Source organism: Nocardia sp. NPDC003999, assembly GCF_053604885.1.
On the sequence record NZ_JBSGIB010000002.1, the window covers coordinates 742,031 to 799,701 of the forward strand.

50 protein-coding genes, 1 tRNA gene and 1 riboswitch (2 of these 52 running past the window's edge) are annotated in these 57,671 nt (G+C 68.3%); of the genes, 15 read left to right on the plus strand and 36 right to left on the minus strand.

Annotated elements, in window-relative coordinates:
- The 3 genes in view from ACWESM_RS07310 to ACWESM_RS07320 are tightly spaced (each overlapping or abutting the next) and all read left to right on the plus strand, a layout consistent with a single transcriptional unit that may run on beyond the window.
- Positions 1 to 571, plus strand: partial view of a serine/threonine-protein kinase gene (locus tag ACWESM_RS07310; protein WP_397275280.1) — the final stretch only. 1,979 nt of this gene lie to the left of the window's left edge; 571 of the gene's 2,550 nt are visible here — the last part of the coding sequence; its start codon lies beyond the left edge, outside the window; the stop codon is at positions 569 to 571.
- Positions 568 to 3,282, plus strand: a complete 2,715-nt coding sequence (locus ACWESM_RS07315; protein ID WP_397275282.1) for a protein kinase domain-containing protein — start codon at positions 568 to 570, stop codon at positions 3,280 to 3,282. Before ACWESM_RS07310 ends, ACWESM_RS07315 begins: the two co-directional genes overlap by 4 nt.
- The gene (locus tag ACWESM_RS07320; protein WP_355079177.1) at positions 3,279 to 3,995 is read left to right on the plus strand and encodes a cyclase family protein; all 717 of its coding nucleotides are present in this window, start codon (positions 3,279 to 3,281) and stop codon (positions 3,993 to 3,995) included. Before ACWESM_RS07315 ends, ACWESM_RS07320 begins: the two co-directional genes overlap by 4 nt.
- Before the next feature lie 4 nt (positions 3,996 to 3,999).
- On the opposite strand, the gene hpt is transcribed toward ACWESM_RS07320, so the two are convergent.
- The 4 genes from hpt to ACWESM_RS07340 are packed head-to-tail and all read right to left on the minus strand — an operon-like array spanning position 4,000 to position 8,305.
- The gene (gene hpt, locus ACWESM_RS07325; protein WP_039794624.1) at positions 4,000 to 4,554 is read right to left on the minus strand and encodes a hypoxanthine phosphoribosyltransferase; all 555 of its coding nucleotides are present in this window, start codon (positions 4,552 to 4,554) and stop codon (positions 4,000 to 4,002) included.
- A 1-nt stretch (position 4,555) separates the two neighbouring features.
- Positions 4,556 to 5,683, minus strand: coding sequence for a tRNA lysidine(34) synthetase TilS (gene tilS, locus ACWESM_RS07330; protein ID WP_364436008.1), 1,128 nt, complete (start codon positions 5,681 to 5,683; stop codon positions 4,556 to 4,558).
- A 59-nt stretch (positions 5,684 to 5,742) separates the two neighbouring features.
- Entirely contained in the window at positions 5,743 to 6,852 is a 1,110-nt protein-coding gene (locus tag ACWESM_RS07335; RefSeq protein ID WP_356963538.1) for a zinc-dependent metalloprotease, read from the minus strand.
- Positions 6,853 to 6,865: 13 nt separating this feature from the next.
- Positions 6,866 to 8,305, minus strand: a complete 1,440-nt coding sequence (locus ACWESM_RS07340; protein ID WP_452491132.1) for a D-alanyl-D-alanine carboxypeptidase/D-alanyl-D-alanine-endopeptidase — start codon at positions 8,303 to 8,305, stop codon at positions 6,866 to 6,868.
- Positions 8,306 to 8,522: 217 nt separating this feature from the next.
- Between ACWESM_RS07340 and ACWESM_RS07345 the strand changes: the two genes are divergently transcribed.
- On the plus strand, positions 8,523 to 9,014 hold the full coding sequence (locus ACWESM_RS07345; protein ID WP_355079184.1) for an inorganic diphosphatase: 492 nt from the start codon (positions 8,523 to 8,525) through the stop codon (positions 9,012 to 9,014).
- A 125-nt stretch (positions 9,015 to 9,139) separates the two neighbouring features.
- Here the strand turns inward: ACWESM_RS07345 and ACWESM_RS07350 are convergent, their stop codons facing one another.
- Together ACWESM_RS07350 and ACWESM_RS07355 are read right to left on the minus strand one after the other, a co-directional pair.
- Entirely contained in the window at positions 9,140 to 9,382 is a 243-nt protein-coding gene (locus ACWESM_RS07350; RefSeq protein ID WP_067794586.1) for a hypothetical protein, read from the minus strand.
- Between the two features lie 187 nt (positions 9,383 to 9,569).
- Positions 9,570 to 10,391 carry a crotonase/enoyl-CoA hydratase family protein gene (locus ACWESM_RS07355; RefSeq protein ID WP_452491110.1) on the minus strand — a complete coding sequence of 274 codons (822 nt, stop codon included), beginning with the start codon at positions 10,389 to 10,391 and terminating at the stop codon, positions 9,570 to 9,572.
- Positions 10,392 to 10,573: 182 nt separating this feature from the next.
- Here ACWESM_RS07355 and ACWESM_RS07360 point away from each other — a divergent pair, with 182 nt between their 5' ends.
- From ACWESM_RS07360 to ACWESM_RS07370, 3 genes are all read left to right on the plus strand, one after another.
- Positions 10,574 to 10,894 carry a 2-oxo-4-hydroxy-4-carboxy-5-ureidoimidazoline decarboxylase gene (locus tag ACWESM_RS07360; protein ID WP_355079187.1) on the plus strand — a complete coding sequence of 107 codons (321 nt, stop codon included), beginning with the start codon at positions 10,574 to 10,576 and terminating at the stop codon, positions 10,892 to 10,894.
- Positions 10,895 to 10,948: 54 nt separating this feature from the next.
- Positions 10,949 to 11,425, plus strand: coding sequence for a YbaK/EbsC family protein (locus tag ACWESM_RS07365; RefSeq protein ID WP_356963536.1), 477 nt, complete (start codon positions 10,949 to 10,951; stop codon positions 11,423 to 11,425).
- 136 nt (positions 11,426 to 11,561) lie between these two features.
- On the plus strand, positions 11,562 to 12,113 hold the full coding sequence (locus ACWESM_RS07370; protein WP_364438364.1) for a flavin reductase family protein: 552 nt from the start codon (positions 11,562 to 11,564) through the stop codon (positions 12,111 to 12,113).
- 10 nt (positions 12,114 to 12,123) lie between these two features.
- Here ACWESM_RS07370 and ACWESM_RS07375 read toward each other — a convergent pair whose 3' ends face one another.
- From ACWESM_RS07375 to ACWESM_RS07385, 3 genes are all read right to left on the minus strand, one after another.
- Complete coding sequence (locus ACWESM_RS07375; RefSeq protein ID WP_355079193.1) at positions 12,124 to 12,495, minus strand: helix-turn-helix domain-containing protein; 372 nt, start codon at positions 12,493 to 12,495, stop codon at positions 12,124 to 12,126.
- On the minus strand, positions 12,410 to 12,766 hold the full coding sequence (locus ACWESM_RS07380) for a type II toxin-antitoxin system RelE/ParE family toxin (RefSeq protein WP_355079195.1): 357 nt from the start codon (positions 12,764 to 12,766) through the stop codon (positions 12,410 to 12,412). The genes ACWESM_RS07375 and ACWESM_RS07380 overlap by 86 nt, the downstream gene beginning before the upstream one ends.
- A 68-nt stretch (positions 12,767 to 12,834) precedes the next feature.
- On the minus strand, positions 12,835 to 14,154 hold the full coding sequence (locus tag ACWESM_RS07385) for an aminotransferase class V-fold PLP-dependent enzyme (RefSeq protein WP_452491111.1): 1,320 nt from the start codon (positions 14,152 to 14,154) through the stop codon (positions 12,835 to 12,837).
- A 47-nt stretch (positions 14,155 to 14,201) separates the two neighbouring features.
- Positions 14,202 to 14,315: riboswitch (SAM riboswitch) on the minus strand.
- A gap of 534 nt (positions 14,316 to 14,849) precedes the next feature.
- Here ACWESM_RS07385 and ACWESM_RS07390 point away from each other — a divergent pair.
- Entirely contained in the window at positions 14,850 to 18,761 is a 3,912-nt protein-coding gene (locus tag ACWESM_RS07390) for a Pls/PosA family non-ribosomal peptide synthetase (protein ID WP_452491133.1), read from the plus strand.
- Positions 18,761 to 20,104 (plus strand): M1 family metallopeptidase, encoded by a 1,344-nt coding sequence (locus tag ACWESM_RS07395; protein ID WP_397275291.1) that lies wholly within the window; start codon positions 18,761 to 18,763, stop codon positions 20,102 to 20,104. Before ACWESM_RS07390 ends, ACWESM_RS07395 begins: the two co-directional genes overlap by 1 nt.
- Here ACWESM_RS07395 and ACWESM_RS07400 read toward each other — a convergent pair whose 3' ends face one another.
- Together ACWESM_RS07400 and ACWESM_RS07405 are read right to left on the minus strand one after the other, a co-directional pair.
- Positions 20,105 to 20,290: a hypothetical protein gene (locus ACWESM_RS07400; RefSeq protein ID WP_355079203.1), complete on the minus strand. Its 186-nt coding sequence runs from the start codon at positions 20,288 to 20,290 to the stop codon at positions 20,105 to 20,107.
- 28 nt (positions 20,291 to 20,318) lie between these two features.
- Positions 20,319 to 20,777 carry a DUF2752 domain-containing protein gene (locus ACWESM_RS07405; RefSeq protein WP_397275293.1) on the minus strand — a complete coding sequence of 153 codons (459 nt, stop codon included), beginning with the start codon at positions 20,775 to 20,777 and terminating at the stop codon, positions 20,319 to 20,321.
- 235 nt (positions 20,778 to 21,012) lie between these two features.
- Here ACWESM_RS07405 and ACWESM_RS07410 point away from each other — a divergent pair, with 235 nt between their 5' ends.
- A complete protein-coding gene (locus ACWESM_RS07410) occupies positions 21,013 to 22,065 on the plus strand; it encodes an alpha/beta fold hydrolase (RefSeq protein ID WP_355079209.1) in 1,053 nt (350 codons plus the stop codon).
- Positions 22,066 to 22,355: 290 nt separating this feature from the next.
- Positions 22,356 to 22,811: a hypothetical protein gene (locus ACWESM_RS07415; protein WP_364438348.1), complete on the plus strand. Its 456-nt coding sequence runs from the start codon at positions 22,356 to 22,358 to the stop codon at positions 22,809 to 22,811.
- 8 nt (positions 22,812 to 22,819) lie between these two features.
- Here ACWESM_RS07415 and ACWESM_RS07420 read toward each other — a convergent pair whose 3' ends face one another.
- From ACWESM_RS07420 to ACWESM_RS07440, 5 genes are all read right to left on the minus strand, one after another.
- Positions 22,820 to 23,461 carry a hypothetical protein gene (locus ACWESM_RS07420; RefSeq protein WP_355079213.1) on the minus strand — a complete coding sequence of 214 codons (642 nt, stop codon included), beginning with the start codon at positions 23,459 to 23,461 and terminating at the stop codon, positions 22,820 to 22,822.
- 166 nt (positions 23,462 to 23,627) lie between these two features.
- Entirely contained in the window at positions 23,628 to 25,208 is a 1,581-nt protein-coding gene (locus ACWESM_RS07425) for an MFS transporter (protein ID WP_452491112.1), read from the minus strand.
- Positions 25,209 to 25,586: 378 nt separating this feature from the next.
- Positions 25,587 to 26,579 carry a small ribosomal subunit Rsm22 family protein gene (locus ACWESM_RS07430; RefSeq protein ID WP_364438339.1) on the minus strand — a complete coding sequence of 331 codons (993 nt, stop codon included), beginning with the start codon at positions 26,577 to 26,579 and terminating at the stop codon, positions 25,587 to 25,589.
- A gap of 98 nt (positions 26,580 to 26,677) precedes the next feature.
- Positions 26,678 to 27,931: a SpoIIE family protein phosphatase gene (locus ACWESM_RS07435; RefSeq protein WP_452491113.1), complete on the minus strand. Its 1,254-nt coding sequence runs from the start codon at positions 27,929 to 27,931 to the stop codon at positions 26,678 to 26,680.
- Positions 27,928 to 28,737 carry an alpha/beta fold hydrolase gene (locus tag ACWESM_RS07440; protein ID WP_355079221.1) on the minus strand — a complete coding sequence of 270 codons (810 nt, stop codon included), beginning with the start codon at positions 28,735 to 28,737 and terminating at the stop codon, positions 27,928 to 27,930. Before ACWESM_RS07440 ends, ACWESM_RS07435 begins: the two co-directional genes overlap by 4 nt.
- Positions 28,738 to 28,944: 207 nt before the next feature.
- Here ACWESM_RS07440 and ACWESM_RS07445 point away from each other — a divergent pair, with 207 nt between their 5' ends.
- Complete coding sequence (locus ACWESM_RS07445) at positions 28,945 to 29,280, plus strand: DUF4333 domain-containing protein (RefSeq protein ID WP_355079223.1); 336 nt, start codon at positions 28,945 to 28,947, stop codon at positions 29,278 to 29,280.
- Positions 29,281 to 29,315: 35 nt separating this feature from the next.
- Here the strand turns inward: ACWESM_RS07445 and ACWESM_RS07450 are convergent, their stop codons facing one another.
- Together ACWESM_RS07450 and ACWESM_RS07455 are read right to left on the minus strand one after the other, a co-directional pair.
- The gene (locus ACWESM_RS07450; protein ID WP_355079225.1) at positions 29,316 to 30,185 is read right to left on the minus strand and encodes an SDR family NAD(P)-dependent oxidoreductase; all 870 of its coding nucleotides are present in this window, start codon (positions 30,183 to 30,185) and stop codon (positions 29,316 to 29,318) included.
- 85 nt (positions 30,186 to 30,270) lie between these two features.
- Positions 30,271 to 31,905: a GMC oxidoreductase gene (locus ACWESM_RS07455; RefSeq protein ID WP_452491114.1), complete on the minus strand. Its 1,635-nt coding sequence runs from the start codon at positions 31,903 to 31,905 to the stop codon at positions 30,271 to 30,273.
- Between the two features lie 188 nt (positions 31,906 to 32,093).
- On the opposite strand from ACWESM_RS07455, the gene ACWESM_RS07460 reads away from it, so the two are divergent.
- Positions 32,094 to 33,377, plus strand: coding sequence for a cytochrome P450 (locus tag ACWESM_RS07460; protein WP_452491115.1), 1,284 nt, complete (start codon positions 32,094 to 32,096; stop codon positions 33,375 to 33,377).
- Positions 33,378 to 33,481: 104 nt separating this feature from the next.
- Here ACWESM_RS07460 and ACWESM_RS07465 read toward each other — a convergent pair whose 3' ends face one another.
- The 6 genes from ACWESM_RS07465 to ACWESM_RS07490 form a co-directional block, all read right to left on the minus strand.
- A complete protein-coding gene (locus ACWESM_RS07465; RefSeq protein ID WP_452491116.1) occupies positions 33,482 to 35,287 on the minus strand; it encodes a serine/threonine-protein kinase PknD in 1,806 nt (601 codons plus the stop codon).
- Between the two features lie 337 nt (positions 35,288 to 35,624).
- Positions 35,625 to 35,700 (minus strand) — tRNA-Thr (locus ACWESM_RS07470).
- 63 nt (positions 35,701 to 35,763) lie between these two features.
- Positions 35,764 to 36,969, minus strand: coding sequence for a DNA polymerase III subunit delta' (locus tag ACWESM_RS07475; RefSeq protein WP_452491117.1), 1,206 nt, complete (start codon positions 36,967 to 36,969; stop codon positions 35,764 to 35,766).
- A gap of 273 nt (positions 36,970 to 37,242) precedes the next feature.
- Positions 37,243 to 37,749, minus strand: a complete 507-nt coding sequence (locus ACWESM_RS07480; protein WP_355079233.1) for a mycothiol transferase — start codon at positions 37,747 to 37,749, stop codon at positions 37,243 to 37,245.
- Positions 37,750 to 37,786: 37 nt separating this feature from the next.
- Positions 37,787 to 40,687, minus strand: coding sequence for a type I DNA topoisomerase (gene topA, locus ACWESM_RS07485; RefSeq protein ID WP_452491118.1), 2,901 nt, complete (start codon positions 40,685 to 40,687; stop codon positions 37,787 to 37,789).
- A gap of 321 nt (positions 40,688 to 41,008) precedes the next feature.
- On the minus strand, positions 41,009 to 41,215 hold the full coding sequence (locus tag ACWESM_RS07490) for a cold-shock protein (RefSeq protein ID WP_011206895.1): 207 nt from the start codon (positions 41,213 to 41,215) through the stop codon (positions 41,009 to 41,011).
- Between the two features lie 499 nt (positions 41,216 to 41,714).
- Here ACWESM_RS07490 and ACWESM_RS07495 point away from each other — a divergent pair, with 499 nt between their 5' ends.
- Entirely contained in the window at positions 41,715 to 44,036 is a 2,322-nt protein-coding gene (locus tag ACWESM_RS07495) for a DEAD/DEAH box helicase (protein ID WP_452491134.1), read from the plus strand.
- Between the two features lie 291 nt (positions 44,037 to 44,327).
- Here ACWESM_RS07495 and ACWESM_RS07500 read toward each other — a convergent pair whose 3' ends face one another.
- The 7 genes from ACWESM_RS07500 to ssd all read right to left on the minus strand — a co-directional run bounded on the left by ACWESM_RS07500 (position 44,328) and on the right by ssd (position 50,039).
- Entirely contained in the window at positions 44,328 to 44,675 is a 348-nt protein-coding gene (locus ACWESM_RS07500; RefSeq protein ID WP_364438321.1) for an Rv3654c family TadE-like protein, read from the minus strand.
- Positions 44,676 to 44,838: 163 nt separating this feature from the next.
- On the minus strand, positions 44,839 to 45,153 hold the full coding sequence (locus ACWESM_RS07505; protein WP_355079237.1) for a TadE family type IV pilus minor pilin: 315 nt from the start codon (positions 45,151 to 45,153) through the stop codon (positions 44,839 to 44,841).
- A 38-nt stretch (positions 45,154 to 45,191) separates the two neighbouring features.
- The gene (locus ACWESM_RS07510; RefSeq protein ID WP_355079276.1) at positions 45,192 to 45,377 is read right to left on the minus strand and encodes a DUF4244 domain-containing protein; all 186 of its coding nucleotides are present in this window, start codon (positions 45,375 to 45,377) and stop codon (positions 45,192 to 45,194) included.
- A gap of 546 nt (positions 45,378 to 45,923) precedes the next feature.
- Complete coding sequence (locus tag ACWESM_RS07515) at positions 45,924 to 46,547, minus strand: type II secretion system F family protein (RefSeq protein ID WP_355079239.1); 624 nt, start codon at positions 46,545 to 46,547, stop codon at positions 45,924 to 45,926.
- Positions 46,548 to 46,943: 396 nt separating this feature from the next.
- Complete coding sequence (locus ACWESM_RS07520; protein ID WP_397275310.1) at positions 46,944 to 47,738, minus strand: type II secretion system F family protein; 795 nt, start codon at positions 47,736 to 47,738, stop codon at positions 46,944 to 46,946.
- Entirely contained in the window at positions 47,735 to 48,919 is a 1,185-nt protein-coding gene (locus tag ACWESM_RS07525; RefSeq protein WP_452491119.1) for a TadA family conjugal transfer-associated ATPase, read from the minus strand. The genes ACWESM_RS07520 and ACWESM_RS07525 overlap by 4 nt, the downstream gene beginning before the upstream one ends.
- Before the next feature lie 10 nt (positions 48,920 to 48,929).
- Positions 48,930 to 50,039 (minus strand): septum site-determining protein Ssd, encoded by a 1,110-nt coding sequence (gene ssd, locus ACWESM_RS07530; protein WP_355079245.1) that lies wholly within the window; start codon positions 50,037 to 50,039, stop codon positions 48,930 to 48,932.
- Positions 50,040 to 50,582: 543 nt separating this feature from the next.
- On the opposite strand from ssd, the gene ACWESM_RS07535 reads away from it, so the two are divergent.
- Positions 50,583 to 51,392 carry an HAD family hydrolase gene (locus tag ACWESM_RS07535; protein ID WP_379250169.1) on the plus strand — a complete coding sequence of 270 codons (810 nt, stop codon included), beginning with the start codon at positions 50,583 to 50,585 and terminating at the stop codon, positions 51,390 to 51,392.
- Positions 51,393 to 51,881: 489 nt separating this feature from the next.
- Here ACWESM_RS07535 and ACWESM_RS07540 read toward each other — a convergent pair whose 3' ends face one another.
- The 5 genes in view from ACWESM_RS07540 to ACWESM_RS07560 are tightly spaced (at most 54 nt apart) and all read right to left on the minus strand, a layout consistent with a single transcriptional unit that may run on beyond the window.
- The gene (locus tag ACWESM_RS07540) at positions 51,882 to 52,628 is read right to left on the minus strand and encodes a Fic family protein (RefSeq protein WP_364438310.1); all 747 of its coding nucleotides are present in this window, start codon (positions 52,626 to 52,628) and stop codon (positions 51,882 to 51,884) included.
- A gap of 51 nt (positions 52,629 to 52,679) precedes the next feature.
- The gene (locus tag ACWESM_RS07545) at positions 52,680 to 54,356 is read right to left on the minus strand and encodes a dipeptide ABC transporter ATP-binding protein (RefSeq protein ID WP_452491120.1); all 1,677 of its coding nucleotides are present in this window, start codon (positions 54,354 to 54,356) and stop codon (positions 52,680 to 52,682) included.
- Positions 54,353 to 55,309, minus strand: a complete 957-nt coding sequence (locus ACWESM_RS07550) for an ABC transporter permease (RefSeq protein WP_355079251.1) — start codon at positions 55,307 to 55,309, stop codon at positions 54,353 to 54,355. Before ACWESM_RS07550 ends, ACWESM_RS07545 begins: the two co-directional genes overlap by 4 nt.
- Positions 55,302 to 56,228, minus strand: a complete 927-nt coding sequence (locus ACWESM_RS07555) for an ABC transporter permease (protein ID WP_355079253.1) — start codon at positions 56,226 to 56,228, stop codon at positions 55,302 to 55,304. Before ACWESM_RS07555 ends, ACWESM_RS07550 begins: the two co-directional genes overlap by 8 nt.
- Positions 56,229 to 56,282: 54 nt before the next feature.
- Positions 56,283 to 57,671 carry the 3' portion of a peptide ABC transporter substrate-binding protein gene (locus ACWESM_RS07560; RefSeq protein ID WP_364438370.1) on the minus strand. Its footprint extends 201 nt past the window's final position, so 1,389 of the gene's 1,590 nt are visible here — the last part of the coding sequence; its start codon lies off the right edge, out of view; it ends in the stop codon at positions 56,283 to 56,285.

Sequence of the window (57,671 nt, forward strand, 5' to 3'; positions counted from 1 at the left end):
TGCCAGACGCGATGCGTTGCTGATGGGCGATCGGGCCGTGGCCGTGGCCTTCTCGCTGTGGGTGCTGGCCGGACTGATCTTCCCGATCGCGCTACAGGTGTCGACGGGAGATATATCGGCACAGGCCGTGGTGCACTTCTTCTCCTCGTTGGTGGTGTGCGGCGCGATCGCGGTCGCCTATCCCTTCTTCCTGCTGACGTTCTACCTGGTGCGGTGCGTCTATCCCTTGTTCCTCCGGCACGGCGACATCAGCCCCGAGGACGCGGTCTGGCTGCGCGGCCTTGACCGGCGCTGCAACGGCTACCTCGCGGTGGCCGCCTCGGTGCCGCTGCTCGCGGTCACCGGGGTGACCTTCCTGCCCCCGTCCGACATCCCCTCGGTCATCGTCGCGGTTCGGCTGCTGTGTGTGGGCGGCATAATCGCGTTCGTGGGCACCTATCTGCTGTTCCGTGCGCTGGAAGCGGACCTACGGGCGCTGGAGCGGGTGGTCGATCCGGAATCCGCCGAATCGGGGGCCGCCGAGGGCCGACCCGCCCGATCGACCGCGACCGCCGTGGAGACCGACACGTGAGTTTGCCCCGCACCGATGCCGTCGCCCGCTTCTCCGCCGACTGGCAGCGCAGTCTCCATGGTGATCGCTTGCCGCCGCAGATTCGCGACTACGTACCCGACGGCACGCAAGTTCGCCTGGGGGTACTCGTCGATCTGATCCGGGTGGATCTGCGGCGACGCTGGGAGCGCGAAGGGCTCGGCAAACGGATCGCCGACTATCGCGAGGAATTCCCCGATGTGGAGACCAGCTCCGAGTTGGTCGACCTGCTGTGCGAGGAATTTCTGGCGCGTCGCGGACGCGGACCGCTGCCGCTGGAGGACTTCCTCGCCGAATACCCGGACCTCGCCGGCGCGGTCCGCGAGCACCTCGCCGATCTCGCCGCCGACGACGCCCACCCGGACGCCGACTCGAGCGAAGCCCTCGCCGCGCTCGCCGATCTCGCGCCGGGCCTGCGGATCGATGACTTCGACCTGCTCACCGACCTGGGCGCGGGACTGCTCGGCCGGGTCTTCCTGGCCAGGCAGCGTTCCATGCAACGGCTGGTCGCCGTCCGGTTCTCGGCGGGCCGGGCGGGCGCGGCGCACACGATGGCCCAGCTCGACCACGCCCACATCGTGCGGGTCTTCGACCAGCGAGTACTCAGCGCCGACGCCGCACAGGCCCTGACCATCGCGGGTCCTCCCGCGAATGGCCGCCACACCGCGGCGAACGCCGCCATCGCCGCGCCGCGCCTCGACCTCGACGCCGCGGCCGTCCCGTCCAGCCGGACGAGCCGCCCCGGCGACGACGACACCATCGTGGCGCCGACAACCCGAACGACGAGCCACCCCAGCGACGACGAAACGGTCCCCGGCCCGCGCACGCACGGCGCCGAGAGGCGCGCCCCGACCGTCACTGGTGACGCGACAGCCACCGCGCCAGAAGGTATCGATGACGAGACCGTGGTCAGCGCGCCCGATACGACCGCTGCGGTCCGCCCACGCAGTGCTCTGATTCCCGATTCCGGACGATCGGCCGAACCTCGTGACGCCGCCGCGGTTCCGGCTCATCCGGACGCGGTGACCGAGCGATCGAGCGATCCGGACGCGACCATCGCGGTCCCTCCGGACGACATCGCATCCGCGCCCCCGCGACCGCCCCTCGCACCGGAGTCCAGGACGACCGCCCTCCCGCGTCTGGTCTACATGCAATACCTCCCCGGCGGCACGGCGGTCGACCTGCTCGAGCAACGCCGTCGCGGCCCCGTGACCGACGGCGGCGCCCTGCTCCTGCGCGCGGTGGACACCGCCATGGAGGCCAAGGGCGAGATCCGGCCGTCGGATTCGAGCGTGCGCGCCGAGATCGCGCGGCTGAACTGGCCGGAGACCGTGGCGTGGGTGGGCAGGCGGCTGGCCGACGCGCTGGATTACGCCGCACACCATGGCGTGCTGCACCACGACATCAAACCGGCGAACGTGCTGTTCACCGCGGAGGGCATTCCCAAGCTGGCCGATTTCGCCCTCGGTGAGGTACCTGGGCGCACCGCGCCGCACGGTCCCGGCGGGACCGACGCACTGGTCTACCGCTCTCCGGAGCAGCTGAGCCGCTACCTCGACCCCGACGCGCCCGCCCCCGGCGACGCCAGCGACGTCTACTCCCTCGGTGTGCTGCTCTGGGAAATGCTCACGGGCGCAACCCCCTTCGACGATCCGCCACTGGAGCAGAACAGCCCCGGCACCGAGACGTACACGCGGATGCTCGCGGAGCGACGCGGCGGCGTCTCGGCCGCGGCGCTCGCGCGCCTGCCGGAAGACACGCCGGCCACGCTGCGCCGCGTACTGCTGGACTGTCTGCACGAAGACCCGCAGCGGCGCTGGCGCGGCGGCGCCGAACTCGCGGGACAACTCGACCTCTGCCTGGACACCCGCGCGCGCGACCTGGTCGATCCCCCGCCCGGCAGCCTCGCCCACCGCGCCCGCGGGTGGCTGCTTCCGGTCGCGGCGCTGTGCGTCGGCGTGCCGAACGTGCTGGCCAGCTTCTATAACATCCAGCTGAACCAGACCCTGATCATCGACCGGATGTCGACCGCGGACCAGGAGAAGTTCACGGCGGTCGGATTGATCAACAACCTCATCGCGTTCCCGGTCGCCGCGCTGCTGCTGTTGTTCATGACCCGGCGGCCGCTCGCCATCTCCTACCGCCTCGGCCGTGGCGACGGCTACTCCGCGCGCACGCTCGCGAAAGCACGCCGCGACACCTTGCTGATGGGTGACTGGGCGGTGTGGATACCCTTCGGCTTCTGGCTGGTCGCGGGCATCGTCTGGCCGCTCGGGCTGGCCTTCTCCGGAGTCGACCTGCCGCGTGGCACCTTCTTGCACTTCTTCGCCGCGCAGATCGTGTGCGCGGCGATCGCGCTCGCCTATCCGTTCTTTCCGATCATGGTCTACTCGGTGCGCGCGATCTATCCACAGCTGCTGGTGCGCGGCGGTATCGGTCCCGACGACGAACGCCAGCTCCGCGCGCTGGCCAGGCGCGGCAGCTTCTACCTCGGTGTGGCGGCATCGGTTCCGCTGCTCGGCGTGGCGAGCGCGACCTTCGTCGAGGCCGACGACCTGGAGCTGGTGATCGTTCCGGTGCGTGTGCTGAGCGTGGGTGGCATCCTGGCATTCGTGCTGACCTATCGACTGTTCCGGCTCCTGGAAGCGGATCTGCTCGCGCTGGCCAGGGCGATTCCCCAGCGGACGCGATGACCACACCCCGCCCGCTGGGACGGCTGGTGAACCTGTCGCACGTCCACGATCCGGTCACCACACCGCTGTACCCGGAGGATCCGGAATTCCGCACCGACATCGTGGCCACGATCGCGAACGACGGCTACCTCCTGCGCTATATCCAGCAGGGCGAACACACCGGAACCCATTGGGGTGCGCCGATTCATTTCCGTGCGGACGGACTGGCCGCCGACGAACTCGACCTCGACGATCTGCTGCTGCCCGCGGTGAAGATCGATCTCCGGCAGCGCTGCGCGAACGATCGCGACTACGCGATCACGGTCGACGATCTGAAGCGGTGGGAGGCCGAGCACGGCCGGATCCCGGACAGCGCCGCGATCGTCGCCTGGACCGGGTGGGACGCCAAGTGGGGCACGCCGGAGTTCGTCGGCACGGGCGAATCAGCCGGTCGGCAACCCGGTTTCGCGGTGCAGACGGTGGAATGGCTGCTGCGCGGCGGCAGGCTCGGCCGCCGCGGCGCGCTTGGCATCGACACGTTCGGCCCCGACGTGGGCACCGACGAGACGTACGCGGTGTCGAAGCTGCTCTACGGCGAGCACCGGATCAGCTTGGAATGCTTGGCGAACCTGGCGGCACTGCCCGCAACCGGGGCGTGGGTGCTGGTGGGCGGACCGCTCTATCGCGGCGGTTCCGGTTCGCCGGCAACGATTTTCGGCATCCTGCCCGGATGAGGTCTCAGCCGCCGTAGACCTTGGGGTTGAGGGTGCCGATGTAGGGCAGGTCGCGGTAGCGCTCCGCGTAGTCGAGGCCGTAGCCGACGACGAATTCGTTCGGGATGTCGAATCCGACGTGCGCGACCTCCACCGGCGTGCGTAGCGCGTCGGGCTTGCGTAGCAAGGTGACCACCTCGAGCGAAGCCGGGTTACGGGTGGACAGGTTGCGCTTGAGCCACGACAGCGTGAGCCCGGAGTCGATGATGTCCTCGACGATCAGGACGTTGCGGCCCGCGATGTCCTTGTCCAAGTCCTTCATGATGCGCACCACACCCGAGGACGAGGTCGACGACCCGTAGGACGAGACGGCCATGAACTCCATCTGGGTCGGGATCGGCAGGGCCTTGGCCAGGTCGGTCATGAAGAAGATCGCGCCTTTGAGCACGCCCACCAACAGCAGATCGCCCTCCGGAGCGTCGGGTGGATACCGCTTGGCGATGAGTTCGGCCAGCTCCTGGGTCTTGGCGGCGATCTGTTCCGCGGTGATCAGCACCGACGCGATGTCATCCCCGTACACGTCAGCTGGATTCCCTTCCGTGGTGGTGAGCCCGTTCGGCCGGTTCGGTCTGCGTCATCGGTCCGATGCCAGCCTCACCCAGCCGCAGTGTCAGCCTGCCATGTTCGCGCCCCGCGACCAACCTGCTACCCGGCCTGCCGCCGCCGACCGCGACGCCGCCCTGTCCGCGCCAAGCCGTAACCAGTTCGTCGACTGCCTGTAAATGCTTGGTGGTCAGGGCTTTCGCACCGTGCTCGAGCAGCCATGCCCGAATCGCCCGTTTTCGCAGAGCCGCGGGTGCAGTGGCGAGGGTCTCGATCACCAGCGCCCGCCCATCACCGGCGGTGTGCCGCAGCTCGGCGGCGAGCGCGTCGAGAACCGCCCCGTCCTCCCGCAGTTGTTCGGCCGTACGCGCCAGCGCCGGGGCCACCCCGCCGCCGAGGATCTGCTCCAACAGCGGCAACGCCTCGGTGCGTAGCCGGACCCTGGTGAACTCCGGCGCCACGTTGTGCGGGTCGTCGTGCGGCGTCACGCCCAGATCGGCGCACACGCGCCGGGTGGTCTCCCGGCGCACGCCGAGCAACGGCCGCCCCCACGGCTCGGCGTACGCGGACATCCCTTGGATCGAGCGGCCACCGGAGCCGCGTGCGAGCCCGAGCAGCACCGTTTCGGCCTGGTCGTCGAGGGTGTGCCCGAGCAGCACCGGAAGACCGTGGCGCGCGGAGTCCAGCGCGGCATACCGCGCCCGGCGCGCGGCGGCTTCCACACCGCCCTCGGTGCCGACCTGGACCGCGAGCACGCGCGCGGACCGGCAGCCGAGGGCGAGTGCCTGTGCCGCGGCCTCGGCGGCGACGGCGCCGGAACCGGGTTGTAGGCGATGATCCACCACCAAGGCGTCGACCGCGCCCGTCTCGACCACTGCCGCCGCGGTGAGGGCCAGCGAATCCGCGCCGCCGGACAGCGCCACCGCGACCGCCTGCTCCTCGGTCTCACGCGGCCCGAACCCGCTCAGCCAATCCCGGACCGCTCGACGAACGGCCAGCACAGCGGCGGTCTCGGGCAATCGCCGGGCGGCGGACGGCCGCCCGGATCCGGATGTCCCGCTCTCCGGCCCGAAGCGCCCGGGTGTCGTTCCTGGCGCACGCCCCATGGGCGCAGCCTACCGGCCGACCGCGCACGGCGAGTCGCCGCCGAGCCGGGAACCCTCGTTCAGTCCAGTACTCGTTCGATCCAGCGCTGCGGCTGCTCGATCTCGTCGGTGCGCGGCAGCGTGTCGGCTTCGGTCCACACCGTGTTGAACCGCGTCATCCCGACGGTGGCGACCACCTCATCGACGAATTTCTTGCCACGCACGTACTGGGCGACCTTCGCGTCCACGCCGAGCAGCGCGCGCAGGAGTCGCTGCACCGGGTTGGTCGGACGCCTGCGGCGCTGGTCGAACGCGGTGCGGATCTGCTCGACCGACGGGACGACCGCGGGACCGACCGCGTCCATGACGTGATCGGCGTGCCCCTCCAACAGGGTGCCGAGCATGAGCAGGCGGTCCAGCGCCGCACGCTGCGGCGGCGCCTGGGTGGCACGCAGCAGCCCGACCACACCGCGCGCGGCCGGGTCGTCGGGGGCGGTTCCGCGACGGCGATCGCGCACCTCTTCGACCAGCCGGGACAGCATGTCGCTCACCGGCTCGTCACCGGCCTCGCCGAGTACCTCGACGTTCGCGCGCATGTATTCGCCGAGCCAGGGCGCGGAGGAGAACTGCACCCGGTGGGTCACCTCGTGCAGGCACACCCACAGCCGGAAATCGCTCGCCGACACCCCGAGCGCCCGCTCCACCGCGACGATGTTCGGCGCGACCAGCAACAGAGTGCCGTCCGGCCCCGTGAACGGGTCGTATTGACCGAGGATCGCGGTGGAGAGGAAGGCGAGCATGGCGCCCGCCTGCACCCCGGCGGGTTTACCCGCGAGGAGCTTGCGGTCGGCCTGCGCCTCATCCGCCCCGGTGAGCTGGGCCATCGAGTCGGCGGCGGCCGTGATCCACCCCGGACGGTCGACGATTCTGGCCGCCGGGACCGGCCGGTCGTCCAGCAACCCGCTGACCTCGCGCACCGGCGCCTCGGCCCGCACGGAGGCATCGGCGAGCTCGGCGACCACCTGCTCGGCCGAATAGCGCGACGTGCGCGGACCCGCGGGCACCAGAACGGAGCCGGTCCGCGCGGCCAAACGCCAATCGACCACGCCGGACAAGCCCGAGCGCGGTTTTCGCCGCTCGACCGTGCCGGCGGAGCCGAAATCGGCTGTCTCGGAACCTTGCTGGGTCATGATCAACCACCCGTCACGAGCATCCACAGTTTCGCAGCGTGCCTGCGATCGCGTCCAACGCGGGCCTGCTCACCTCCGGTGGTCGATCGTTCGACATCAGTGCGAAGGTCAGCACCCGCCCATCGGCGTCCAGCACATATCCGACCAACGCGCTGGAGACCGACAGAGTTCCGGTCTTGGCTCGCACCCAGCCCGCCGCCTGACGATCCCGGGTGACGTAGCGGCTGGTCAGCGAGCCCGTGGCACCGGCGACCGGCAGGTTGTCGAGCATCGGCGTCAAGGTCGCCGCGACCCGGCCGTTCTCGGGCTGGGCCTTGGTGCCTGCCGGTCGCACCGCCGTGGCGCCGGTGGGCTGGGCCGCGGTCGCCACGACCCGGTCGAGCAATCGCGCGGGAATCCGGTCGTCTACCGAAAGCCCGCTGCTGTCGTGCATATCCAGGCCGGACAGATCGAAACCGGCCTTGCTCAGCGCCGTGCGCACCGCGGTGACCCCGCCGGTGAACGAGGCCTCGCCGCCGGTGGCGGTCGCGATCTCCCGTCCGATCGCCTCGGCGAGCACGTTGTCGGAGTAGACCATCATGTCGCGCAGCCGGTCGCGCAGCGGCGCCGAACGCACCGAGGCGACCTCGGCCGCGCCCGCGGGGGCGGCGCCCGCCCGGACCCGCGCCGGGTCGAGCCCCAGTTCGGTGGCCAGCCGCCGTCCCGCGTCCAGAGCGGGCGTCGCGGTGCGCGGCGAGTACTCGACTAGCGGTTGCAACCGGCCGCCGTCGATCATCACTGGCTCGATCGGGGCGATGGACCCCTCGGGGATGTCGACCGGGTCCCAGCCCTGCGCCATGGTCGGGCCGGTGTAGGCGGAGAGGTCGACGACGATCGTGTCCACCGCGCGGCCCGCGGACTTGATCTGGGTGACCAGGTCGGACAGACGCGGTCCGTTCGGGTAGTACCCCTTGCCGTCCGGCTGCGCGGTGAGCGTCGGATCGCCGCCGCCGACCAGCACCAGTTCGTTCGGCGCCGCACCGGCGACCACCTTCGTGGTCACCCGTTGCTCGGCGGGCAGCGTGAGCAGAGCGGCCGCGGTGGTGAGGATCTTGGCGGTGGACGACGGGATCATCGGCCGGTTCGCGTCGCCGCTCCACAGCACCGTCCCGCTGTCGGCGTCGGTCACCTGGCCCGCGAACGCGCCGAGGTCCGGATTGGCGATCACCGGGGCCAGCGCGGCGGCGATCCCGGCGGAACTCGGCGCGGAATCGGTGGGCCGGGCCGGGACGACCTGCCCGGACGGCTCGGTCGGCGCGGGCGGGGCGGCGATGGTCAGACCACCGTGCCGGAACTCCTCGGTCCACGGCCGCACCGCGAGCAGTGCCACCGCGGCGGCCACGGCCAGCACGACCAGCACGGTCGAGATCAACAGCCATCTGTTGCGGCGCCGCCGGGCGGCCAGCCCACCGATGTTCTCGTTGCCACCAAACACGTCGCCGCCGCTCTCCTGACCGATTCCCGCAGCAGCCGCCTGCCGCACCCATGTCCCCGACGACCACACTATCCTCGTTGCGCAACCGTTCCCCTGAACAACCTGGCGAGTCGGCGCACTCCGCAGCGGCCGAGTCGGCAGTCGCCGAATAGCAGCCGAGTCGCAGAACTCGGCACCGATGCACGAAGGAGATGGCGTGGAGTTCGACGTCACGATCGAGATCCCCAAGGGTTCCCGGAACAAGTACGAGGTCGATCACGAGACCGGCCGGGTCCGGCTCGACCGGTTCCTGTACACGTCCATGGTCTATCCCGCCGACTACGGCTACATCGAGAACACCCTCGGCGAGGACGGCGACCCGCTGGACGCGCTGGTCCTGCTGCCCGATTCGGTGTTCCCCGGCGTGATCGTGGAGGCCAGGCCGGTCGCCATGTACAAGATGACCGACGAGGCGGGCGGCGACGACAAGATCCTGTGCGTGCCCGCGGGCGACCCGCGCTGGGACCACATCCAGGATCTGAAGGATGTCCCTGAGTTCGAGCTGGCCGCGATCAAGCACTTCTTCGAGCGCTACAAGGATCTCGAGCCCGGCAAGTTCGTCAAGGGCTCGGAGTGGGTCGGGCGGGCCGAGGCCGAGGCCGAGGTGCAGGCGTCCATCCAGCGGTTGAAGGACCAGGGCGGACACTGAAGCCCTTCGGGCACAACGAAAGCGGGGAGTCCGGCAGACACCGGACTCCCCGCTTCGCGGTCGGGGTCACGAAAGGCGAAAAGGGACACCCGGAATCCGGATGCCCCTTCTCTGTGACAGGTGGCTCAGTAGTAGATGTACAGGTCGTAGCCGTCCCAGGTCTCGATGCACTCCCAGTAGTAGCCGCCGGTGCTCGGCGACTCGCCGTCGGCCCGGCACGCGCTCAGCGTGGCGTAGGTGCCGACGTAGGTGCCGCCGTAGGCGACCTCCTGGTAAACCGGTGCGGCGGAGGCCGAAGCGGCCGTCGACACCCCGGCGACGGCAGCGGTGGCCAGCAGACCAGCGGCGAAGAAGGACTTGATACGCATCGCTCTTGCTCCTGAATGCGAGATGAAATTTTTGACACCTCAAACGATATGGGCGATCGGCATCTCGCACAGCCACCCCTAGGGTGAGGGCAACGCAACCCTGAGGCGAATCACCTTGCCCACCCTCGATACCCACCCTTGGGGTCGGTGACGGCGCACTCGCCCGGGTGCGAGCGCGCCGCCGGTGTCAGTGGCCGCGGAATTCGGGGGCGCGCTTCTCGAAGACGGCCTTGACCGCCTCGGCGAGATCCTCCGACGGCAGGAACGCGGAGTTCCACGCGGAGACGTAGCGCAGGCCCGCGGCGATCTCGTCCTTGCGCCGCTGCTCCAGCACGTCTTTGACGCCCTGCACCACCAGCGGCGGGTTCGCTGCGATCTCCCGCGCGGTGGCGTGCGCCGCGTCCAGCACCGCGTCTTGGTCGGGGAAGACGTCGTTGACCAGGCCGATCTTCTCCGCGCGCGCGGCGTCGATGTCCTTGGCGGTGTAGGCGAGTTCGCGCAGGTGTCCCTCACCGATGATGCCGGGCAGCCGTTGCAGCGAGCCGACGTCGGCGACGATCGCGACCTTCGCCTCGCGCAGACTGAACTTCGCCTCCGCGCTGGCGTAGCGGATGTCGGCCGCCGCGATGAGATCCAGCCCGCCTCCGATGCACCAGCCGGACACCGCCGCGATCACCGGCTTGCGGCAGTCCGCCACGGCCGTGATCGCGGCCTGCATCTTGCGCACGTCGACGAGGAAGTCGGTGCGAGGGGCGGCCAGCGCGCGATCGGCCAGCAACGGGCCGAACGTGCCGCTCATCGCGGGCAGGTCCAGACCGTAGGAGAAGTGTTTGCCGGAGCCGGTCAGCACGATCGCGCGCACCTCCGGATCGGCGTCCAGCGCCTGGAACACTTCCGGCAGCTCGCGCCAGAAGTCGGGACCCATCGCGTTGCCCTTGCCGGGGCCGATCAACGTCACCTGCGCGACGTGATCCTTCGTTTCGACGGTGAAAGCCTGCCAATCTGTCATTTGTACAGCGTATCGAGACAAATCGGAGCCCATGTCCCGACCCGGTGATGCGCGACTCGGAAAGAAAACCTCGCCGCGTGTAAACCCTGCGCAAATTCGCAATGGTGTACTGGTCCGCGGTGGACAGAACAGCGGATCATGAGCAAGTCAGCAAACCTCATTCACCGGCTTCGGAGGACGTCATGCTGATGCATCGCGGGATCGGTCTCGACCGCTTCAACGAAATGCCACGCGGCCGCGCGGTGCACGCGCTGTACGAGTGCTGCTGCAACGTCACGTGGGCCGCGACACTGGCCGACGCTCGCCCCTATTCCGATCGGGACGCGCTGCTGAGCAAGGCCGATGTCGAACTGCTCGCGCTGTCCCAGCGGGACGTCGACCGCGCCTTCGAAGGGATTGCGCACGAACCGGTCTCGGCGCGAGACGTGACCGAACTCGCGCGGATAACCCGTGGGCGGATCGCCGGGATGCTCGGCCCGGCCGAGGGCTATCCGGAATACTGAGCCGACCGCGTGACTTCCCCGGCGTCCCGACCGCAATCGCTCTACCCTGGTGGGATGCGCAGGTCGTCATTGCCACCGGTCGCCTGCCGGGTCGCGGACACCCTCATCTCCCGGGGCCATCACGGTCTCATCGTGGCCCAGCCGGAGCCCACCCACACCGCCGACGACGCCGCGCGGGCGCTCGGCGTCGACGTGGGCGCGATCACGAAGTCACTGGTGTTCCTGCTCGACGACGACCCGGTGTTGCTGCTGGTCTCGGGGGCGCACCAGGTCGACCTGGAGAAGACCGGCGCGCGTCTGGAAGGGACGCTGACCCGCGCCCCCGCCGACATGGTGCGCCAGGTGACCGGTCAGCCCATCGGCGGCGTCGCGCCGGTCGGCCACCCGACCAACCTGCCCACTTGGGTCGACAACGCGCTGGCGCACCATCGGGAGGTATGGGCGGCGGGCGGGCATCCGAACACCATTTTCCGCACGTCGTTCCCGGAATTGCTGCGGATCACTGCGGGTCTTCCGATCGACGTCGACTAACTGGCGCCGGCGTCGCGAGATCGTGCCGGAGGCCGCGAAACTTCGATACTCGATGTCCGCCCGGTCCAGCGACAACCGGGGTCGCGTTCGACATGTGCCACCGCCGCGGGCCGTGAGACCCGCGTAGTTTCGTGTTGTGACCGAAGCACCACGGCCCGAGACGGAACTACAGGTTCCGGACGATCTGAGCGGCATCACTGCGGAGCAATATCGCGCGTCGATGCGCCACTATCCGGCCGGCGTCACCGTCGTCACGCTGCGTTCTCCGCAGGGGCCGGTCGGCTTCACCGCGACTTCCTTCGCCTCGCTGTCGCTGGACCCGCCGCTGGTGTCGTTCAACATCGCGCACACCTCCTCCAGCCTGTCCGGCATGTTGGACGCCGAGTCCGTCGTCATCCATTTCCTCGGCGAGCACCAGCAGCACCTCGCCCACCGGTTCTCCCGCAGCGCGGAGGAGCGCTTCACCGACCGGTCTCTGTGGACCGCCCTCGACACCGGCGAACCGGTCCTGCACGGCACCCCGATCTGGCTGCGCGCCACCGTGCACCAACTGATCCCCATCGGCGACCACACCTTCGTCGTGGGGTTGGTCACCCGGGTACATGACAACACCGATGAGAAGCCCTCCGCCGCTCCGCTGCTGTACTACAACGGCCGCTACTACCGGCCGACCGCACTCGGCGACTGATCCGAGTTCGCTACGCCACCCTCGGCCGCACCTGCACCACCAACTCGGCGTCGAGCGCACGGGCCAGCCGCTCCAGCACAGGAAGGCTGGGCACCGTCCCACCCGCCTCGAACCTGGCGACCGCGGACTGGGTCATACCTGCGGCATCGGCCAGCCCGGTCTGACTCCAGCCCCGCTCCTCGCGCATCCGCCGAATTGTCCGCCCCAGTTCATAAGCCAACCGAGCCGCTTCGTAAGCCTCCGCAGCGCCGGGTTCCTTCATCCGGCGGTTCCTGATTTCCGCCCAATCACCACGCTCAGCCATTGATCTCATCCTCCTCGGCCGTATGCCGCTCCGCGATGCAGCGGTCGAGCGCTCGTCGCGCTCGCTCGACCTCGGCATGCTCCCGCATCCTCGTCTTGACGAATACGGTCAGCATCACGATCCGACGACCAGGTGCAATCCAGTAGGTGAGCCGGACCGCGAAACTGTCCAAATAGAACCGCAGTTCCCGCAGCTTACCGTCCAGCTGCCGGGTATACGGCTCGCCGAGCAGCGGTCCCTTGTCCCCGAGCAAATCGATGTAGAACGCCACCCGGGCGAATGCGACCGAGGGGAGCCTTTCCACCCAATCGCGCACCTCCGGTTCCAACTCCACAATACCCCAACCCATAGCATCAATGCTATATCGCCTGGGAGCCTTAGTACCCTTTTCGACGAGATCGAGGAACAAGCGTCGTTTCAGCCCACCAGGCAGGGAGCCGCGCCGGTGGGGGCGGTGGAGGTGAAGGGGCGCGTTTCGGGAGTCGGGTTCCATACGCCGTTCTCGGCGGCGTAGTTCCAGGTGGGGCCCGTCGCCACGAGGGTGGCGATCGCATCGATCAGGCGGTCGACGTCGGCGGAGGTGGTGCCGAGGCCGATGCTCGCGCGCAGGGCGCCGTCCAAGCCGAGGCGGGTGAGCAGCGGGTGGGCGCAGAAGCGTCCGTCGCGGACGCCGATACCGTGTTCGGCGGAAAGAAAGGCGGCGACCTGGCCGGGGGCGAAATCGTCCAGGGTGAACGCGACGATGCCGACGGAGTCGGGGCTGTCGGTCCAAATGCGCAACAGCCGAACGCCAGGAATCTCGGCCAAGCCGTCGCGGAGACGGTCGGCGAGTCGAAGTTCGTGCGCGGCAAGGGTTTCGGCGTCGATGGCACAGAGCGCGTCACAGGCGGCGGCCAGCGCGGCGGCGCCGAGCACGTTCGGCGACCCGGCTTCGTGCCGCTGCGGAGCGGGCGCCCACTCGGCCGCGTCGGTACTCACCTCACGCACCGCGCCCCCGCCCGCGAGGTAGGGCCGCGCCGCGTCGAGCCAATCCCGTCTGCCCACCAGCACACCCGAGCCGAACGGCGCGTACAGCTTGTGGCCGGAGAACGCCAGATAGTCGATTCCGCTGGCGCGCAGGCTGATTCGACGATGCGGAGCCAGCTGTGCCGCGTCGACCAGGATTCGGGCGCCGCACTGGTGCGCGACGGTGGCCAGCCGCTCCAGCGGAAGCACCTCGCCGGTCACATTCGACGCACCTGTCACCGCGAGCAGTGCGGCGGGCCTACTGCACAGTTCGGCGACCAGCCTGCCGATGGTCTCCTCCACCGTGTCGGCGGCCTGCACGACCCGCCTGCCCTGCCTGGTCCAGGGCAGGAAGTTGGCGTGGTGCTCGATGTCGAGCACCACGGTGTCGCCGGGCACGCAGGACGCGAGCAGGTTCAGCGAGTCGGTGGTGTTGCGGGTGAACACCACCACTTGGTCGTCGGCGGCGTCGAGGAACCGGGAGACCGACCCGCGGGCGGCCTCGTAACACTCGGTGGAGATCCGGGAGGCGTAGCCCGCGCCGCGATGCACGCTCGCGTAGTACGGCAGCAACTGCTGCACCCGGTCGGTGACCTGCGTCAACGCCGGCGCGCTCGCCGCGTAGTCGAAGTTGGCGTAGGTGGCCGTTCCGCCTTGCACCAGCGGAACGAGCAATTCGTCGCCGGAGACCCGGGCGAGAGCGGCACAGGTGTTGTCGACAGTGGTAGTCATCACGTGAATCCCGTCGGCTCAGGGACCCGCAATCGCATGATTCGTCGAGTCCGCGCTTGCCGCGCCCGGTCGGGCGGCGGCCGGGTCGTCACCCGGAGCACCCCACCGCGGAGGAGGGTTGCCGGCCAGCAAGCCGGGGCTTCGCGCTGGCACTCATGACCTGACCCGAGGGTGGCAGAAGCGCCCCGGCGCTGTCAACCACGTTCGACCCCGAGTCCCCATGAGCACCGCGTGGAGATAACCACCAGGCGTGAGCCTTTACAAGCATCCCGACGACAGCGCGCGAGCCGCTGCCTCGGGATCCCACGCGCCCCTCGGCAACTGACGCCTTCGACCGCGCTCCGAGGCGGCGGACCGGTCGCCGGCGCCACGAGCCTCGACGCCGCACGCGCCCATCCCGAGGTCCGCACCGCTTCGATGAGCGGAATCACACCCGCACACGAGCGATCTCCCGGCGAACCCGAGGGTCGACGGACCGACCAGCGATTGCCCTGTCGCGGCGGCGAATATCGATCCCACCTGCAACGACGCGCAGGACGCCCGCCGATCCGGCGTCCACTCCGGTGAACAACGAACGACGACAACCCCGGGTACCGTGGACAACTGGCCATCGTGGCGTTTGCCCTTTGGTAACCCAGCTATGACACAACAACGGGAAAGTGTGAGGCGAGTCGATGGGAGGTGCGCAGAGCACCATGCTCGAGATAGACGTCGACGCGCCCGCGGGCCCGTTGTCGCGCGGTGACCGCGCGCCGGAGGCCAGGACACTGGTCGACATCCTGACCGCGACGGCGCTCGCCCACCCCGACGCCCCTGCCATCGATGACGGCCGAGTAGTGCTCTCCTACCTGGAGCTGGTCGTCGAGATCGAGAAGACCATGGCCCGTCTCGCCACCGCTGGTGTGCGACCGGGCGACCGGGTCGGCGTACGCATACCGTCGGGTACCCGTGAGCTCTACGTGACCATCCTCGCCGTCCTGTACTCCGGCGCGGCCTACGTGCCGGTCGACGCGGACGACCCGGACGAGCGCGCCCAACTGGTCTTCGGCGAGGCGCAGGTCACCGCGATCGTGACCGCGGCGGGCATCGAGACCACCGCCGCGGGCATCCGTGCGGCGGAAGAGCAGCGCGAGGAAAGCTGGTCGACGCTGCCGACTCCCCGCGATGACGCTTGGATCATCTTCACCTCGGGTTCCACCGGCACCCCGAAAGGCGTTGCCGTCACCCACCGCAACGCGGCCGCCTTCGTCGACGCGGAAGCCGACCTGTTCCTTCAGGACGCCCCGATCGGCCCGAGTGACCGTGTACTCGCCGGATTGTCGGTCGCCTTCGACGCGTCCTGCGAGGAGATGTGGCTGGCCTGGCGCAACGGCGCCTGCTTGGTGCCCGCTCCGCGTGAGCTGGTGCGCACCGGCGCCGATCTCGGTCCCTGGCTGGTGCGGCGGCGGATCACCGTGGTCTCGACCGTCCCGACCCTGGCGGCGACCTGGCCGGTCGAGGCGCTGGAGGCGGTGCGCCTGCTCATCTTCGGCGGCGAGGCCGTCCCGCCGGAACTCGCCGAGCGTCTCGCCGGAAACGGTGATGTGGCGCGCGAGGTGTGGAACACCTACGGCCCCACCGAAGCCACGGTCGTCGCCTGCGCCGCGCGGTTGGACGGTCAGTGGCCGATCCGAATCGGATTGCCGCTCAACGGCTGGGATCTGGTCGTCGTCGATGCGGCGGGTAACCCGGTGGCCGAGGGGGAATCCGGCGAACTGGTGATCGGCGGCGTCGGGCTGGCCCGCTACCTCGACTCGGCCAAGGACGCCGAGAAGTACGCGCCGCTGGCCTCCGTCGGCTGGGAGCGCGCGTATCGCAGCGGCGACCTGGTGCGCAACGACAGCGCAGGTCTGGTCTTCCTCGGCCGCGCCGACGATCAGATCAAGCTGGGCGGGCGGCGCATCGAACTCGGCGAGATCGATAACGCTCTGCAACGCCTGCCCGGAGTCACCGGCGCCGCGACGGCCATCCGCACCACAAAAGCGGGCAACAAGCTACTGGTCGGCTATCTGACCGGACCCGGACCGGATTTCGATGCCAAGGCCGCGCGCGCGGTCCTCGCCGGACAGTTGCCCGCGCCGCTGGTGCCCCGGCTCGCGGTGGTCGACGAACTGCCCACCCGCACCTCCGGCAAGGTCGACCGCGACGCGCTGCCCTGGCCGCTGCCCAACGCCGCCGAGGACGACGACGACAACGACCTGACCGGCACGGCCCTGTGGATCGCCGGACTCTGGGACGCCATCCTCGGCGCGGAGGTCGGCGATCTCGACGCGGACTTCTTCGACCTGGGCGGCGGTTCACTCGCGGCGGCCCAGCTGGTCACCGCCTTGCGCGAACGGTATCCGCAGATCGCCGTCGCGGACGTCTACGACCATCCCCGCCTGGGCGCGCTCGCCGAGCTGCTGGAGCAGACCACGCCCACCGTGGCCGTCGCCGACCGGACCGTGCGGCCGACGCCACCGCTCGCGCAAGCCGCGCAGGTACTCGCCACCATCCCGCTCACCACCCTCACCGGCCTGCAGTGGCTCACCTGGCTGGCGATCGTCGGCAACATCGCGGCCTGGTCCGGGTCGCTGCCATGGCTGCCACAGCTGTCCTGGTGGTGGACGCTGGTCGCGTTCCTGCTGTTCATCTCGCCGCTCGGCCGGATGACGATCTGCGTGGCGGGCGCGCGGCTGCTGCTGCGCGGCGTCCGGCCGGGGCGCTATCCGCGCGGGGGCTCGGTGCATCTGCGGTTGTGGGCGGCCGTGCGCCTGTCCGAGGCCAGCGGCGCGGAGAATCTGTCCGGCGCCCCCTGGATGGTGCCGTTCGCCCGCGCGCTCGGCGCGAAGATCGGCAAGGGGGTCGACCTGCACAGCCTCCCGCCGGTGACGGGGATGCTCGAACTGGGCGATGGTTGCAGCGTGGAGCCGGAGGTCGACCTGTCCGGCTACTGGATCGACGGCGACGTGGTGCATCTCGGCCCGATCACCGTCGGCCCCGGCGCGGTGGTCGGCTCGCGCTCGATCTTGTTGCCCGGCACGAAGATCGGCAGGAACGCCGAGGTGGCGCCCGGCTCCGCGGTGGCGGGCAAGGTGAAGGCGGAACAGGAGTGGGCCGGTTCGCCCGCGGTGAAGGTGGGCAAGGCCCAGCACCGCTGGCCCGCGCACACGCCGGCTCGAGCCCGCCGCTGGGTCGGCGTCTTCGGTGTCACATCGATGGCGCTGGCCGCCATGCCGATTCTCGGCATCGGCGCCGGTGGCGCGTTCCTCGCCTGGTTCGTTCGCGACACCCGCACGCTCGCGGGCGGCGTCGCGCGCGCATTCGCCGTGCTTCCCTTCGCGACCCTGCTCAGCCTGGGCGTCTACGCCGCGGCGACCATCGTCGCGGTCCGGCTGCTGAGCATCGGCCTGACCGAGGGCTATCACCCGGTGCGCAGCCGGGTCGGCTGGCAGGCATGGGCCACCGAGCGCCTGCTGGATTCCGCACGCACTTTCCTGTTCCCGCTGTATGCCAGCCTGCTCACCCCGCTGTGGCTGCGCTTGCTCGGCGCGAAGGTGGGCAAGAGCGTCGAGGCCTCCACGGTGCTGCTGCTGCCGAAGTTCACCACCGTCGCCGACGGGGCGTTCCTGGCCGACGACACCATGATCGCCGGTTACGAACTCGGCGGCGGCTGGCTGCACATCGGTGCGGCCAAGGTCGGCAAGCGCGCCTTCCTCGGCAACTCCGGCATGACCGCCCCCGGGCGACGGGTCCCGAAGAACGGGCTGGTCGCGGTGCTGTCGGCGGCGCCGTCCAAAGCGAAACCCGGCTCGTCCTGGCTGGGCAGCCCACCGGTCCGGCTGCGCCGCGCCACGGAGAACGCCGACACGGCGCGCACCTTCGATCCGCCCGCCCGCCTGCGCGTCGCCCGCGGCATCGTCGAGACGTGCCGCTTGATCCCGGTTCTGGTGACCTTCGCGATCGGTCTCGGCGTGCTGTGCACCCTCGCGTGGCTCGCGCAAACCTTCGGCCACCTGACCGCCGGGCTGCTCAGCGGACTGGTGCTGCTGGCGGCGGGCGGCGTCGCGGGGGCGACCTCGGTGGCCGCCAAGTGGTTGCTGGTGGGGCGGATCCGCGCCGAGGAGCATCCGCTGTGGAGTTCGTTCGTCTGGCGCAACGAGGTTTCCGACACGTTCGTGGAAACGGTTGCCGCACCATGGTTCGCGCGCGCGGCGACCGGGACGCCCGTCCTGAACCTCTGGCTTCGCGGTCTCGGCGCAGGCATCGGGCGCGGGGTATGGTGCGAGTCCTACTGGCTACCGGAGGCGGACCTGGTGACTCTCGGCGACGGCGCGACCGTGGAACGCGGATGTGTGGTGCAGACCCACCTGTTCCACGACCGGATCATGGCCATGGACACCGTCACCCTCGGCGCGGGCGCCACCCTCGGTCCGCACTGCGTGGCACTGCCCGCCTCGACGCTCGGCGACGGCGCGACCATCGGCCCGGCTTCCCTGGTCATGCGCGGCGACGCGGTGCCCGCCTCGACGCGCTGGTGGGGCAACCCGATCGCGCCCTGGTTCACGGGCGATCCCGGGGCACGCTGATGGCGGGCAAGTTCTACGAAGCCCCCATCGACGAGTACCTCCCGCAGAACGGCAACCGGGGGTATCGCGTTTCCCGGTACGAGCTGGAACTGGCCTATCGGGTATCCGCCAACCGGCTCACCGGGCGCGCCGAGATCACCGCCGTGACCACCGAGGCGCGCACCCGGTTCGCACTCGATCTCGGCCAAGCGCTGAGCGTGTCGAAGGTGTCCGTCAACGGGATCAAGGCCGCGAAATTCGCCCATCAGCACGGCAAGTTGGTCGTGACGCCGCAACAGCGGATTCCGGCGGGCGGCGTGCTCGCGCTGGTGGTGCAGTACGGCGGCACCCCGAAACCGGTGCGCGGGCCGTGGGGCGAGGTCGGGTGGGAAGAACTCACCGAAGGCGCGATCGTGGCCAGTCAGCCCAATGGCGCGGCGTCCTGGTTCCCGTGTGACGACCACCCGAGTTCCAAGGCCAGCTACCGGATCTCGATCACCACCGATTCGCCCTATTACGCGGTGGCCAACGGCACCCTGCTGCGCAAGCAGACCAAGTCCAGTCAGACCACATGGGTGTACGAGCAGGCCGAGCCGATGTCGAGCTACCTGGCCACCATCCAGATCGGTCACTACCGCAAGCACCGCATCGGTTCTTCGCAGGCGGTGCCGATGCAGGCGATCCTGCCCGCGCGGCTGCGCGCCAACTTCGACCACGACTTCGCTCGTCAGCCGAGGATGCTCGAGGTCTTCAGCGAGAAATTCGGCCCCTACCCTTTCGCGGACTACACCGTCGTCGTCACCGACGACGAACTGGAGATCCCGATCGAGGCGCAGGGCATCTCCATCTTCGGCGCCAACCACTGCGACGGCCGCCGCGGCGCGGAACGACTGGTCGCGCACGAGCTGGCCCACCAGTGGTTCGGCAACAGCCTGACCATCCGGCAGTGGCGGGACATCTGGCTACACGAAGGCTTCGCCTGCTACGCGGAATGGATCTGGTCGGAGGCCGCGGGCGGGCCGACCGCCGATCAGCTGGCCCGCGCCGCACGGCACAACCTGGCCCGCGAGCCCCAGGACATCGTCATCGGCGATCCGGGACCGCAGCGGATGTTCGATGACCGCGTCTACAAGCGGGGTGCGCTCACCCTGCACGCTTTGCGCCTGGAACTCGGCGACTCGACCTTCTTCGACCTGCTCCGGGAATGGACCATTCGCTACCGCCACTCGTCGGTGACCACCGAGGAATTCACCGACCTGGCCGGGCACTACAGCCTGGTGTCGCTACGCCCACTGTGGGACAGCTGGCTGCTCGCCGAGCGACTACCGCAGCTGCCCCCCTACGGCGGCGCATCGACGGCCTGATCAGAACACCAGATAACGCGCGGCGAGTTCCTCGACCAGCGGATCGTCCTCCGGCACGTTGGCCAGCGCGTCCAGATCGGTCTCCACGGCGATCTGCCGGGGGTCGTCGTGCTCGGTGTCCCGGGGGTCCTCGATGAGCTGGCGCAGCAGTTTCTGCTGCACCCTGGTCTTCAGCGAATCTCTCATACCTTGGGGCTGCCCGTACATTCGCGTGTTACACCGGTGTGAACAGGGTTCCCCACGGCGTATTGCGTACCACCGTGTAGATCGCCAGCAATACGAAGAACGTCCACATGGTCGTCCGGCTGATCGACGGCAACCGCATCTTCCGGCCGCGCCACCCCTGAACCGTCCAGTCCAGCACCCACACCGCGAACGCGAGAACCAGCGGAAGCGCGAGCAAGTTGCTGTGCAGAGCATCGATGACATGCCCGTCGGTGAGGTTGTGCACGGCGCGCATCCCGCCGCAGCCGGGGCAGTAAAAGCCGGTCAGCGCGTACACCGGACAGGTGCCGTAGGAACCCTCGACGTGCGGATCGCGCAGGTGCAGCAATACGCCGACGCCCACACCGACACCCGCCACCAGCAGCGGAAGCGCCGCCCCGCGCCACCCGGTCTTCGGCTCGGTTCCCGGGTCCGTCACGGGTCCGGAGGCAGGGTGCGCGATGTCCACGAGTCAACCGTAACCGGGCGATGAGGTGCGCCGCCACGGCAGCGCCCCGATCTTGGCAACGCGGTCCGACAGCCCAAACGAAGCGCGTCTGACTTTTTCTTTCGAAATGATCTTTTGCCGTACCGAATCCGGGGGTACTCCCCGATATAGACCAGGAATACCGTCGTACGGCGCTAACACTAGCAAGCACCGCTGCTTGCACTGTACGGTGACGGTGGACACAAAGGAGTGCCTGATGCTGGTGAAGTCGATGAGGACGCTGGCGGACGCGCATAACGGTGCGCTCACCGCCGATTACCGTGCCGGACTGCGGTCCCGCACCTTCCGTACCGCGTCGTTGAACGCGCCGACCGCTCGCCACGCGGTCATTCCGGTCACCACCCGAGACGGCGCTCGCTTGCGAGTACACGCGTACGGTCCGGCCAAGGGCGATGTCATCGTCCTGATCCACGGCTGGAGTTGCAGCATCGAGTACTGGAACCCGCAGATCAACGCGTTCGCCGACCGGTACCGAGTGGTCTGCTACGACCAGCGCGGGCACGGCGCGAGCGAACTCGGCAAGTCCGTCCCCAGCAAGGAGTCGCTGGCCGACGATTTGTCGGCCGTGCTGAACGCCACGCTGCGCCCAGGACAGCGGGCCGTGCTCGTCGGCCACAGCATGGGCGGTATCACCGTGCAGGCGTGGGCCGCTCGCTATCCGGAGCAGGTCCGCAAGCAGGCCGCGGCCGCCGTCCTGTTGAACAGTACGTCGGGCAACATCCGCTACGACACCGATCTGCTTCCGCTGCTGAACAAGCCGTTGACCTTGGCGGACCGCCCGATCACGGTGTTCGGCGCCACGGTACGGATGCCCATGATCGTGGCCGAGACGCTGCTCACCGCCCCCGTCCCGCTGCCGGGCGGCTGGCCGACGAGCGCGCTGCTCAAGGCGCGCGTGATGAACCCGCACGCAACCGCGGACCAGGTCGAGTTCGCGCTCGGCATCGTGCGCTCGTGCCGACCGCTCACCCGAGGCAGGCACGCCGCCGCACTCGCCGACATGGATCTCGCCGAAGCGGCCGCCTCCCTCACGGTGCCCACCACGGTGATCGCGGGCGCCCACGACCGTTTGCTGCCCGAGCGCATGTCGCGCCGCATCGCCGACGCGCTCGCGGAAGCCGGTCATTTGGCCGCCTACCACGTCTGGCCCACCGGGCATCTGGGCAATATCGAAGCCGCCGACCGCTTCAACGCGGAATTGGCCGCCATCGCCGAGCGCGCCCACCTGCGCTCCGCAGCCGCCGGCTGACCCCGGAGAACGTTCTCCTGGATCGGTCAACGGCGCCCGGTCCAGGAGCGGCGTTTCCCGAAGTGCGGTCGGCGATCCTGTCCGCTTCGCGGCGACGCCTCCATTCAGTTTGCTAATGCGTCACCAAATCGATCGCGCCCGCGAAAAACGCTGTCGCTCATCGTGAATTTCCGGCGCGCCGACGCCGAATCGCCGCCGCCCACCGCACCCTTCGTACGCTCCCGTTAACACTCAGCGAACTCATGTCGACACAGCAGGCAGACAGTTCGAGTCCGACGAAGGGAGCAGCGGTGGATGTCCGGCATGGTGTAGCGGTCATAGCTCTGACCATCGGCACACTCGGTGTGGCCGCCCCGGTGGTATCCGCGCTTCCTCTCGGCGTCCCCCCGGCGCGAACGCTCTGCGACGGTGGGGGCGCGGGCATCGGCATGATCGCCGCCTACTACGACCCCGACCGCAACTACTCCGGTCTGCCCACGCTGTGGATCCGCCCCGAGTTCGTCTTCGCGCCCGACCGGCCCGGCGGCTCCTGCGGCGTGGAAGTCACGGTTTCCTGGCGAAATTCCGACACCGGCGTGTACGGCACCCTGCCACCGATCCGGGTCGACGACAGCACACCGGCCGAGGAGAACGCGGCAGGCTCATGGATACCGGTGCCCATTCCCTCCGGTCTGGGCCGCGTGGAAGTCCTGATCGCGACGGACGCTCCCCACGTTCCCGGAAAGGGAGTCTTCGTCGTGACGTAGTCGGCGGCTCAGCCGGTGCCGCGGCGTGACTTCATCATCCGAACCCATTGGGCGATGGCCGCCACGGCCGAGAACATCGCCGTCGCACCGGCGAACAGCGCGGTTCCGGTGAGTTTCGCGGTCTCGAACTCGACCTTTCGCAGCCCTGGCAGCGGATATTGCCCGTTGCCTGAAGCCCATCGGATCACATAGCCGACCTGCGTGCCGAGGTCGGTGGGCGGGCCGGAGCCGATCATGGAGCGCAACTCCGGCCCCTTGCTGTTGAGATAGACCAGCGTGAAGGCGATGAAAAGCGCCACCGCCACCGCCGAACCGGTCGTCAAACGCGCGAGTGCCTCGGTGCGGGACCAGAGATTGGCCAACGCCGCGAGCACCGTGAGGAATATCGCGATGGTGGCGAAAATGGCCCATGTGCCGCTGAGATTGGAGTGCGCGGGCGGATTCTTCGACCAGAGCCCCACGAGCGTGGTGGTGATGTGGGTCTGGCCGAAGGCGTTGCTCCAGATCGTGCCATCCGGTCCGCCGGTGGCGAGCCACGGCTTGAACAGCAGGGTGAACGTGATGATGCTTCCGCCCGCGGCACACAGATAACCCGAGTTGTCCCGGAGCAAGACCACCAGCGGTTGCGCTGCCGCCCGGATTTGCGGCAACCGGGTCTGGAGTTTCGGCGGCCGCCCCCGAAGTTTCGGCAACCGCGACCGGAGTTTGGCGACGTCTACCCGGCGTTTCCGAGTACTGCCCGGCGAGCGGATCGTCGCCCCCGCCTGTTGCTGCCGATCTCGATTCGCTCGCCAAGGAGTTGGCTGCACCATGTCGCTAATCGCCCTTCATCGATTCGACAACTGATGGGCCGCCAGATATCGGCTCGCTGATCAGCGGCTCTCGCCCGGCTGGCTCCTCGTGTCGACCGTCGACGGCCACCCCGGGGGCAGTTGCCGTTGGTTTCGCCACGGACAGCGGATCCGCGATGTCCTCCAAGGACTGCCCCTCCGCGTTCACTCCGAAGAACCAGGCGACCAGGCCACCGAAGATCATGAACCCGGCGCCGATGAGGTACCCCACCGTGAGCGGGAACCGGTCGGGGCTCGGGTTGTCCGCGCCGCCGACCAGATGCCCGAAGAGGAACGGCGCGACGACCCCGCCCGCGCCCTGCGCGATGGCGAAGAAGAACGAGATGGCCTGACCACGCAGTTCCAGCGGGAAGATCTCGCTGACCGTGAGATAAGCAGACGACGCCCCCGCCGAGGCGAAGAAGAAGATGACACACCAGAAGATGGTCTGGGTGGTGGCGTTGAGAATGCCCGCATTGAATGCCCACGCGGAAACGAAGAGCAACAAACCGGAGCCCACATAGGTGGCACAGATCATCTTCCGGCGGCCGATACTGTCGAAGAGCGGGCCGAGTACCAGTGGGCCGATCAGATTGCCGACCGCGAACGGGAAGAAATAATAGCCCGTGTGATCGGCCGGCACGTTGTAGAAATTGATCAGCACCAGGCCGACGGTGAAGAAGATCGCATTGTAGAGAAAAGCCTGCGTAGCCATCATCGTGAATCCGAGAAAGGAACGCGATGGATATCGTCCGAAGAAGATCCGGGCCATCTGCAGGTAGGACAGCCGATCCGCGTCCACGATGTCCAAGACTTTGCTCTCGTCGACCGCGGGGAGCTCGATCCCCCTACTCCGCAACTGCCCTTCGATCTCGTCGACGGTCCGCTCCGCTTCCTCGGCCCGCCCGTGGGTGAGCAGCCAGCGCGGGCTCTCCGGAATGTGCCTGCGCAGGAAGATGATGATGAAGCCGAGGACGGGTCCGATGAAGAATCCGATACGCCATCCCCAGCCGGTCGGGATGAATCGCTCGTTGAACAGGATCAGGCTCGCGGCCGCTCCCAATGCCGCGCCACCCCAGTAGGTGCCGTTGATCGCGATGTCGACCCGGCCCCGATATCTGGACGGCATGATCTCGTCGATCGCCGAATTGATCGCCGTGTATTCGCCACCGATTCCGGTGCCCGCGATGAAGCGGAACAAGTACAGCGACCATGCGTTCCAGGAGAAACCGGCCAACCCACTACCGATCAGATAGATCGCCAGGGTCAGGATGAACAGCTTCTTGCGACCGAGCCGGTCGGTGAGCCTGCCGAACACGAGTGCGCCGACGACCTGACCGGCCAGGTACCACGAGGCCATCGCGCCGACCTGCCCGGAGGTCAGATGCAGCGTTTCGACGTCTTGCAGCGGTCCACCCATGCTGCTGACGATCTGGATCTCGATTCCGTCCAGGACCCAGGAGACCCCGAGCCCGACGACGATGAGCCAGTGGAACTTGGTCCACGGAAGCCGGTCCATCCGAGCGGGAACCAGACTTCGTACGACCTTGGTTTGCGTTTCCAGCACTTGACGGATCACCTCGATTTCAGAAGAAGGCCGGACCGTCGGGGGGCCTGCGCCGAGCCCCCGACCGAGCGCCACACAGGGATCACCTCGCCCCCTCACGAACTCGACCAGTGGGCGGGACCGACGCCCGGAACGCGGAAGCCCCAGCACAGCGCGGTCGTGAGCCGGGATCGCGCCTCGACATCTGCACGGGTGTCGCTCCTCAACGGCCTGAGCGGAACACGGTTACGCCCGATTTACGTAAATATTGGATCGTTGTGAATTGTGCCACTAGTTGGCGGCTCATTAAAGCCCGGCATCCTTCCCGCCCCCGGGCGACACTCGGCGCAGCTTGCCGAGCGGCGGGTCAGGCGGGGATCAATCTTCGGGCAGTGGCGATCAGTCCGCCGAGCGGTGGGATGGTGGCCAGGTGTCGCCCCATTCCGCGTCCCTTGCCTCGCGGTACGACTCGCCCTGTCGCTTCGAGACGAGGGTTTGCCGCACGCCGTCGTCGGCCGTGCAGACTTCCAGCGTGACCAGGCCCTTACGTTTGAGCGGATGTCGCAGGATTCGACCCGCGGCGGGGGCGTGCGCGGTCCGAGAGGCGATCACATAGGAGAACTTCTCGTCTTCATGGCCGAGTTCGCCCCCCTTCAACCGCCGGTGCAGGGACGTCCGGTTGATTCGCGTGCTGAAATGGCACCAGTCCGTCCCCGCGGCGAGCGGGCACATCTGTTGGTGCGGGCAGGGGGCCACGACCGTCAGACCGGCTTCGATCAAGACGTCGCGGGCGGAGAGGATTCTGCGATGGCCGTCCGGAGTTCCCGGCTCGATGACGGCCACCACTTCCGCCCCCTCGGCCGCCCTGGCCACCAGATCGGCTTGGTCTGCCTCGGAGAGTTCGCTCAGCACATAGGAAATCGTGACGAGGTCCGCTCCGCCGAATGCTTCCTGAGCGGCGAACGAGGTCCGCCGCCACACGGCGGAGCGCACCGCCGCGGAGGTGGCGTCGGCCGCGAGCTTGCGCCCTAAAAGCAGTGCTTCGTCCACCTGATCCAGTACGGTCGCCTCGGCCAAGGAAGGGAACAGTTCGCTCGCTGCCCATAGCGCCGCGCCGGTGCCCCCGCCGACGTCGAGCAGTGTCTCCGGCCGAAAGCCGGGCGCCTGCTCGGCGAACCGATCGAGCGCACTGTGCACAGCGGCCCACGTCGCGGGCATGCGATAAGCGGCGTAGGCGGTGACGTCGGCGGTCGAAGCGAGAATCGGCGCCGCCGCCGGGCGCGGGTCCCGGTAGCGCGAGATCAGCCGGTCGACCGAGGTGGCAAGCTGCCGCTGGGGAACGCCCGCGCATGCCCGGTCGAGGGCCTCGACAAGTTCGACGGGCAGTTCCACCCGGGATAACTCCTCTGGTCTGTAATGGCAGGCCCGTCATTCTGTCACTGCGGTGCCGACCCTACTTTCCTGGCGCTGTGCGGCAGCGTTCCAGTGCGTCACGCCTGGGGCGGAGGTAGCGCGTGGACGGCGAGGAGGGCGGTGTCGTCCTCCACCCCTGGTCCGAAGGAGTCGAGCAATTCCCGGATGGCTTCGATACCGCCGGATGCCGTCACGGGCGCCAGCGCGCGAGCGAATTCGAGGAGGGCTCGATCGCCGTAACGACCGCCGTTCTCCGTGACGCGAGCTTCGGTGAGGCCATCCGTATAGAGCAGCAGCGTGTCCCCGGCCTCCAGCCGGAAGCTTCTGGTGACGATCCGGGCGTGCGGGATCGCCCCGATCAGCTGGCCACCCTGGGTGTGCATCTCTTCCACGGCGCCGTCGGAACGCAGGAGCAGCGACGGCGGGTGCCCGCCGCCTGCCAATGTGATGTCGCAACCGCCGCGATCGGCAGTGGGCCGGATGAGCCCGAAGATGATCGTGCAGAACCGGGGCCTGTGACCATGGTATCGCTCGGTGAGCGTGGTGTTGAGCGTGTCCAGCACTGCGGCTGGGTCGTGGGTGTAGGCGGTGGCCGTGCGCAGTGTGTAACGGGCCAGTGAAGTGAGTGCCGCGGCAGGAGCTCCTTTGCCACAGACGTCGCCCAGGAACATTCCCCAGGTGTCGGCAGTGATGGGGAACAGATCGTAGAAGTCGCCGCCGACCTCGTCGGCAGAGGCGATGTGGTAGTACGCGGCGACTTCGACGCCGGGGACCTGAGGCAGTTCGGGTGGTAGCAGGGTGGTCTGCAAAGTGGCGTTCAGACGCTGGAGGCGTTCGCGCTCCTCCTCGGCTTCGCGCCGTGCCCGCAGCAACTCCGTCTCGTAGGCCCGGCGCTCGCGGGCGTCGAAGACGGTGGTGCGAATCAGTAGCGGTTGCCCCTCCCTGCCGGTTTTGACGTGCGAACTCACCAGGACGGGTAGTCGCCGACCGTCGGCGGTCTTCATTTCCAGGGCAATGCCACGGATGTCGCCCTGCATCCGCAGCAGAGGTGCGAAGTGGGTTTCGTGATAGAGGCGACCGCCCACGGTGAGCAGGTCGGAGAAGTGTTTGCGTCCCACCAGTTCGTCGCGCCGCCAGCCCAGCCAGTCCAGCAGTGTGGCGTTCACTTTGGCGATGCGGCCGTCCAGCGAGGTGGAGAGGTATCCGCAGGGGGCGTTCTCGTACAGGTCCTCGGCGCTGTCCTCCAGTAGCGCGGCGAACACCGCGTCGTCGTCATCCGCCCCCGCTCCGAGAGCGCTGGCGCCGTCTCGGTCGCCCGCCGCGCTCGTCATCCGGTTTCCGCGGCGAAGGCGGCGATGGCGGCGGCGGTCTCGTCGGGAGAACTGAGCTGCGGGCAGTGTCCGGTCGCGGCGAGCGTGACCAGCCGACTGCCCCTGATCCGTTCATGGACGAACGCCCCGACCTCGGGTGGGGCGATGGCGTCGGCCGAGCACTGCAGAATCAGCGTGGGTACACCCACCGCGTCCAGATCGTCCCGGTTGTCGGAGAGGAACGTGACGCGTGCGAAGACGCGCGCGATCTCGGGGTCGGTGCGGCAGAAACTATTGGTGAGTTCCTCGGCCAGCTCCGGCCGGTCCGGGTTGCCCATGATGACCGGCGCCATCGCGCCCGACCAGCCCAGATAGTTCGCATCGAGCGCCTCCAGCAGTTCCTCGATGTCGGCGGCGCTGAAACCGCCTCGGTACCCGGTGGCCGGATCATCGATGAAACACGGCGAGGGAGTCACCAGTACCAGTCCGGCGAATGCCGCGGGCTCGCGTGCGGCGGCCAGCACTCCCATCGTCGCACTGACCGAATGTCCTACGAAGACCACCGGCCCCAGTTCCAGCTCGCGAAGTAGCGCCAGCACATCCTCCACGTAGCCGTCCATGCTGGAGTAACGCGACGGGGTCCACGCCGAGAGATCCGAGCGGCCCGCACCCACGTGGTCGAACAGGACGACGGTGAAGTCACGCTCCAGAACCGGTGTGACCAGGCGCCACATGTGCTGGTCACACCCGAATCCGTGGGCGAGCACGACCACCGGTGCGCCGATCTTGCCGCGCACGATCACATGGTTCCTGCTCAACACCGCCACACAGACACCTTCGCAGAAGATCTACGCTGACGCCCACCACCGATATTTTGCCAGGTTGCCCCCTCGGGTGAGGCTTCCGGGCAGCAGCGGAGTGGATGACATCCGGCACGGCGGACCGCCGCCTCGCGCACTGGCGCGATCGGCCGCTTTCTGACTGATCAATCGATGGTCTTGCCAAGTCCTTCAGCGGTGGATAGGACTATCGGCGTGGTTGATCAACAGAACGTAGCCCGCACTGTCATGGCGGTTTCCTCGGCCGTGGTCGCCGTCTGCGCGGTGGCGGTGACGGTGAAGCTGATGGGCGCCGATCTCGACCCGGTCCAACAGCCGCGGGTGTTCGATCAGACTGCGTTGGAGCAGCAGGTGGCGAACAGGCTGCAGGGCGTGGGGGATCAACCTGCCGGTCGAGTGACCTGCCCCGGTTCTGTTGTGGTCCAGGTAGGCAACCAGTTCAAATGTCAGGCCTGGACGTACCTTCACTCGAAGGATGTGCTGGTCGAAGTGATCAGCGACCAGGGCGAGATCTCGGTGACCCGTTCGTAGCACCCGAGGCCCGGCCCGCACCTCCGGTCCGGTGTTCAGCGGCGGAACCTACGTTCCAGAATGCGCTGGGCTTGGTTGCGGTGGACAGCAGACCAGGCTTGGACCCGGATCGCCCACCAGGGGGCGATGTCGCGGGGTTTGGTCGTGACGGCGTGCGAGACGAGGTCGGAGGCTTCGTCGACGGTCAGACCGGGGGTGCGGCTGAAGTCGGTGGGGGCGCTCATCCTGGTGTGGACCAGGGGCATGTAGATCGATGTAGTGGTGACATCGTCGCAGGCGATTTCGGCGGCCACGCTGCGCAGCCAGACGTCGAAGGCCGCTTTCGAGGCGATGTAGGCCGACCAGCGTGGACTCGGCGGCAGGAGCACGCCCCAGGTGGAGATATTCACGATATGCCCCTGCTTGCGTGCACGCATATGGGGCAACAGAGTAAGCAGCAGCCGCACCGGGCCGAGATAGTTGATGTCGATGGTGCGGGTGAAATCGTGGAAGCGATCGTAGGACTCGGCGATGGGCCGCCGAATCGACTTTCCCGCATTGCTGATCACGGCATCTATGTGTCCGTACTCGGCCAGCAGTGTCCGGCCGAGCAGGTCGACGGCATCCAGGTCGGTCAGGTCGGTCGTGTACGCGTGGGCCGTGCCACCGTCGGCCGCGATGTCGGCGGCCAGCTGTTCCAGTTCCGGGCGGGACCGGGCCACCAGCGGCACCACCGCGCCCGCCGCGGCCAGCTTCCGCGCACTGGCCTTGCCGATACCGTGCGAGGCCCCGGTCACCAGCACCACCTTGCCTGCGACAGCCGCTCGTAGCGCTTCCTCGGTGGGCCGGGCTGTCGGATACAGCAACCGGATCGCCAGCCGTTCGGCGAGTGACCGTCCACTGTTCGTGGCCGGAGTCTCGTTCACAGCTCGACTGTATAAGGGCTGATCCGAGAACTCACGTGTCATGGCGAACTGGACCCGAGTCGGCGTCGATAGGCGCGCTCGCCCTTTACCCCCCGGAACGAATGATCTGTTCGATATTGCGCTCAGCCAGCGCGCTGATAGTCAATGAAGGATTCACTGTTCCGGTGCTACCCGGCACAGCTGCTCCGTCCATCACGTACAGGTTCCGATAGCCACGCACCCGGCCGTATCCGTCCGTTGCGCGCCCGATCACCGCTCCGCCCAACGGATGGGAGGTGAACGAGGCGTCCGCGTCGAAGGCGGGTCGAGAGATGGGCTGACAGTTGCAGGCCGCGTTGTTGTTGACTTCCCTCGCTCGCGCGAGATAGCCGGCAGCGCCGTCGGCCGGCCACCGCAGCTCCACGCGCCCATCGGCCGGGTCGCAGACGAACCGGCCGCGGGTGTCGTCGAGCACGATGCCCAACGATGCGAGAAGGGTGGTGTCGAAGGGCGTCGTGCCGGGGATGTACCAGTTCTCCAGCGACACGGGTGTGCCCGCCTCGTCCAGAATCCGGCTCGCCGACGGTGTGCCCTGCGTGCCCACCTCGAGCGTGCTGAGCGGCCGCGCCAAGGCGACATCGCCGTTGCTGCCCCAGCCTTCCCCGACGTGCTCGTTCAGGTTCGGCAGCGCGCCGGTTTCCCGGGCACGCACCAGCAGTTCGGAGGTGCCGATGGAGCCCGCGGCCAGGAACAGCATGTCGCAGGTCAGCGTCCGGGTGCGGAGCACTTCACCGGTCGGGTCCAGTTTGGTCACGGCGACGCTATAGCGACCCGACGCTCCCGGTTCCTCGGCGATGGCATCCACGCGATGGCCGGGGTAGATCCGGGCACGGCCGGTGCCCTCGGCGTAGCGCAGGTAATTCTGGTTCAGATCGAATTTCGCGCCGTTGGAGTTGCCCAGGTTCGAGCAGCCGACCGTCGCCGACGGCCTCGATCGCCCGGCCAGTTCGGCGCGGATGACATCCCAATTCCAGGTGCCGTCGATGCGTTGCGGCGTATAACCGGCCACGCGGACCTGTTCGTCCCAGGCCCGCGAGTGCACGAACGCGAAAGAGTTGTAGATATCGTCGGGTATCACGCTGGGCCGCAATACTTCTCGGACCTTGGGGTAATAGACGTCGTGCATCTCGCGATAGTCGACCACGCCGCCGAACACATGGTCGAAGAATCGCTGCTCCGGCTCGATCATCACCCCGGTGAACACCACCGAGCCACCGCCCACACACGCACCGCGCCACACGTCGATGCCCGGGTAATTCGTGACATCGAGGACCCCGCCGAACGGATCGATCTGCAGCGGAATCCGGTTCACCCCGGTAAAGGTCGTGCGATGCCAGAAGCCGCGGCCATCGGGAATCGTGTCGGTGGCGAAGATGTCACGCCACGGATCATTCGGCCAGCGCGACCCGCGCTCGAGCACCGCGACCTCGATCCCCGACTGCGCCAGACGCAGCGCGGTGACCGACGCCCCGAACCCCGATCCGATGACGATCGCGGGCACATGGTCGGCGGGATCCGGCAGCGGCGCGAAGATCTCCGGCACCAACATGCGGTACATCGATGTTCTCGGGCTCGGGCTGAAATCGTCCGCCCACGCCGCAGACGCGGCCGTGCTCGCACCGGCGACACCGAGCATCGTCGCGGCCAAGCCGGCACTCTTGACGAAACCACGCCGGTCCATCGTGCCTCTCGTTCGATCCGAACGTCGCTCCACAACACTTCAGCACCCGCATGGACGACCATGCGTAGTACCTTCCTGGCCCAGCTCATCGGCACCGCCTAGTCGGCGACATCCGTTAACGCTAATAGTTCAGCAATGTAATAGCTACTCTTTATCATGAGGAGTGGGTCGGGAGTGAGGAGGCGGCGATGTTGACTCGCGCCTGGGTTCGGTGGCTACTCACTCATGGCCTGTTACGGACCTATCTCCGATGGGCGGCACGCCGGGGTGACCCGCTCGGGCAAATCGCTGTCGGCCAGGATCGCTTGCTCGGCTCATCACCATATATCGAGGAGATCCGGCGGCGCGGCCGTATTCCCAGCATGTCGGGCGTACACGTGACGGCAGACTACGAACTGTGCCGACTCATCTTGCGCGATCGTCGCTTCGGTGTGGTCACCCCATTCCATCCAGCCCTGCCGAAGCCGATCCGCCGGGCGCTGGACAAAACGGATCTGGGGCTTCCCAACCTCGGGGAGCCGCCTTCGATGCTCGTGACCGATCCGCCGGATCACACCCGGTACCGACGCCTGGTCCGGCACGCATTCGGCCCGAAGGCGATCGCGGCGCTGGAGGGACGAGTCACCGAAGCGACCAACGACTTACTCGAACGCCTGGAATCGAAGCCTCGCCCTGATCTGATCGAGGACTTTTCCGCACAGCTGCCCGTCACGGTCATCGCCGAGATCCTCGGATTGCCCGCCGACATGCATCCGACCCTGCTGAAATGGGGAGACACAGGTGCGCCACTGCTCGAACGTGGCCTGAGCTGGACCACCTACCGCCACGCCATCGAAGACTTGGTCGAGGTCAAACAGTACTTCGACCACTACCTCGACGAACTCGCCGCCGAACCGAACAACGACGTACTCAGCATGCTGGCGACAGACGGCGAAACCACCCGTCGCGAGCAGGTGGCCAACGCGGCCCTGCTGCTGGACGCCGGCTTCTTGACGACAGTGAACATGCTCGGCAACGGAATCGTCCTACTGACAGGCCATCCAGACCAGCTGCAATCGCTCATCGCGCAGCCGGACTTGTGGCCTAACGCAGTCGAGGAAATCCTGCGCTACGACGGTCCCGTGCGGATGACCGGCCGGGTCGCGAACTGCGACGTCGACATCGCCGGTGAGCGCATCGAATCGGGTTCCCTGGTCCTGCTGTCGTTGGCCGGCGCCAACAACGACCCCGCAGTCTTCCCAGATCCCCACCAATTCGACGTGACCAGGGACAACGCCACGGAACATCTCGCGTTCAGCAGCGGGATACACGGCTGCCTGGGAGCCAGGCTGGCCCGGCTGGAAGGCGCCGTCGCGCTGCGAACCCTCTTCGAGAGGTACCCGAATTTGAGCCTGGACGGTCCGCCGGTCCCCCATCCCTTGCGGAATCTGCACGCCTACCGCTCCATGCCCGCCAAGCTCCTTGCCGACTAGATACCGGGTTGCGCGACGGCGTCGGTCCGGTCCGGCGGGGTCGTCGAAGGAGTGAGGTGCTTCGGCTTCTGGTTGGTGGAATATCGGCGTTGGCCGGTCTGGGGTCAGCCGGCCTGAAGTTTCACCACCGGATCGAGGCCCAGATCGGTGATGTATACATTGCCCGCCGAGTCGACCGCCACGCCCTGGGGATTCTTCAAGCCGGTGAACGGCAGTGGGGTGGGCGTCGACGCGCCGGCCGCCAACCTCACCACCCATTTGTTACCCCAGTCCACGACGTACACATCTCCCGCCGTGTCGACCGCCAAGCCCTGGGGATCTTTGAGCCCGGTGAATGGCAACATGGTCGGCGCCGACGCGCCCGCGGCCAACATCCTCACCTGCTCGGTACCCAATTCGGTGACGTATAGGTTGCCCGCCGCGTCGACCGCCACACCATCGGGACCTTGGAGCCCCGTCAACGGCAGCGTCGTCGGCGCCGCCGCGCCCGCCGCCAATTTCAGCACCCGATCATTCCCCCGGTCGGCGACGTATACGTCGCCAGCATTGTCGACCGCCACACCATGGGGATCCTTCAGCCCGGTGAACGGCAGCGGGGCAGGTGTCGACGCGCCCACCGCCAATTTCAGCACCCGATCGTTACTCGTGTCGCTGACGTATACATTGCCCGCCGGGTCGACCGCCACATCCTGGGGATTCTTCAGGCCGGTGATAGGCAGCGGGGTCGGCGTCGACGCGCCCGCCGCCAATTTCAGCACCCGATCGCTACCCATGTCGGTGACGTATACGTTGCCCGCCGGGTCGACCGCCACACCGGTAGGCAGGCTGACGCCGGTGAACGGCAGCGCAGTCTGTGCTGAATAGCCCGGGGCGATAAGTGTGGGCGAGTTGCCACCGCCGCCTGATCCCCGTTGGACGCCGACGACGACAGCTACGGCGGCCACCACCACCGCGACCGCGACCGCGAGCAGTCCGGCGTTCTGGCGCGAGAACCTGATTCGCCGCCCATGGCGCGTAGCCACGCCCACGGTGGGACCGACGGGCGAATCGCCCAGCGCGGCGCGGGCGGCCGCGGCCAGTTCACGCACAGTCTGGTAACGATCGCGGGGGTTCTTGGCCATCCCCTTCGCGATGACCGCATCGAACGCAGTCGGTACGTCGGGTGTGGTGGCGCTGGGACGCGGCGGCGGGCTGTGCAGGTGATGGGCGATCACACCCTGCATCCCGAATTCGCTCGCGAACGGCGGCCTGCCGGTCAGACATTCGAACAACACGCACGTCAACGCGTACACGTCCACTCGGGCGTCGGCCTTGACCTCGGCGTCGATCTCCTCCGGCGCCATGTAGGCGAGGGTGCCGATGGTCTCGCCGGTCGCGGTCAGCGTACGGTCATCGGCGGCGTGGGCGATCCCGAAGTCGATCAGGGAGGCGAACTCATCGGTCCCCAGCAGGATATTGGTGGGTTTGACATCACGGTGAACCAGCCCGGCGTCGTGAGCCGCCTGCAGCGCACCGGCCACCTGGACGATGATCGCCACTGCCCGCCGCGGCGACAAGGCACCTTCCCGCGCGATCAACGTGCGCAGGTCGGTGCCCTCGATCAGGCGCATATTCAGATAGAGCCGACCGTCGATATCGCCGAAGTCGTGGATGGGGATCACATGCGGCTCGGTCAACTGCGCCACCGCCCGGCACTCCCGGCGGAACCGCTCGCGCAGCTGCTCGTCATCGGCGAAGCGCTCGGGCAACACCTTCAGCGCCACCACCCGATTGGTCAGCGAATCATGCGCCCGCCACACCTGGCCCATGCCGCCCTGACCCAGCAGCGATAACAGCCGATAGCGCCCGAACGCCTCGGCTGGCCCCGACCCCCGGGCGGTGTCCCCGCCATTCACTGACGTGTCATCCATGATGCCGTCCCGTGACCACTTGTCTGGCTAACGGCGTACTCGCTTGCAGTTGCACCCGCGAGCAGGTAGCTCCACACTAGTCGATTCAGCCAGGACCGAGGCTCGATAGTCAGGCGGTATCGTCGGTGTACCCGAGGTTATTCGGCGGCCGCTCGGTACCCGCAGCAGGTGGCTGCTTCCTCACCCCGCACTGCGCAGAAGCTCGACGTACGGCGACGACCGAACCAGGACCACAACGGTTCTCGGGCCACGAGGCCGTGTTGGCTGCGGCACTGCCACGGGTCGAGGCAGTCAGGGTTGATCCCGCAAGCGAAGAAACGTCTTGTACCAGGAATGATGGAGCCGCCTGGGGGAATCGAACCCCCGACCTTTTCATTACGAGTGAAGCGCTCTACCGACTGAGCTAAGGCGGCGTGCCTTTCGGCCAGGGAAGTCTATCGTCTCGCAGGCCCGATCGCGAAAACGGGTGGTCACGGTCACTGGGCGCGGGCCGCGATGAGGGCGGCGGCCATGGCCGCGAGAGCAAAACGGGGTTTGACGTTCTGGTCGAGCGCGGTGCGGCAGGCCAGAACGGCCTCGATGGACTTCAGCAGACCCTCCGGGCGCACGCGGTCGGCCAGATCGTGAATCTCGTCGGACAGGTCGGGGTGGGTGAGCGCGACGCCGGAGCCGAGCCGGGTGGCCCCGAACCGCACGGCCAGTGCGTCCCGATAGACGCCCGCGACATCGATCAGGGCACGATCGAGGGCGTCGCGGCCGGTGCGGGTCGCGCGGGACTTCTGCCGCCGCTCGAGGTCCTTGAGCACGCCCGCGGAACCGCGGGTGGCGCTCGCCGCGCCCTTGCCGGTACCGCCCGCGCCCAGCGCGGTCGCGAGTTCCTCGCGCTCGCGTTCGTCGCGGCCCGCGCTCATCTGCTTGGCCTCGTCGTCGGCCGCGCGCACCAGTTCGTCGGCGGCGGCATAGGCCGCACCGGGCTTCCCGGCCGCGGTGACCAAGGCCAGGGCACGCTGACGGCGGGCGCGTGCCTCCTCGTCGGTGGCGAGCCTGCGGGCACGGCCGACATGTCCGCCGCTGATGGACGCGGCCCAGGTAGCGGTCTTCTCGTCGAGGTTGTCGCGCTCGCGGAGCACTCGCGCGATGGCGGGCACCGATGGCGTCACCAGATGCACGTGGCGGCAGCGGGAACGCAACGTGATCGAGATGTCCTCCGGGTCCACCGAGGGTGCACAGAGCAGGAACACCGTCCGGTCCGGCGGCTCCTCGACGACCTTGAGCAGCACGTTGCCCGCCGCCTCGGTCAAGCGGTCGGCATCCTCGATGACCACCACCTGCCAGCGCCCCGTGCTGGGCCTGCGCGAGGCCACCTGCACGATCTCGCGCATCTCCTTGGTGCTGATGCTCAGCCCCTCCGGCACCACCCGGCGAACGTCGCCGTGCGTGCCCGCCATGGTCGTGGTGCAGGCATGACACCTACCGCACCCGGGCGTCGCCGGATCCGTGCACTGCAGCGCCGCCGCGAAACACAGCGCGGCAACGGATCTGCCCGATCCGGGCGGGCCGGTGAACAACCAGGAGTGCGTCATCGCGCCCTCGACCACGCCCCCGCGCGCAGCGACCGCGGCAGCCGTCAACTCGGACTCGACCGCCTCCTGGCCGACCAACCGATCGAAGACTCCCGCCACGTCGTACACCCTAGCCGCCCCTCCCGACAGATCCCGGACGGTCTCGGACACCACGCTCGCCACCGTCGACGGCCCACATACACCAGGCCCGGACGCACCGTCCGGCTCGCCCGCGCATGGCCCGGCCAGCCCACACCACCCGACTCCGCCATGCACCGCTCGGCCGGTCACACGCTGTCCGACTGAGCCGTGCACACGCAGCTCGGCGGGAGCGGCTGAGTCGGACCGCTATGGATCTTGTCAGCCCATGCGGCCGCAAGCCCTGTTCCGGAACTAGGAGACGCGCTGCTGCGTGCTGTTCGCCCCGTCCAGCTCCTCACGGATGATGTCGGCGTGCCCGGAGTGATGCGCGATCTCCCGCAAGATGTGCAGCACCGTGTAACGCACCGACTGCCAGATCCGCTCCGGAGTCCACGGCGTCGTGGGAGTGGGGATCGAGGTGTCGAGACTGTCCACCGAACGGATCAGCTCGGCCGTCTCCGCCGCCACCTCGTCCCAGTCGGCCAGCAGGCCGGTCAGGGTCTCCTGCTCCGCCATGACGTACTCGCCGCCGAACTTCGAGACATCCAGCTCCGCGTTCTCGTCCCGTCGCACGATCACCGAGGTCCAGTGCCGTTCGCAGCTGACCAAGTGGTGCAGCAGCCCGCCGAGGGTCAGCTCGCTGACCGTGGTCCGCCGCCGCGCCTGCTCGTCATCGACGCCGCGCAGCGTGATCCGGAAAAGCTCGCGCTGGTCGGCGAGCATCGCGATCAGATCCTCGCGCTCCTGTTCGGTACTCATGGCGCTCAGGCTACGGCTGTGGCCACGAGCCGGGAACTCACGACTTCCCGACGCCGGTCTTCTTCGCCGCCGCCTTCTGCGCCGTGGTCTTCTTGGCCACCGTCTTGGTGGTGGTCGCCTTCTTGGCGGCGGTCTTCTTCGCCGCGGTCTTCTTGGCGGGCGCCTTCTTCGCCGCGGCCTTCTTGACGGTCTTCTTCACCGGTCCGCGCGCACGCCGGTCGGCGAGCAGTTCCATCGCCCGCTCCGGGGTGATCGATTCGATCTCGTCACCCTTGCGCAGTGTCGCGTTGGTCTCGCCGTCGGTGACGTACGGGCCGAAGCGGCCGTCCTTGATCACCATCGGCTTGCCGGTGGCGGAGTCGTTTCCGAGTTCCCGCAGCGGAGCGGCGCTCGATGCCTGCCGTCCACGGCGCTTCGGCTCGGCGTAGATCTTCAGCGCCTCGTCCAGCGTGACGGTGAAGATCTGATCCTCGGTGTTCAGCGAACGCGAGTCGGTGCCCTTCTTCAGGTACGGCCCGTAACGTCCGTTCTGCGCGGTGATTTCCTCGCCGCTGGCCGGGTCGGTGCCGACCACACGCGGCAACGACAGCAACTTCAGCGCGTCGTCGAGTGTGATGGTGGCCAGATCCATGGACTTGAACAGCGAACCGGTGCGCGGCTTGGGCGCCGCGGCCTTCTTCGCGGTCTTCTTGGCGGGCTCTTGTCCCTCCTCGGCCTGCGGTTCGGGCAGGACCTCGGTGACGTACGGACCGAAACGTCCTTCCTTGGCGACGATTTCGTGCCCCGACTCGGGATCGACGCCGAGCGAACGGCCCTCCTGCGGCGTGGCGAACAGCTTCTCGGCGACCTCAGGGGTCAGCTCGTCCGGCGGGAGATCGTCGGGGAGATTGGCCCGCTGAGACACCGCATTGCCTTCGGGGTCATCGGGATCGGTGACCATCCGCTCCAAATAGGGACCGTACTTGCCGACCCGGACGACGACGTCTCGATCGGCGGCATCGCTGAACAGCTTGATGGAGTTGATCTCGCGGGCGTCGATGTCATCGAGCCGCTCCCCCACCATCTTCTTCAGACCGCCGGACCGCGCGACCGAGCCCTCCACGCCGTGATCGCCGCCGAAGTAGAAGCTGGACAACCAGTTTCCGCGCTGCTCGCGGCCACCGGCGATGGCGTCGAGGTCGTCCTCCATGGCGGCGGTGAAGTCGAAATCGACCAGTCGGCCGAAATGCTCTTCGAGCAGGCCGATCACCGCGAACGCCACCCACGACGGCACCAGTGCGCTGCCGCGTTTGTAGACGTAGCCGCGGTCGAGGATCGTCTTGATGATCGACGAATACGTCGACGGGCGGCCGATGCCGAGCTCTTCGAGCGTCTTGATCAGCGACGCCTCGGTGTAGCGCGCGGGCGGATTCGTGCTGTGCCCATCGGGATTCAGCTCGACCGCGGTGACCGCCTGGCCTTCCTCGAGTGCGGGCAGCCTGGACTCGGCGTCGTCGGACTGGCCGCCCGCCTCCTCGTCGACGCTCTCCACATAGGCCTTCAGGAAGCCGGGGAACGTGATGGTGCGGCCGGAAGCAGAGAAAACGCACTCTTCGCCGGTGCCAGCGACGCCGGTTATGCGCAACGTCAGCGTGGTGCCCCTGGCGTCGGCCATCTGGGAGGCGACCGTGCGCTGCCAGATGAGTTCGTAGAGGCGGAACTCGTCGTTGTCCAACCGCGCGTGCAGTTGGCCGGGCGTGGCGAAGGTGTCGCCCGCTGGACGGATGGCCTCGTGCGCCTCCTGCGCGTTCTTCACCTTGCGGTTGTATTGCCGCGCGGTCGGGTGCACGTACTCCGAGCCGTAGAGCTGGGTCGCCTGCGCGCGCGCCGCCGCGATGGCCGACTCCGACAGCGTCGTCGAGTCGGTGCGCATATAAGTGATATAGCCGTTCTCGTACAGTCGCTGCGCCACCCGCATGGTCCGCTCGGAGGTGAAACGGAGTTTGCGCCCCGCCTCCTGCTGCAACGTCGAGGTCATGAACGGCGGATAGGGCTTGCGGGTGTACGGCTTGGCCTCCGCCGAGGAGACCACCAGGTCGGCGCCGTCCAGCGCCTCGGCCAGCCGCCGCGCGTAGCCCTCGTCCAGCACGACGACGCCGTTGGTGGACTTGAGCCGTCCGTCCGATCCGAAATCGCGCCCGGTGGCGACCCGTGCGCCGTCGACGGTGACCAGTCGCGCGCCGAAGGTTCTCGGGTTGGTGGCGTCGCTCGCCTGGCCGTTGCCCGCGTCGAGCTTGGCGGCGATGTCCCAGTACTCGGCCGAACGGAACGACATCCGCTCGCGTTCACGCTGCACGATCACCCGGGTGGCCACCGACTGCACGCGACCGGCCGACAGCCGCGGCATGACCTTCTTCCACAGCACGGGACTGACCTCGTAGCCGTAGAGCCGGTCCAGGATGCGGCGGGTCTCCTGGGCGTCGACCAGATCGTTGTCGAGGTCACGGGTGTCCGCGGCGGCGGCCTGGATGGCCGGCTCGGTGATCTCGTGGAACACCATCCGCCGGACCGGCACCTTGGGTTTGAGCGTCTCCAGCAGGTGCCAGGCGATCGCCTCGCCCTCGCGGTCGGGGTCGGTGGCCAGGTAGAGCTCGTCGGCGTCCTTCAGCAGACTCTTGAGCTCGGTGACCTTGGCCTTCTTGTCCGGGCTCACGACGTAGATGGGTTCGAAGTCGTTGTCGACGTCCACGCCGAGACGCGCCCAGGACTGGCCCTTGTACTTGGCCGGGACATCGGCCGCACCACGCGGCAGATCCCGGATATGGCCGACCGACGCCTCGACCGTGTAGTTACGACCGAGGTACGGCGCGATCTTGCGGGCCTTGGTCGGGGACTCGACGATCACGAGACGACGCAGGGGACGGCCCTGGTCGGCTGCACCGAGGTCTCGTGTTGCCACCGGCGAATACACCTTTCCTGATCGACCCGCGCTGCGTCTTTTCCCGCTGCGCGCGGCTGGGGTGAGCGGCTGCGACGGCTGAACATCGCACCAGACACGTTTATACCGTGACGCCGCGTGTGGTCGAGTGCTTGCGACTCGAACCACCGAGCGTACGCCCGTGAGTTCGAATCAGTATGCCTTGCCGTTTCGCCACACCTGCGCCGCGGCATGCTCGGCGGACCGTTCCGCCGGCGCACGCGGGCCGTGACTACCCCAGATATAGCTCGTCCCTCACCCCGTTGCCGGTGGTGAGGGACGAGCTGTGGATCCTTGCGCCGCTCAGCTGAGCGCACGCACTCCGGTGGCCTGCGGGCCCTTGGTGCCCTGGCCGACCTCGAACTCGACCTTCTGGTTCTCCTCGAGGGTGCGGAAACCCGAACCCTGGATCTCGGAGTAGTGGACGAAGACGTCAGCGGAGCCGTCCTCCGGCGCGATGAAGCCGAACCCCTTCTCCGCGTTGAACCACTTCACAGTTCCCTGTGCCATTCTGTTCCTTCTCTTTTCTTACCGGAACGGCGGACAACTGGGTTCGTCCACCGGGTCCGTTGTGACCGCTGTACTGTTGGTTCCCCCTGCAGGAAAGCACCAAGCACACCGTTCGCAACATCGATCCTGCTGACGGTTTGGACTTTGGATCCGTCCCTCGAACACAGAAGCTTGCGACCAGGAACCAGTGAACCATGTCTTCGGGCAATTCAACAGTCGAGTTACCGACAATTTGCAAAAAAGTTGATCTTGCGAATGCGCAGGTGAGGGACACAATGGCGGAATCCAGACTTGGGGTTCGTTTGCCTGGTGATAACCGAGTCGACGTTCAGCAAAGAAGCTGTGACCCAGGTCGCTATTTGGTATCGAAAAGGCAGGTGGAGGTTCCCGGACACACACGTTTCACACTCCCCGAGCGTGTTGCGGGGTTCCGATCGTGAATCCGCCCGACTTCGCGCTGCGCGGACGGCCGGGAACCGAGCTCGGCTACGGGACATCGTTGCTGAATCGTGTCCTAGCCGGAGGCCTCGATGGCGACCCCCGGCTCACGCACGTGGCCGAGTTGCCCGCACGAGCCGCCGAACACTCCGAATGGCCCGTCTGGGCATCGCCGGAAGTGATTGCGGCATTGCGTGAGACAGGCGTGGCCGCGCCATGGCGGCATCAGGTGGACACCGCGGAGCAGGCGTTCCGCGGACGGCACGTCGTCGTGAGCACCGGGACCGCCTCGGGCAAATCGCTCGGCTATCAGCTTCCGGTGCTCACGACGCTGCAAGCCGATCCGAAGGCCACCGCGTTGTATCTGTCGCCGACGAAGGCGCTCGGCGCCGATCAGCTGCGCGCGGTCGGCGAGCTCACCCACGAAGGTCCGTTGCGCGATATACATCCGGCCACTTACGACGGCGATACGCCTGCCGAGATCCGGCAGTGGGTACGCGCCAACGCGCGCTGGATCTTCACCAATCCGGACATGCTCCACCTCGGCATACTTCGATCGCACCAGCGCTGGGCGCGGGTGCTGCGCAGGCTGCGTTACGTGGTGGTCGACGAATGCCACGCCTATCGCGGTGTTTTCGGCTCGCACGTCGCGCTGGTGTTGCGCAGGCTGCGGCGGATCGCCGCACGATACGGCGCCGATCCCGTGTTCGTGCTCTGCTCGGCGACCTCCGCCGAACCGGCGGAGGCCGCGTCGCGCCTGATCGGCGCGCCGTGCACCGCGGTCACTCGGGACGGATCGCCGCAGGGACCGCGGACGATCGCGCTCTGGGAGCCACCGTTGCTCACCGCCGTGACCGGCGAGAACGGTGCGCCGGTGCGCAGGTCCGCCACCGCGGAGGCGGCGCGGATCATGGCGGATCTGGTGGCCGAAGGCGCGCGGACCTTGACCTTCGTGCGCTCCCGCCGAGCCGCGGAGCTGACCGCGATGGATGCCAAAAGGCTCTTGGGCGAGGTCGATCCGGACCTCGCCGCACGCGTGGCGTCCTACCGGGCGGGTTATCTCGCGGAGGATCGGCGTGAGCTGGAAGCCGCTTTGTCGGACGGATCGCTGCTCGGCGCCGCGACCACCAGCGCACTGGAACTCGGCGTCGACATCGCGGGACTGGATGCCGTGGTCATCTCAGGTTTTCCCGGAACGGTCGCGTCGTTCTGGCAGCAGGCCGGGCGGGCGGGACGGCGCGCCCAAGGGTCACTGGTGCTGCTCGTGGCGCGGGACGATCCATTGGACACCTTCCTGGTCCATCACCCCGAAGCGCTGCTCGGAAAGCCGATCGAGGCCACCATCACCGACCCGCGCAACCCCTATGTGCTGGGTCCGCAACTACTGTGCGCCGCGCTGGAGTTGCCGCTCACCGACGCCGAGGTGGACGAACTGGGCGCCCGTGAAGTACTGGCCGAGCTGACCGTGAAAGGACTGATCAGGCGGCGTGGAACGGGAGATCGCGCGCGCTGGTACGTGACCGCGGAGACGCAGCCGCACGACGCGGTGGACGTCCGGGGCGGAATCGGCGCACCGGTGGCCATCGTGGACGGCGAGACCGGCAGACTGCTCGGCACCGCCGATGCCGGACGGGCCAGGGCGACGCTGCATCCGGGCGCCGTGCACCTGCACCAGGGCGAGACCTATGTCGTCGACGAGCTGGATCTCGTTGACGGCGTGGCCTTCGTGCACACCGCCGAGCCCGGGTGGACCACCAGTGCGCGCCAGGTGACCTCGATCGTGATCGACGCGGTGACCGAGCACCGTGCCCACGGTCACGTGACGGCCGGCCTGGCCCGGGTGCGGGTCACCAGCCAGGTGATCGGCTATCTGCGCACGCTGCTCACCGGCGAAGTGCTCGACCTGGTGGAACTCGACCTGCCGCCGCAGACACTGCCGACCAGGGCGGTCATGTACACGGTGACACCGGAATTGCTGGCGCTGGCGGGGATCGCGCCCCAGGACGTCCCCGGGGCGCTGCACGCGGCCGAGCACGCGGCGATCGGGCTGTTGCCCCTGGTGGCGACCTGCGACCGGTGGGACATCGGCGGTGTCTCCACCGCCGAGCACCCAGATACCGGACTGCCCACCGTCTTCGTCTACGACGGCCAAGCCGGCGGGGCGGGATTCGCCGAGCGCGGGTTCGCGCAACTGCGCCAGTGGCTTACGGCGACCTTGTCGGCCATCGAGTCGTGCGGCTGCGTGGCGGGCTGCCCCTCCTGCGTCCAATCACCCAAGTGCGGCAACGGGAACCACCCACTGGACAAGGCGGCAGCGGCGCGCCTGCTCACCGCCGTACTCGCCGAACTGTCCGCTGGTGCGGACGCGCCGCTCGATTCGTGACGGCGCAGAGCCGGACACGTGACCGATTGTCGACCTTGCCAGCGCACACGCTGGGAGGGCTGGGAGACCTCCCAGTGGAATGCCGCCGCTTCACCCCGGTCGAATAAAGAGGATTAGATTCATGTTAACTAGACTATTGCCACTTCATCGTTTGTGGACATGCGCATTCCTCCCTTTTAGATATCCCGGGTCCGCGCGGGCATTTCCCTGAGTCCGCTTTTAAACCCGCCAGTTAAGTTTCCGATTTCCGCCACTGGAAGCGACGCGGGGCCGACTGTGTATCGAACTCCATCACTCTTCAACCGGTCCGGCCCGTGCGCTCGCCCGAACGATCCGATCGCCGTACAGACCTATTGGTACATTCCTTTCCACAGCCACCGTGGCGTCCCACTCCACCGCCTCGCAAACACGGATTCGCGCACCCATCCGCCGTGCCACCTGGTCCGCCTCAGCACATGCGACATCGACGCCATCGACCAAGGCTCCCGCCGCGGTCAGTGCCGCCGAATCGGCGGCCGCCTGCGCCCGATGCCGCGCCACCACCACGGCCCCCACCTGCGCGATCAATAGCGTCACCGCGATGAGGGCCGCGAGCGCCAAGCAAGCGAACACGGTGGCCAACCCCTGTTCGTCGCTCACCCGAACCCGCAGCATGCGAGGGACACGCCTCGGGCTGCGCTCGCTGATCGGAACCCGCTCACCGTTCCCTGTCACGTCTCGCTCCGGGCAGCGTCGCGAACCGGAATCCGACCGTGACGGGCACCGCCGCCCACGAGAAGCCAGACCCCCATCGGCACCGCTTTCATTCGGTGGCTCCGGGCTCGAGGGTCGCGACCGCCTCCGCGCGGAGGGTGAGCAGCGGCAGAAGTGGGGTCCGCGCGGAAACCACGGCGATCACACGAGTGCCCTCGGTGCGGAGTGCGATGTCGGCCGACGGCGGGGCGATGCGCTCCGCCGCCGGGCGGGCGTTCGCGTGATCGCCCCGCGCGGCGAGGCGGGCGGCCTCGCCGGCGGCATCGACACAGCGGACCTGGGTCGATGCCGCCAGCAGGGCCCCGAGACAGAGCACGACGGTAGCGACGACCGAGGTCAGGGCGAGCGCGGCCTCGATCGTCACCCCTCCCCGATCGTCGCCGAGCCACGGTGCGGCGACAGCTACACCGATGTGTTCAGTGCCCGGTCGATGATCTTCGTCAGCGCGTTCACGATGCTGTCGCCCGTCACCACCCCGTACAGCACGGCGCCGAATGCCGCCGCCGCGATCGTGCCGATCGCGTACTCCGCTGTGCTCATGCCGTCCTCCGCGACCATCGCCCGCAGCGCCCGCGCACGCAGGCTTATATATACAGCCCGCGCCCTGCGGCCCACGGACCTCACAACCCCCTGGATACGCACCCGATTCCTCCTTCCCGGCCCGTGCGGCCGGTCCGCACGAGCACGCTTCCTCCGATGCAGTGCGCGACGCTGCCGCCCGAGCACGGTCGCTTTCGCTTCGGTCCACGACGAACCGCCGACGGGTGCCGATCAGCGGCAGCGACGGGTTCCATGAGCGACCGAACGCTGGATACGGCTCAGCACGCAAAGCAGCCACCGAAGCGCCGAGTGCGTGGCACACCGCCGAGCTGCCGGGCCATAGGCGGACCGACCAGCCCCGCGACGGCCTTCCCGACCGGTGGCGGCAGCGACGGTGCGGGGGCTCCGAGCGACCCACCTGACGCGCTCTCGTGAACGACGTGGGCCCGGCCGTCCGCTGTTCTCCCGATGCGATTCCAGGCGGGTCCGCGAGCGCGGGCCGCCCGGTCACGGTCCGCCGAACCTGCGCGAAAACCCGGCGTGAACGCTTCGGTGCGGACACCATGGGCGGCGTGGCCACTGCCCGGTGCGGAGTTACAGCAGCCCACCGCCTAGGACTCGGCTCGCCAAGCCGATGACCACCGGCACTATGCCGAGGCAGACGAAGGCCGGGAGGAAGCACAGCCCCAAGGGGCCGCCGATCAGGACGCCCGCGCGTTCCGCCTTCGCGGCCGCGATGTCTTCCACCGCGGCCCTGCGCTGCTCGGCCAGTTCCATGACCGCTGCCGCCAGCGACGATCCGGACCGCGCCGAACGGCGCGCCATCCGGGCCAGCGACTCGATCTCGTCGGCTCCTGGGCGCCCCTTCGCATCCCGCGCCACTTGGTGCCAGGCCGTGGCCGCGTCGGCGCCGAGCGCGAGCAGGTCCGCCGCCCGTCGCAGTGCTTCGCCGAGTGGTTCCGGCGCCTCCTGCGCCACGGCGCGCGCCGCCCCTGCCATGGGAAGCCCAGCACGCAGGCAGGCGGCCAGCAGGTCGAGCACCGAGGCGACAGCCAGCGGATCGGTCTCCCGGTTCACCCGGCGCGACGTCTCGGCCGGTGCGTTGCGCGTCCGGCCGAGGGCATGCAACCGCCTGCTCACGGCCACTCGTCCCGGCAGCGATGCGAGTGCGGCCGCCATCAGCAGCAACGGCAGTGCCGCACCAGAAGTGAACGCCATCAGCAGCCTTCCTCAGCGATCCTGTTGTGCGATGACCTCGTGCACGGCCTACAGTCGGGCCATACGACGGCACACCACGCCTCACCTGCGTGCCGTCGCCGAAGAGCGGACCGATGAGGCTGACCCGTCGTCGCTCAGCAGCGCGACCGTAGATTCGGCCGGTCTGCGGGTAGTCAGGGGTGAACGCGCCGTCGAGGTGGTGTGCATCCGCCGTGCGCTGCAGTCCGATTGGATCGCCGACCGGGCGGCGGCTTCGCAGGGCCGCACCGCCTGCGACTACGGCACACACGACCCTTGGAACCGGCGTGCGCGCAAACCGCCTCTCCCCGCAGATCGCAACCGGCTTCGAGTTCGACAACTGCTTTGGCCGGCCGCGACCAGCCATCGAGGAAGACTTCATATCAGCACCTTTCGGGTGATGGCATCGGTCCACAGCAGGCCCGCGCAGGCCAGGCCCGCGCCTACCGGCAACAGCACCGCCCCCGCGGACGAGGCGAACAGGACGTGCAGCGGCGCGGCGCCCATCATTTGGCCGAGGGCGATGCCGAGGAGCGGCAAACACGCCAGGACACCGGCGGTGGCCCGTGCGCCGGCCAGCGCGGCGGTGGTGCGGCCGTGGAATCGGATGCGTCCCGCGAGATCCGTTCGGGCCGCGGACAGCAACTCCGCCAGTGCCAAGCCGTGCTGCTCGGCCACCTGCCACGCCCCGGCGACCCGGGCGAGTTCCGCGGCGATCGGGGAATCCGGCCGGCGCAGACCCTCGGCCGCCGAGCCACCGAGTCGGCTGCGGGCGGCGCCAACGGTGAACGCGCGGGACGACTCGCCCCACACCTCACGTGCGGCGGCCTCGGCGGCGGCGCTCGGATGCGCCCCCACTCGCAATTCCGCGATCACAGCCTCCAAGGCATCGAGTAGGTACCCTTGCTCGGCTTTCCCGCGCCGGTCCCGTACCGCCCGGCGAGCCCGTAGCCCGACCGTTCCGGCGACCAGGCCTGCCGCGAGGAAAGCACCCGTACCGAAGACGGCGAGCACGATCACCATGCCTACGCAGGCACAGACGCGGAACAGCCTGCCGCGCTCCGGTATTCGGTACTCGACGCGCGCGGTGAACAGCTGTCCGAACCGGCGCTGCGACCGGGGCGCCGGAACCAGGACCAACGCCAGCGCGAGACACAACAGCGCGCCGCTCAACGGTCGAGCCGTTCGGCGAGCAGGCTGGACAGGTCCGCGGCGGCGGGGGCCACACCCGTGGTATGCCAGGCGGGCGTGATCCGCACGGCCCCATCGCCGTTGCGGTGCACGAGGCCGACCTCGCGCAGCCCCCGCGAGCCGTCGGATCGGCGGTGCATGTGCAGGACGACCTGCACCGCGGCGGCGAGTTGACTGTGCAAAGCCGCTCGATCCATGCCGCCCAGAGCGGCGAGGGCTTCCAGCCGGGCGGGGACTTCTTGCGGCGAGTTGGCGTGCACGGTGCCCGCCCCGCCGTCGTGTCCGGTGTTCAACGCGGTCAGCAGGTCGACCACCTCGGCGCCCCTGACCTCGCCGACCACGATCCGGTCCGGCCGCATGCGCAGCGCTTGACGGACCAGGTCACGGACGGTGACCTCGCCGACGCCTTCCACATTCGCGGTCCTGGCCACCAGCCGGACCACGTGGGGATGCGGTGGCGCGAGCTCCGCCGCGTCCTCGACGCAGACGATCCGCTCGGACGGGCCCACCGTGGCGAGCAGGGCCGACAGCAGCGTCGTCTTCCCGGCTCCGGTGCCGCCGACGACCAGGAACGCCAGCCTCGCCCGGATGATTCGTTCCAGCAGGAGCTTCGCGTCGGCGGGCACCGAGCCCGCCACGGCGAGCGCGGACAGCCCCTGGGTGGCCGGACGGAGTACCCGCAACGACAGACAAGTGCCGCCGTGCGCGACCGGCGCGAGGACCGCGTGCAAGCGGACCCCGAACGAATCCCCTGATGCCGCAGCGATTCCGGACAGCCGACCATCCACCCATGGTTGTGCGTCGTCGAGTCGGCGGCCCGCCGACAGTGCCAGGCGCTGCGCCAGCCGCCGGACCGCGGCCTCGTCGGAGAAGGTGATCGAGGTCTTCTCCAGACCGTGCCCGCGATCGATCCACACCGCGTCCGGACCGGTCACCAGGACGTCGGCCACTCGCGGATCGTGCAACAGCGGTTCGAGTACGCCCGCGCCGGTGAGTTCGGTCTGCAGCAGTCGCAGAGCCCGCAGCAGGTCGGTGTCGCCGAGCACCCCGCCCGCTTCGGCCCGGATCGCGGCGGCGACCTGCGCCGGATCCGGGTCGCCGGTCTCGCCCGACAGGCGCTCCCGCACCCGGTCCAGCAGCTCGCTGGTCAGTATCGCGCTCATCGCCCCCTCCTCACCGCCGTTGTCCCGGTGGTGCACTCAGTACGCCGAGGACGGCGTCGGCCGCATCACGCAGCGGCCCGCGGCGGCCTACCGACATCCCGCCGCGCTCCAGCCGGTGCGCGAGACCGGACTGGGCGCGAACGGCGGCGAGCAGCGGGAGATCGAGCACCTCGGCGACCTCGGCTCCGCGCAGGCCGCCGGGCGCCGGACCGCGAACGATCAGGCCCTGGTTCGGGTTTCGCCGCGCGATATGGGCGGACACCGCTTCGGCGGCGGCGACCGCACGCAGCCGCGCCGGAACGACCAGAACCACGAGGTCCGCGGAGTCGAGCATCTGGTCGGCATGCGGCCCGCGCTCACCGGAAATATCGCAAACTATGAAATCGCCTGCGACACGGCCCGCTTCGATGACAGCGCGGACCGCGGGCGCGCCGAGCTCACGTGGCAATCGTCCCGCACCGCAGCGCCCACAGGACAGCACCGCGAGCCCGGGCGCCGCGACGGGTAGGGCGCCGTGCAGCGCGGTCGCTGAGACGCGCCCGTCCTCCACCACCAGGTCGGGCCAGCGCAGTCCCGCCGCGTTCTCGACACCGAGCAGCAGGTCGAGACCCCCCGCGAAGGGTGCGCCATCGACCAGCAAGGTCTCGCGCCGGAACCCCTCCGCGGCGGCGCGCAGCGCGACCGCGACGGCGAGGGTGGACGCACCGGCCCCGCCGCCCGCGCCGACGACGGCGAGCACCACGCCGTCACCCGCACGCTGCTCGCCGTATTCAGCAAACATCTCGATGAGCCCCACCGCCGCGCCGGGCAAGGCGATAGCCCGCTCCGCGCCGACCGCGGCGGCGGCCTGCCAGTCGAGCAAACCTGGCTCACCATCGGTTACCACCACGACGCCGGCGCGGCGCAGGTAGCCCGCGGCGGCCGCTTCGCGTGCCGTATCGGTGTCCAGGATGACCAGTGGAGCGCCGGTCCAGGCATGTCGGCCGACGAGTCGCGTCCGCTCATCGAGTGGCCGTTCGGCGGCCGCCGCGATACGCCGGACTTCGTCGCGCAGACGGTCGTCATCGATGAGCACAAGGGCGGGCGCCGGCCCACTCGGCTCCGATGCATCGAGGTTCATGCAGGTCAGCGTCGCGGAACGGGAGCAGGGACAGAAGGGGCGATATGCCGAATGTGGACAACTCCGGGCTTGTGGACAGCTATCCGAACCCGATGTCGTAGCGCACTGTCCCTGAAATAGAGGACGGCCCCAGCCGGGGGGGGAGGAGGCTGGGGCCGTCGGGGTTCAGCCCCGGGGGGTCGGGCTGAACGCGCCTGGACCATGTCCAGGTGCCAGCAATACTACACCTAAGCCCCGGCCACCACGCAAGTCTGCCGACGGACATCTTTGTGGCCCTCGTGGCTTCGGCGTCTGCGGGGCAAACTTCATCGCCGCACCGGCCGCAGCCGCGCCACGGCGGGGAACACGCGTGCCGACCAGCGGCAGCCGTGGTGCAGCCGCCGCCCATCTGCGGCCGATCGAAGGCAGGACGGCCACACAACAGGCGCGGTGGCCGGAGAGCGCTGCCACAACCCGCGGTCGGACCGACCACGGGGACACAGCAGCCGCACCACACCTGACGCCTGGCCGAGCGGAGACCATACCGCCGCCTATCCTGGTCGGGTGGACAAGTCAGCCACTGCAGGTGGACGCGTCGCGGCCTTCTTCGATCTGGACAAGACCGTGATCGCGAAGTCGAGCACGTTCGTATTCAGCAAGCCCTTCTACGCGCAGGGGCTTTTGAACCGCCGCGCCGTACTGGAAAGCAGTTACGCCCACTTCCTGTTCCTGCTGTCGGGAGCCGATCACGATCAGATGGAACGGATGCGCGCCCACCTGACCAGCATGTGCGCGGGCTGGGACGTCGAGCAGGTGAAATCCATTGTGGCAGAGACATTGCACGAGTTGGTCGATCCGCTGATCTACGCGGAGGCGGCCGACTTGATCGCCGACCACAAGATCCGGGGGCACGATGTGGTGATCGTCTCGGCCTCCGGCGAGGAGATCGTCGGCCCGATCGCCGAAGCGCTCGGCGCCTCACATACCGCCGCCACCCAGATGGTCGTGGCGGACGGAAAGTACACCGGCGAGGTCGAGTTCTACTGCTACGGCGAGGGCAAGGTCGCCGCCATCGAGAAACTCGCCGCAGACGAGGGGTACGACCTGTCCCGCTGCTACGCCTACTCCGACTCGATCACCGACCTGCCGCTGCTCGGCGCGGTGGGCCACCCCACTGCGGTCAATCCGGATCGCAATCTGCGCCGTGAGGCCACCACGCGGGGCTGGCCGATCCTGACCTTCTCCAATCCGGTGTCGCTGTGGGCGCGCTTCCAAGCGCCGTCCTCGACGACGCTCGCGGCCACTGCGGCGGTCGGCTTGAGCGCGGTCGTGGCCGGCGCGATCAGCTACCGGATGCTGCGCCGCCGACGCTGAGATCGGACGCTCGAGCAGCCCGTCCCACCTGGGTCGCCAGCGGCTTGCCGTTAGCTCAGCCAACTTGACCGATGGCGCCGCGGACCAGGCATTTAACCACGAAACGCCGAGAAAAACGCCGATTGTTCAATGTTCTCGCATCCCTTGATGTGAGTGCAGTCACAGGTGTAGAAAGGTAACTACGGAAGGACGGAAGGCCAAGGCAGCACCGGAAGAGAAGGCACTGTCTCCCGACCCTTCTTCCCAGCACGGGCACCAGGCACCCACGCGGAGCGCGCCGCGACAAGGGCAGAAGCGTTGTGGGCCTGCGAAATTCGGATAGTCGACGGCGAAGGCCTCGCACAGGTTGCGGGGATGAACCGGCCGATGTCCGGATTGTCGCCGAGGCCGCAGAACACAACCCACCTAGCACGCTTGGTAACCGGGTAGTCCGTGCTAGCGGGCGGTGAGGTCGAGAGACAACGCCGCCCGCTTTGACGTGTACGGGGGTTATCCCGCCGCCGAGTCCGCGATCGACGTGGCCTCGCGCGCGCCGTCCTCGAACGCCCCGCAACAGAGGATCACCCAGCCGCCGACCGCCTCCGCCTCCCCGGTTCCGAATCCCGCGGCCGCGTCCAGATACGCCTGACGCCTGCGCAACCAGAACACCTCCGGTACGCCGAGGCTGTGCGGATCCAGCCCACTCGACACCGCGACCAGCCGGGAGGCCGCCCGCGCGACTACGCCATCGGCCGTGCCGAACGGCCGCAGCGCCAGTAGCTCACCGTGTACTACGGCGGCGAGCACCGGCGCGGGCGCTCGCGAACCGAGCACCGTCTGCGCCAGCAGATCCAGCCGCTGCGCGACGCCCGAGTCGCCGCGCGGCCTGCCGAGCGCCTCTTGCTCCGGGATCAGATCGGCCGCGGCGAGCAGATGCAGCCGCGCCAGCGCCTGCAGCGGGGCACGCTGCCAGGTGCCCACCAGATTCCGCAGCGCGTCCCCGTCCAACGCCTGCCCCACGCGCAGCGAGCCGGCCAGGATCGGGTCCGCCACCCGGCCGTCGGCGGGAATGTCCGTGCTGCCGCCGTCGATGGCCGCCGAGGACCGGGCCGCACGCACCGCGGCCTCGGCCGCCGTGGTGGGCCACCCACGCCGGTTCGCCTTGTGCCGGTGCACCTCGGCGAGCGCGTCGCGGGCACGGTCGGCCGCGTCCCGCACACCGGGAAGATCGACGAGAGGCTGTAGCGGATCGGTCACGGCATACGAGGCTACTTGCGCTCGCGCGGACCGATCCGCGCGACCGGCTCGCTATCCGGCCAGCAGATCGCGTCCCGGTATCGCGTCGAGCAGTTTGCGCGTGTACTCCTGCCGGGGATCATCGAACACCTCGTCGGTCGTCGCCGCCTCGACCACCTTGCCGCGCTGCATGACGAGCACGTCGTCGGCGATCTGCCGCACCACGGCCAGATCGTGGGTGATGAACAGATACGCCAGCCCGAGCTCGGCTTGCAGCTCGTTGAGCAGGCGGAGGATCTGGGCCTGCACCAGCACGTCGAGCGCGGACACCGCCTCGTCGCACACCACCACTTCGGGCCGTAGGGCGAGCGCCCGCGCGACCGCCACGCGCTGACGCTGCCCACCGGACAGTTCGTTGGGGTAGCGCCGCAGCACACCGGCAGGCAGCGCGACCTTGTCGAGCAGTTCCCGCACGGTCGCCTCCCTTTCCTCGGCGGTACCGATCCGGTGGGTGCGCAACGGCTCCTCGATGGTGCGGTAGATCGTGTACATCGGATCGAGCGAGCCGTAGGGATCCTGGAAGATCGGCTGCACCCGGCGGCGGAAGGCGAAGGATTCCTTACGGTCCAGGGTGGTCACGTCCTTGCCGTCGAATGTCACGGCGCCGGAGGTGGGCGCGAGCAGTCCGAGGACCATCTGCGCCACCGTGGTCTTGCCCGAGCCGGATTCGCCGACGATCGCCGTGGTCGACCCGCGCCGCAGCCGGAACGACACATCGTCCACCGCGACGAACTCGGTCGACTTCCACGGCGTGCGATCGCGAAGGTGGAACGTCTTCGTCAGATGCTCGGCCACCAGCACGTCGTCCGGCACCACCGTGTCGGCTGCCGCCACCTGCACGGCTTGCGCGTGGATCTCGGCCCGGCGCCGCACCGCCGACCGCCGCTGCGCGGCCAGCGACGGCGCCGAACTCACCAGCCGTTTGGTGTACAGGTGCTGCGGATCACGCAGAATCCGCAAAGCGGGCCCGGACTCCACGACACGGCCGCGATACATCACCACCAGGTGTTCGGCACGCTCCGCCGCCAAACCCAAGTCATGGGTGATCAGCAGCACCGCGGTGCCGAGTTCGGCGGTGAGCCGCTCGAGATGGTCGAGGATCTGCCGCTGTACGGTCACGTCGAGCGCCGAGGTCGGCTCGTCGGCGATGAGCAGTTGCGGCCGGCAGGACAGGCCGATCGCGATCAACGCACGCTGGCGCATGCCGCCGGAGAACTCGTGCGGATACTGGTTCACCCGGCGTTCGGCGTCGGGCATGCCCGCTTCCTCGAGCAGTTCCACCGCTCGCTTCTCGGCGGCCTTGCCCTTCGCGATGCCGTTGGCTTCGAGCGTCTCGCGGATCTGGAAACCGATCTTCCACACCGGATTCAGATTCGACATCGGATCCTGCGGGACCAGGCCGATGCCGCTGCCGCGGACCGCGACGATCTCTCGTTTCGAGGCCGCCGTGAGTTCCTTGCCGTCGAACCTGATCGAACCGGAGGTGACCCGGCCCGTGCCGGGCAGCAAGTCGATGATCGCGTGCGCGGTGGTCGACTTTCCCGAGCCCGATTCCCCGACGATGGCCACGGTCTGCCCCGGATACACCGACAGGCTCACGTCCCGGACCGCGGGCACCGGCTTGCCGTCGGCGGTGAAGCTCACGTTCAGATCGGTGATCTCCAGCAGCGGCCGGTCGGCCTCGCTCATCGCTTCCTCGCCTTCGGATCGAGGGCGTCGCGCACGGCGTCGCCCAGCATGATGAAGCTCAGCACGGTCAGCGCCAGCGCCGTCGCCGGATAGAACAGGATGGCGGAGGTGCGGATCTCCTTCTGACCCGTGGCGATGTCCGCGCCCCAGGACACCACGGTGCGCGGGAGACCGACGCCGAGATAGGACAGCGTCGCCTCGGTGACGATGAAGACGCCCAGCCACAGCGTGGTCACCACGATCAGCGGTCCCGCCGCGTTGGGCAACACGTGGCGCACAAGCGTCTGCGGTCGAGAGACGCCCAAAGCTTTCGCGGCCGTGACGTAATCACTGTTCTTCGCTTGGATCACCGCGCTACGGGCGATCCGCGCCGCCTGCGGCCAGGTGAACGAGGCGAGGATGACGATCACGGTCCAGATCGTCCTTGCGTCCAGCAGCTGCATGATCACGATGGCGGCCAGCATCAACGGAATCGCGTAGAAGACCTCCGCGACCCGCGAGACGATCGAGTCCAGCGGCCCGCCGTAGAAGCCCGCCAGCGCGCCGAGCGTTCCCCCGATCAGCACGAACAGCAGCGTCGCGCCGACTCCGGCGAGCACGGAAGCCCGCGCTCCGTAGACGGTGCGGGCGTAGATGTCGCACCCCTGCTTGTCGAAACCGAACGGGTGCCCCGCGCCGCGCGGGTCCATGCTGAAGTCGCCGTTGCAGTACCGCGGGTCCTGATCGGTGAACAGCCCCGGCCAGATCACCACGATCAGCACGAACACGATCAGCACCGCCGCGACGATGAAGATCGGGTTGCGCCGCAGCTGCCGCCACGCGTCGCGCCAGATGCTGGTCGGCGCGCCCGCATCCAGTACGGCGTCGGTGGCGAGCACCTCGACCTCGTCGGGCGGCGCGACGAAATGCTCCTGGCCGCGGCGCGGACTCGCGGCCTCGGTGCGGTCAGGCATAGCGGATCCTCGGGTCGAGTGCGGCGTAGAGCAGGTCCACGAGCAGATTGGTGAGCAGGAAGATGACGATCAGCACCGTGACGAAGGAGACGACGGTCGGCGGCTCCCCCCTGGTGATGGCCTGGTAGAGCGTGCCGCCCACGCCGGGAATGTTGAAGATGCCCTCGGTGACGATGGCGCCGCCCATCAGGGCGCCCAGATCCGCGCCGACGAACGTGACCACCGGAATCATCGAGTTGCGCAGGATGTGCACGGTCACCACGCGTGGCCTGCGCAGGCCTTTGGCGGTCGCGGTGCGCACGTAGTCGGCGGACATGTTCTCCGCCACCGAATTCCGGGTCAAGCGCAGGACGTAGGCGAACGACAGCGAGCCGAGCACGATCGCGGGCACCAGCAGTTCGCCGACGGTCGCCTTCCCGGAGACCGTCACGGGCGCGATGCCCCACTTCACGCCGAGCAGGAATTGGGCGAGAAAGCCCACCACGAAGACCGGGACCGCGATCACGACCAGGCTGATCACGAGCATCGCGGAGTCGAACAGCTTGCCTTTGCGCAGTCCGGCGATCAGGCCGAACAGCACGCCGAAGACCGACTCGATCAGCACCGCCATGAAGGCCAACTTGATCGTGATCGGGAACGCGCGCGCGAGTTCGTCCCGCACCGGCCTGCCGGAGAAGGCCGTGCCGAAGTCCAGCGTGACGATGCCTTTCAGATACAACAGGTACTGCACGAGGAACGGCTCGTCGAGGTGGTAGCGCGCCCGCAGTTGCGCCTCCACCGCGGGCGTCATGGGTTTGTCACCCGCCAGCGCGTGGATCGGGTCGCCAGGGACGAGGAACACCAGTGCGTAGACGAGCAGGGTCGCACCGAGGAACACGGGGATCATCTGAAGCAGACGCCGCCCGACATACCAGGCCATTTCGCCTCCTGAACAGGACCGCCGAGCGTCACCCGGACGCCCGGCGGCCGGCGGCTACTTCTCGATGTTCTCGAAGTCGAACAGTCCGTTCCAGGCGAGTTCGGCCTTGCGCACCCGGTCGGAGCGGCCCGCGGCGGCCACGTAGTCGAACACCGGGACGTCGGCCAGGTCCTTGATCAGCAGGGACTGGGCCTGCGCGATGATCTTGTAGGACTCGTCCTGGCTCGGCGCGGCCAAGGCGGCATCGAGCAGGCGGTCGAATTCCGGGTTCTTGTAGTCGACGTTGTTGGTGTCGGAGTAGCTGTAGTACTGCGAAGTGAGGAACTGCAGCATGGTCGGGTAGTCACCCTGCCAGCCGTAGCGGAAGGCCTTGTTGATGGTGCGCGCGTTCACTTCGTCGCGGATGTTCTTGAACGTCGGGTACGGCACGCCGATGGCGTCGACGCCGAGGGTGTTCTTCACGCTGTTGGCTACCGCCTCCACCCAGGCCTGGTGGCCGCCGTCGGAGTTGTAGGCGATCTCGTAGCGGCCCGACCACGGCGAGATCGCGTCGGCCTGTGCCCAGACCTTCTTGGCCTCGTCGGGGTTGTACTTCAACACCTCCGAGCCGGGCAGGTTCGGGTCGAAGCCGGGCAGCGTGCTCGCGGTGAAGTCGCGCGCCGGGATCCGGGTGCCGTGGAAGATGTTCTGCGCGATCTGTTCCCGGTTGATCGACATCGAGATCGCCCGGCGCCGCAACAGCCCTTCCTGGCCGGCGAAGTGCGCGACGTTGGACTGGATGCCGATGTGCTGGTTCTGGGCGGTCGGCTTGGTGATCGCGCGGTCACCGAGATCCCGTTCGTAGGAGGTGAGCGCGCTGTCGGGCACGGTGTCGAGCGCGTCCAGATTGCCCGCTTGCAGATCCGCGTAGGCGGTGTCGAAGGACTGATACATCACGAACCGCAGCCCTTTGTTCTTGGCCGGGCGGCCGCCGGGGTAGTCCGGGTTGGGCGCCAGATCGATCTTGACGTTGTGCTCCCACGCCCCGGACCGGGCGAACTTGTAGGGGCCGTTGCCGATCGGGTTCTCTCCGAACGCTTTCATGTCCTTGAACGCGGCCTCGGGCAGCGGATAGAACGGCGCGTACCCGAGTTCGGTCTCGAAATCGATCGAGGGCGCCTTCAGCTCGATGGTGAAGGTGCGGTCGTCGATCACCTTCAAGCCCGACATCGTCTGTGCCGTAGGCTTTTCCGCGGACACCTCGTCGAAACCGACGATGGGACTGAACACATAGCTCTGTAACTGGGCGTTGGTGCCGAGCGCGCCGTAGTTCCACGCCTCGACGAACGACTTCGCCGTCACCGGGGTGCCGTCGGTGAACTTCCAGCCGGGTTTGATGGTCACCCGGTAGCTCTTCCGATCCGTGGTCTGGATCGACTCCGCCATCTCGTCGTGCGCCTTGCC

Bases quoted from the DNA above. Each gene is read 5' to 3' on its own strand.
- ACWESM_RS07320 (WP_355079177.1), top strand. From the start codon at position 3,279: ATGACCACACCCCGCCCGCTGGGACGGCTGGTGAACCTGTCGCACGTC.
- tilS (WP_364436008.1), bottom strand. From the start codon at position 5,683: ATGGGGCGTGCGCCAGGAACGACACCCGGGCGCTTCGGGCCGGAGAGC.
- ACWESM_RS07335 (WP_356963538.1), bottom strand. From the start codon at position 6,852: ATGACCCAGCAAGGTTCCGAGACAGCCGATTTCGGCTCCGCCGGCACG.
- ACWESM_RS07350 (WP_067794586.1), bottom strand. From the start codon at position 9,382: ATGCGTATCAAGTCCTTCTTCGCCGCTGGTCTGCTGGCCACCGCTGCC.
- ACWESM_RS07355 (WP_452491110.1), bottom strand. From the start codon at position 10,391: ATGACAGATTGGCAGGCTTTCACCGTCGAAACGAAGGATCACGTCGCG.
- ACWESM_RS07360 (WP_355079187.1), top strand. From the start codon at position 10,574: ATGCTGATGCATCGCGGGATCGGTCTCGACCGCTTCAACGAAATGCCA.
- ACWESM_RS07365 (WP_356963536.1), top strand. From the start codon at position 10,949: ATGCGCAGGTCGTCATTGCCACCGGTCGCCTGCCGGGTCGCGGACACC.
- ACWESM_RS07375 (WP_355079193.1), bottom strand. From the start codon at position 12,495: ATGCCGAGGTCGAGCGAGCGCGACGAGCGCTCGACCGCTGCATCGCGG.
- ACWESM_RS07380 (WP_355079195.1), bottom strand. From the start codon at position 12,766: ATGGGTTGGGGTATTGTGGAGTTGGAACCGGAGGTGCGCGATTGGGTG.
- ACWESM_RS07385 (WP_452491111.1), bottom strand. From the start codon at position 14,154: ATGACTACCACTGTCGACAACACCTGTGCCGCTCTCGCCCGGGTCTCC.
- ACWESM_RS07390 (WP_452491133.1), top strand. From the start codon at position 14,850: ATGCTCGAGATAGACGTCGACGCGCCCGCGGGCCCGTTGTCGCGCGGT.
- ACWESM_RS07395 (WP_397275291.1), top strand. From the start codon at position 18,761: ATGGCGGGCAAGTTCTACGAAGCCCCCATCGACGAGTACCTCCCGCAG.
- ACWESM_RS07400 (WP_355079203.1), bottom strand. From the start codon at position 20,290: ATGAGAGATTCGCTGAAGACCAGGGTGCAGCAGAAACTGCTGCGCCAG.
- ACWESM_RS07410 (WP_355079209.1), top strand. From the start codon at position 21,013: ATGCTGGTGAAGTCGATGAGGACGCTGGCGGACGCGCATAACGGTGCG.
- ACWESM_RS07435 (WP_452491113.1), bottom strand. From the start codon at position 27,931: ATGACGAGCGCGGCGGGCGACCGAGACGGCGCCAGCGCTCTCGGAGCG.
- ACWESM_RS07455 (WP_452491114.1), bottom strand. From the start codon at position 31,905: ATGGACCGGCGTGGTTTCGTCAAGAGTGCCGGCTTGGCCGCGACGATG.
- ACWESM_RS07460 (WP_452491115.1), top strand. From the start codon at position 32,094: ATGTTGACTCGCGCCTGGGTTCGGTGGCTACTCACTCATGGCCTGTTA.
- ACWESM_RS07465 (WP_452491116.1), bottom strand. From the start codon at position 35,287: ATGGATGACACGTCAGTGAATGGCGGGGACACCGCCCGGGGGTCGGGG.
- ACWESM_RS07480 (WP_355079233.1), bottom strand. From the start codon at position 37,749: ATGAGTACCGAACAGGAGCGCGAGGATCTGATCGCGATGCTCGCCGAC.
- ACWESM_RS07490 (WP_011206895.1), bottom strand. From the start codon at position 41,215: ATGGCACAGGGAACTGTGAAGTGGTTCAACGCGGAGAAGGGGTTCGGC.
- ACWESM_RS07515 (WP_355079239.1), bottom strand. From the start codon at position 46,547: ATGGCGTTCACTTCTGGTGCGGCACTGCCGTTGCTGCTGATGGCGGCC.
- ACWESM_RS07525 (WP_452491119.1), bottom strand. From the start codon at position 48,919: ATGAGCGCGATACTGACCAGCGAGCTGCTGGACCGGGTGCGGGAGCGC.
- ssd (WP_355079245.1), bottom strand. From the start codon at position 50,039: ATGAACCTCGATGCATCGGAGCCGAGTGGGCCGGCGCCCGCCCTTGTG.
- ACWESM_RS07545 (WP_452491120.1), bottom strand. From the start codon at position 54,356: ATGAGCGAGGCCGACCGGCCGCTGCTGGAGATCACCGATCTGAACGTG.
- ACWESM_RS07550 (WP_355079251.1), bottom strand. From the start codon at position 55,309: ATGCCTGACCGCACCGAGGCCGCGAGTCCGCGCCGCGGCCAGGAGCAT.
- ACWESM_RS07555 (WP_355079253.1), bottom strand. From the start codon at position 56,228: ATGGCCTGGTATGTCGGGCGGCGTCTGCTTCAGATGATCCCCGTGTTC.